We start from the raw sequence: 57,671 nt of genomic DNA, 5'->3' as shown, positions 1-57,671 counted from the left end.
ACATCCATGTGCTCAATAATGGCGGAAACATACAGGATGCTTCCTCCATGGGTGCCATAGCAGCTTTGTTAACAACCACCATACCTGCGGAAAGTGCAGGAAAGGGCGAAGACATTGCTATGCCCGTCAAGGACATGCCTCTGGGAGTTACCGTGATAAACATTGGCGGCTCACTGATGGTAGATCCTGAACTTGATGAAGAGACGGTATGTGATACCAAGATCACTGTGGTCTCAAATAAGGACGGTTCGATCTCTGGAATGCAGAAGAGCGGTGACGGTGCATTGACGGAGGAACAGCTTTTGAAGGCTGTGGAAATGGCATGTGAGAAGGCAGCCGAGCTACGTGAGGCTCATCTCTCGGACCTCCAGAACTGATAGTATTAATATAATTCATTTGATTCAAGGAGATTAGATTCATGGCAAAAAAATATACGAGAAAAGGACGTGTATCCAGATCAGCAGGAAGGTTTGGTGTACGCTACGGTAGAAAGGACCGTAAACTTGTAGCGGATCTTGAATATAAGATGCGCATGCCACATGTGTGTGCAAGATGTGCACGTCCGACTGTCGGCAGAGTAGGTACAGGTATCTGGAAATGCAGCAAGTGTGATTACACATTTGCAGGCGGTACCTATCTTCCACAGACCAGTGTAGGTAAGACTGTTGCACGTTTTGTAAGGAAAGCCACCGAAAAGGCAGAGAAAGCAGAAAAGGCAGAGAAAGTAGAGTAAGGTGAGCATGGATTACAAATGCACCAGATGCAAACGAAATGTTGAGATCGACTATGAGTACACAGGTATTCGCTGTCCGTACTGCGGACACAGGATACTTGTCAAAGAGCGTCCGACATCAATCAAACGCGTCAAGGCTCAGTAGAAGTAAATGTTAATTACTTCTTCTCGCAAACCTTCAGCCAGTACACGTACCCTGTGTAAGTTACTGGCATCTTTTTTCAACTGCGCTTATTTCAATCGCGGTAAAATGGGAATGGGCGAGGTTCTGGAACATGCAGACACCAGCCCTCTCATGGTGATTGGCGAGTATCACGGAAATCCCGGAAGTATCAGTGTATATGACCCGGATGGTTTCTGCGTTCTCTCAATTTACATGTCAGTATGGACATCCGATGAACCCTACTGTAGTCCCGGGTCCGCAGAGACTTCTCTGGAAGGGGAGGGTGAACTTGCTCCGGTATTATCTGAGTTGCTTCAGATGGATGAAGATTCTTCAGCTGTTCAGAAGATTATCATATCAGATAAACAGATAGATTTTTTAGAAGGCGAAAGAGTACTTTTCTCCCTGAAGATCAGATCGCACAGGATATTCCATGGTGATGACAGTTGAAGCTTGTCACCGAATCTGTTTTTGAGACCGATGCCGCATTATCTGTATACAGGTCGTTGCTTCCTGAGATCGAGTCTCAGGTCACCGACAGGTCAAGTATCGATCTCAGGCCCGAGGGCTCTTATCTTTACCTCACTGTCGAAGCCGATGATCTTGTTTCCATGAGGTCAACCCTGAACACATGGCTGAGACTTATACAGGTAGCCCTTGAAGTGTCAGCTCTTGCAGACAACAGCTAGACTTCTTTTTTGTTTTGTTTTGTTTTGTTTTGTTTTGTTTTGTTTTGTTTTGTTTTGTTTTGTTTTGCCATAAGCTGACTCCGGGTTTGCGTTTATCACCGCGTCTCTTATGGAAACATTAAAATCACTTCAGGTTTATTGGTATTCCAGGTGAAACCAAATGAGTACACAAATACCCCCACAGATACAGAACCAACTGGCACAGTTGCAGCAAGTCCAGCAGCAGGCACAATCGCTTGCGATGCAGAAAGCACAGATGGAGTCCCTGCAGAAGGAGTCCGAGCGTGCACTGGAAGAGCTGGAAAAGCTTCCTGATGATGCGGTTATATACAGGACCGTAGGCGAGCTGCAGATCAAGGCCAACAAGGAAGAGACTGTCTCCAAGATGCAGGAAAAAGTCGAGACACTTACCCTGAGGCTTCAGTCCATCTCAAGGCAGGAAGAGCGTATCTCCAAGCGTTTTACTCAACTTCAGGAACAAATCGAGCAGGCCATGGGGAATCAGGCAGAATAAAGCCTTTTCCTCACTGCTGACTTTCTCGGATTATCGATCATAGTGATAATCAGAGGTTTCTATGCAGGTTGAAGAACTGGAGTTTTACAATAGACTTCTGGATTATTCAAATATTCTTTACTTGTGTCATCGTAATGCCGATCCAGATGCTGTGAGCAGCGCATTTGCACTATCCGAGGCCGTTGGAGGAACAGTCGGTCTTGTGGATGGTTGTAACCGTGTTGCCTCGCTTCTTATTGATAAGCTTAATATAGATGTGGTGGAGAATCCCGACCCATCACAATACGATATCACACTGGTAGTGGACACATCTACCAGTTCACAATTGAACGACATAAAACTTGGTAAATATTGCGTTATCGACCATCATGCTACTACAGCACTTATCGATAATGCTGAATTCTATCTGCATCGGCATGCAACTTCTACCGCAGAGATAGTATTCGATATACTACGCATCATGGGTGCCCCTATCATGCGCAGGACAGCACTTGGTCTTCTTACAGGTATCATCACGGATACCGGTCATTTCAAGCATGCATCATCCGATACATTCAGGACCGTATCGGAGATCATAGAGACAAGCGGAGTGGAATATGCGGAGGTGCTTGAGATGATGGCCTCGACACCCCAGGACATATCCATGCGTATTGCTATGCTAAAATGTGCTACAAGAGCCAATATCGAACGTGTTGACGACTGGCTGGTCGTTGACTCCCATGTGAATTCCTTTGGTGGTGCTGCATCCTCTATGTTCCTGAACATCGGTGCCGATGTCGCTCTGATCGGAACTTCACGTGACAGGAACGTAAGGGTCAGTGGAAGGGCAAAACGCGATGCCGTAAGTTCCGGTGTGAACCTTGGTAAAATAATGGAAGATATAAGTTCCAATTACAAGGGTACCGGAGGAGGACATGCAGGTGCTGCAGGAATTGATGTTGTAGCGGATATGGATGTCATAATACAGGAATGCAGGAAAAGGATTCGTACCATTCTTCAGGGAAAACCGAATCCGTCTATCTGCGAGGCCATAAAGGAAGATTCGGAATAAGCCAAAACGGGTGATAAAATGTTAGAGTACTGGAATCCACTGATTGAACGCATGCCGGTTGACGAACTGGAAAAAATGCAGGAGAAGAAGTTAAAACACCTGGTGAATTATGTTTACCAGCATTCGGATTTTTACAAAAAGAGATTTGACGAAGCAGGTGTCAGGCCGGAAGACATTCAGACACTTGATGATCTGAAAAAACTTCCCTTCACCTATAAAAGCGATCTCAGGGACACCTATCCCACAGGAATGTTCTGTGTTCCCAATGAACAGCTCGTAAGATTCCATGTCTCGTCCGGAACAACAGGAAAGCCAACTGTTGTGGGTTATACCAAGAACGATATCGACGGATGGACCACTTCCCTTGCAAGAGCCATGACTTCCATCGGTGTCGGACGGGGCGATATCATACAGATAGGCTACGGATACGGACTGTTCACAGGTGGTCTTGGTGCCCATTACGGTGCCGAGGAGATCGGTGCGACCGTACTCCCTACAAGCTCTGGTAACACAGAAAGGCAGATCGAGCTGATACAGGACCTGAATTCAAGTGTCATTGCCTGTACTCCTTCATATTTCCTTTTCATGAACGAGGTTGCTGAAAAGGCAAATGTCAGTATAGATAAGGACACTAACCTGCGTGTGGGTATATTCGGTGCAGAACCCTGGTCCGAGGAAATGCGTGCAAGGATCGAGCAGGCAACAGGCATCAAGGCCTATGATATCTACGGAACTTCAGAACTCAGCGGTCCTCTTTTCACAGAATGCCAGTACCAGGACGGAATCCACATATGGGCTGACCAGTTCCTCATAGAGGTAATCGATCCTAAGACCGGGGAGCAGCTCAAGGAAGGTGAGAGAGGAGAACTCGTTATCACCACACTGTTCAAGGAAGCACTTCCGTTGATCAGGTATAGGATCGGCGATATAACTGTTATAAACAAAGAGCCATGCAAGTGTGGCAGGACACACCCGCGTATTATGCGTGTACTCGGACGTGCCGACGATATGCTTATCGTACGTGGCATCAATGTCTTCCCGGGTCAGATAGAGTCCGTACTCATGACTATTCCCGAGGTCGGCGAGCACTTCATGATAGTTGTGGACAGGGTGAACGAGCTTGACGTCATGAAGGTACAGATCGAGATGACAGACCAGGCCTTCAGTGATAAGGTAAACGATATCATTGACCTGGAAAAGAAGGTCGCTTCGGCTCTTAAAAGTGTTCTGAACATCGCTGTAAAGGTCGAGCTGGTAGAGAGCGGAACGATTCCGCGTTCCATGGGTAAGGCCAAGAGAGTAACAGACAACAGGAACTTATAATATCGCATTAAACATAATTTTATTAACAGGTGGTTTCATGGAAGACAAAATTATCAAGCAGATTTCCCTTTTCGCTGAGAACAAGCCCGGAAGGCTTGCTAAGATCGCCAGCAATTTCCGTAAGGCAGGTATCAATATCAGGGCATTCACCATAGCCGAGGCCGGTGATTTTGGTATTATCAGAATGGTTGTGGACAGGCCTGATGTGGCACACGAGGTTTTGCATGATGCAGGTTTCACTGTATCTGAAACCAATGTACTTGGTATTGAGATGGAGGATGTGCCCGGAGGTCTTGGAAAGATAGCGGATGTCCTTGGTGAGAAGAATATCAATATAGATTATGCCTATGCCTTTGTCACAAAGACGGAACAGGCATTGCTCATCCTCAGGGTTAATGATATCGAAACCGCTATCAAAGTATTGCTCGATTCCGGTATAAAGCTCATTGATATGGCGGATATTCAACAGATCTGATCTTTCCTGACCTTTTCTTTTTCAAATCTGCCAACCACCAATATTTTATATTTCGTATTGTAATTTTCTCCAATGAATGCCGGTCACCCTCAAAAAGGAAGCGGAGTAAGCAAAGCAAAGACCAAGCTTGGTGGCTCACATACAACTATTATTGGCAACCGTCATGGAAAAAAGCTTGTGGCTCTCATAAGCCAGCATCCTGAGGTCAAGAAGATCATCCCTTCGGTAATTAACGTCAAGGGTAAAGGTAATTCAGGTGGAGTAATAGCCGCCAAGATACTCAGGCCGGATGATCGCGGGAACCTTAGAATGCTTATATCACACGGTACTTCTTCACAGGAACTCAGGATAGTCACGACCGTAGGTACTGCCGACGAAGGCGAGCGTGTTATGGAAGAGCTCAATTCGATGCTCACACTTGAATAGCTGAAAAATGGTGCTTATTATGTTCATCGGAATCGATCACGGTACAACGGCAATGCGCTTTGCATTTCTTGATGAGAGGTCTGAGATCAGTAAACTGGAAATCCCAAGACAGGATGTAGCTCCTATGAGTGAATCCGATGTCATCACTCTCATTGAGGACAAGTTCAATATCAGTAAAAATGATATCGGGATGATAGCGGTCACTTACTCCATGGGTGATGACATTACATCGGTTGGGAGTATCGGTGACGTGAAAAACAGGGGTGTCAGGAGCATAGAGGGTGCGGGCAAAAAGACCGGAGGTGGTAGCCGTGTTTTTGATGCCATCAGGAACTCGGGCATTCCTGCTGTTGTGATTCCCGGTATCCATGACAGAAGCCAGACCGATCCTCGTCTGAATGTTTTCTCCCATTCAACAAGTCCGGAGAAGATAGGTATTGCATATCATGCTTTATGTATGGGTTTTGAAAATTTTGTCCTTTCAGACATAAGTTCCAATACCGTGACCCTGGGAATTGCTGACGGTAAGCTTATAGGTGCCATTGATGCCTGCATCTTTGCTCCGGGTATAAACCATGGTCCGCTCGATGTCCAGGCTCTAAGGGACATTGATGCGGATGAGCTCAGTGCCAACGAGGCATTCATCAATGCAGGCGTTCTGAAACATACCCCGTTCTCAGACAGGGATGAACTGTTCAGAGCTGCAGAAGATAACGATCCTGCTGCTTTGCTTGCACTGGATACAATCGCACTTTTTGCGGCAATGGAAATATCCGGTATGCAGATATTGCTCAAAGATTATGCCTTCGAAGGTGAAGTGGTTCTCGAAGGATCTGTTGTTGAGCTTCCTTATGTGGCTGAAAAGATCAAAAAACACCTTGGAACGGATTGCCATGTGCTTGACAGATGGAGTGCTGCCGTCGGCTGTGCGGAAATCGCACGTGACATAGCTAATGGTAGCAGAGAAATTCTGGGGATTCCCGTTAATCTCTGATATATCAGCTTTAAGCGTGATTTTGGTTTAAAAATATCAGGATTAATTCCTGAAACTATTATTTGGTTGTTTGAAACTTGAAACTTCAAATATCAATCGGATTCAGTCAAATCCTGCCACAATCCAAGTAAATTACCTTCTGTATCCCGGATCTCCGCAAACAGTCCGAAATCTTCAACCTGGGCAACGGGGCTGACTATCTGTCCACCTGCCTTCTCTACTCTTTCAACGTAACCCTGGATATCCTCCACGCTGAGGACAACAGAAGGGCTTTCTTCAGGTCTTCTTCTGAGAAATAGTGCTCCGTTTATGGCTCCTGGCTCAAGAGGCATCTGTTCCTCATCGGTCTTAACAGTCGTTGCCATTGTATAATCCTGGTCCATGCCGGTTTCCATGAATTCCCAGCCGAACATCTCCCTGTAAAATATCTTGGCCCGGCGCATATTTTCCGCAGGAATATGAAAGTGTGTTACTCTGTCCATATCAAAACCCCAAAAAAAGAATTGTCCTTCAGCTTGATATAGATTGGGACTATTGTATTTCTTTGTCAGTAAAGGATACACCTGCCCTGCAGGTAAAGCACTGATATACCCTGTGAGCTGAGTTTTTTCCTGATTATATCTTCAAGTTCTTCCCGGGTATGATGAATCCCACCGACATTTATCATTTCATCGACATCAAGAACTGTCATGTCAGGAACAAGTGAGCGTACGGTTTCCTTAATATCGGGCGTATCCTGGCCTCCGGTCATGGCTGCCACCCTGTTGTCAAGGATTATCACAAGAAGCTCAAACCCGGAGTTCACTGCATTTACCAGTCCCACTATCCCGGAATGTACAAGTCCGAAATCCCCGATTACTGCAATTCCCTTTTCTTTAAAACCACATGCTGTGGAAATGGCTCCCCCAAGTGAGAATCCGGTATTCACTGCACAAAACGGTTCAGGAGCCGTACGGATGGAACATCCCATGTCACCGGCAACCATCACATCCACCTCTTTCAGAACATGATAGAGGGGCATGTAGGGACATGTCTCACATATGGGCCGGGAACCCCTTGACTCTATGGTCTGGATTCCGGTATATCTTTTGATACTGTATTTATCGATGTTCTTAAGAGCAAATTCGATGTGTTCTTTACTAACGAGTCCGACAGGTACATGTCCGCTGGTTTTGCCTCTGATATTGCCCAGCACATTCAGATGGGATTCGATGAAGTCCTCACTTTCTTCAATTACCAGTATGTGCCTGTGTTTCCTGACAAATCTGCTTACCAGGTCGAAGGGGAATGGTGATACCACATTGAGTATCAGATGCGATAAGTCTGAGTATTCTGTGTTCGAAGATATGAGCTCATTAACTATTGCTGCCGGATATCCCGATGAGATTATACCGATTTCTCCATCATTCTCTGTTATTCTGTTCAGTGGGCTGGTTTCGGACTCTTTGATCAGGAGGGGATAGGATTCCTGATGGAAGCGCTGGTGCTTCCCGTGCATGGTGAGTTTCCAGATAGATCCGTCAAATTTGTTCCTGATAACAGGACCGTCTCTTTCAATCTCTCTTTCAAGGTCACCTTTACTCTTTTCAAGCCTGTCGGTGATTCTGATAATCACAGGTACCTTTGACTCTTCGGACAATTCAAAGGCTCTTCTTAGACATTTATACGCATCCTCAGGTGTTGCAGGGTCAAGAACCAAGAGTTCGGAAATTTTACCGTACCATCGGGAGTCCTGCTCGTTCTGTGATGCGGCTGCTGCGGGGTCGTCCCCTGCAAGAATAACAAGGCCTGCTCCGATAGTGTGCAGCACTGCCGTCATGAGGGGATCTGAGAGTACATTCATACCCACATGCTTGACCATTACCATGGACCTGCGGCCTGTGACGGATGCTCCCAGTGCTGTCTCAAGCGCGGATTTCTCGTTTGTGATCCAGTGGATATCGTAGTTATGTGCATCTTTTTCCTGCATGAATTTCCCGGCAACTGCAGTAATAGGGAATCCTGCAACCGTGGTGATGAACTCCACATCCGAGTCAATGGCTGCAAGATATAATGCATCAAGTCCGGTAGTATCGGGATTACTCTTCATCGTCTCATCTATTCGATCTCAGCTTCAAGGCGGATTGATTCATCGGGACGGGCAAACCATGCAAGTGATGCAAGCGCACCTATGACACCGTTTCCGTCCATCCATACATCAACTCCATGCTCACTGGCATACTGCATTGCATAGTCCTTTGTCAGTTCGCCGGAACGACACTGTTTGCTATACTCGTACACTTCTTTTGGATCAAAGTCCGATAGTACGACCATTCCTGTCTGGTCAGAGGCGCTGTATTTTTTAAGTGCTGCCTTCGTATTTTCCAGCAACTCTCTCTTTGCCAGATCGCCCGTGCAGCCAAATTCAAGCACAGTGGAAACACAATTCTGTGTCCTGGCTTCAACCGGATAGAGCTGTACCAGGGTATGTGACAGGTAAACAGATTCGGGGCAATCGAGTTCCTTTGCTATGTTGTGGGTAAGTGTCCACGTAGCTCCGGTTTCCTTTGTGTCCGTGTCGTCGATGCCAATGAGTACCCTTTCCCTTCTGGGAACAACAATCGTACCTTTTGCAGCACGCCCGCCGCCAGATTCTGTACACTCGTAGCGCAATACTCCTTCGGCAAGTGCCCTGCACTTAGTCGCACCTACCCCGCCACCTCCAAGCCCGGAATAGCTTATGTGGATCTCATCACCACTGACGATTACGGATTCGATGCCCGCTGCCGATCTGGAGGGTTTCAGATCAAGAGTGGATGATCCTGTCCTTACAAGGTAGCGTATCATATTCCCTATAGACCTTGTATTCAGGATAAGAGGTGAGTGCGAATAATGGAACTTAGACCATGCGGCACCACCATAACAGTTCGTATGTTCGATGATCTCCGCGTATTCGTTGTTTTTATCGCATACAACATAGATCCCTTTATAAGGAATCGTGTATGGATCCTCAAGTTCAATCTCTTTCATCTGACTGCTTAATTGCCGGGGTGCACTTTAAATGTTTTGTTAGGGCAGGCCTATCTCACATATCCCTCATCCTTAAGACTCACATACCTCCCATCCCCGATGACAACATGGTCCAGCACATCAATTCCCAGTAGTTTCCCACCTTCCACAAGCTTCTCTGTTACTGCAATGTCCTCCCTGCTTGGTGTGGGATCACCTGAAGGGTGGTTGTGTGAGAGAATTACGGAAGCACATGATTCCATAAGTGCTGCTTTGAATACCTCTCTTGGGTGAACGATATTTGCATTCAGGCTGCCGATGGAGATTAGTTCCTCACGCAGTACCTGGTTCTTTGTATCCAGAAGCAGGGCCACAAGTCTTTCCCTTTTATGCTCGCGCATTTTTGGATAAAGCAGTGAATATACATCTGCAGGGGATCTGATCTTGCGTTTTGGATCATCCGTAAATCCTTCCAGTTTGCGGGCAAGTTCGAATACTGCTGCTATCTGTGCAGCCTTTGCGGCACCAATGCCGTGTATCTGCATGAGCTGTTTGATATTTGCCTGGCTCAGTCTTTTGAGGCTGTATTCCGAAAATATGCGGCTGCACATATTGACTACATTTTCCTTCCTGGACCCCGTTCTTAGAATAATGGCCAGCAGTTCCGCATTTGATAATGCTTCAGGTCCGTATTTGAGCAGTCTCTCCCTGGGACGCTCATCTTCGGGCATCTCACGAATGCATATTTTATACTCATTCATGAAAATCTGAACAATGTTACTATTTATAAATTATTCTAAATTATGCTATTATAATTTAACGAATATCTTATATTTATTCAAATTGTCAGCTTCGTCGTATACTTATAGAATGAATAATCTTAACTCATTTTTATGAAAGTAATCTGTGTTGCAGGCTATAAGAAGACCGGCAAGACAACACTTGTCACCCGTCTTGTTGAAGCTCTTTCTGAAAAAGGGTCAGTGGGTACGGTCAAACTGATGTTCCATCATCGTTTCAATCCCGGGAACACCGATACGGGGAAACACTTCGATGCAGGTGCACAGGGCGTTGTTGCCATAACAGAGGATGAACTTGTCACTATCAAAAGAGATCCAACCCTTGATGATGCCCTTGACTCCCTTGCAGACATGGGTATGGACTTTGCCATAGTGGAAGGTGCAAAAAGTAGTTCTCTGCCAAAGATAGTCCTTGGCGAGGCTGCAGAAAAGGAGGATATGAGCAATGTTGTTGCCCGGCTTCCCGAAAAATCTGACCCGGACATCGGGGAACTTGTTGATCTTGTCCTGCAGCAGGATGATTGGGTAACCCTGGAATCGCTTATCCGTAAGGTCAAGAGCAATCCTGATATCAAATTCTCAGGAGGCATTGCCACTTTCACCGGCATCGTCCGCCAGGTTACAGGTGAAACTCAAACCACGGCTCTTGAATTTGAGAAATATGCCGATGTTGCCGAAAAGGCAATGGATAAGATCTGTACTGAAATGAAACAGAGAGAGGGCATCATCGATGTTGTAATGCATCACCGCACCGGTCTTATCAAAGTCGGCGAGGATATCGTCTATATTGTAGTTGCAGCAGGTCACAGAAAAGAACTATTCATCGCTCTTATTGATTCACTTGAACGATTGAAGGAAGAAGTACCCATATGGAAAAAAGAATTCACGATAGACGGTGATTTCTGGGTTCACGACAAAACAGAAGAATGAAACTCTGATCAGCTTTTGATTTTCAGAGCCTATCGGTTCTTTAATCCCACCTGGTTGTCGATCTCCTCGGCAATCTCTTCGAGCTCATCGAATATGCGCTCGGAATCCTTTCTCATTTCCTGGACCGCAGCCTTGAGACTTCCTCCTCGCAGGTGGAGTCTTCTTCTTTCCCTGTATAGCAGTCCTGCGTTGATAAGATTGCGTACATGGTGATTGACCCTTGATGGTGTTATTTCGAGGCTGTCTGCTATCTTATCAGATGAAACTCTTTCCTCATCCTCTGAAATCTGCTGTAGCAGGTCGATAACGATCCTGGTTGCAAGGTTTTCCGTATCTCTGCCTGATGATAATCCAAAGCTGTTGCACAGCCAGTGGATATCCTGTTCGAGTTTTTTCTCCCGTGGCTTTTCCAGTTTGATAAGTAGTATCTGCCGTGCCATGCTATTATTCTATCTACAATATAGCATATAAATGTTTCTGCATTTTATCGAAATCATATCTACAAAAAGTAGTAATTATGTATTTTATGCAAAAGTTTTATATACTGGGTTAACGATATAGATGTCTGTGATCCGGTGATTTGCCGGAAAATATCTAGAGGATGATTTGTATGATTATAAGGCCAATCGGAGAAAGAGTGTTAATAAAAGCTGTCAAGAAGGCAGAGGTCACGGAAAGTGGTATATTTATCCCTGACTCCGCCCAGGAAGAGAAGAAGGAAGGTATCGTAGTAGGAGTAGGTACCTTCGAAGATGGCAAAACGCTTCCACTTAAAGCCGGAGATCACATAATATATGGTGGTTACAGGAGCGATGAGGTCGATGTTGAAGGAGAAAAACACCTGTTCATCGATTTCAAGGACGTATTAGCTGTGGTGGAAGAGTAAGATAAGCAGGTAATTGCAATAAGAGGTAATCAAGATGGCTAAACAGATCATGTTTGATGTGGATGCACGTAAAGCATTGTTAAACGGTGTTGACAAAGTAGCCAATACCGTAAAGATAACGCTGGGTCCGAAGGGACGCAATGTTGTACTTGACAAGGCAAGTAGCCCGGTGGTCACCAATGACGGTGTGACCATTGCAAAGGAGATCGAGCTTGTGGACAAGTTCGAAAATATGGGTGCAAAGCTTGTCAAAGAAGTAGCTTCAAAGACACAGGATAATACCGGTGACGGTACAACAACCGCTACCCTGCTTGCACAAGCTATAATCACCGAAGGTTTAAGGAACATAACCTCAGGTGCCAACCCAATTGAAGTAAAGAGGGGAATTGAGAAGGCAACGGAAAAGGTTGTCGCGGACCTGAAGGAAAAGAGCAAGGATGTCAAGGACAAGCACAAGATCACCCAGGTAGCTACAATCTCAGCCAATAATGATGAAGAGATAGGCAACCTCATAGCCGATGCGATGGAGAGGGTAGGTTACAATGGTGTTATCACAGTTGAGAACGCCAAGACCATGGAAACATCCCTTGAGGTCGTGGAAGGTATGCAGTTTGAACGCGGTTTCGTTTCCCCGTATATGGCCACTGATCAGGAGAAGATGACCTGTGAATTCGAGGATCCGTATCTTCTGATAACTGACAGGAAGATCAGCACCATGAACCAGATCATCCCCGTGCTGGAAAAGGTAGCAAAGGAAGGCAGGCCTCTTGTAATGATCGCCAAGGATATTGAAGGCGATGCAGAGGCAGCACTGATCTTAAACATCATCCGTGGATCTCTTAAGGTATGTGCGGTCAAGGCACCGGGCTTCGGTGACGAGCAGAAGGAGATGCTTGAGGATATCGCAGTACTCACGGGTGGTGTCGTGATCAGCGAGGACAAGGGCATGAAACTCGAGGAATTCTCTGAGGACATGCTCGGACACGCCCGCAAGGTCAATATCGACAAGAACAAGACAACCGTTGTTGAAGGCAAGGGCGAGAAGGGTGCCATCGAGCAGAGAATGTCCCTTATCGAATCCCAGGTCAATGTAACCGATGCCGAGTTCAAGAAGAAGGAACTAAAGAAGCGTCTTGCAAAACTCGGTGGCGGAGTCGCAGTCATCAAGGTAGGTGCTGCAACAGAGACCGAGGTTAAGGAAAAGAAGATGAGGATCGATGACGCACTGAACGCAACAAAGGCAGCCGTGGAAGAAGGTGTTGTCGCAGGAGGCGGTGTAACACTGTTCCATGCTGCATCAATACTTGAGGATATGGAACTGGAAGGCGATCAGAACATCGGTCTGAATATTGTCAGGCGTGCACTTGAGGAGCCTGTGAGACAGATCGCTGTCAATGCAGGTCGGGAAGGTGCCGAGGTCGTTGCAAGGATCAAGGCCGAAGCGAACGAACAGCTTGGTTACAATGCAAAGACCGATACATTCGAGGACCTCTTCGAGGCCGGTGTGATCGATCCGACAAAAGTTGTCAGAAGCGGCCTTCAGAATGCAGCATCCATTGCAAGCATGGTGCTGACCACAGAGGCACTTGTGACCGACTACGATGATGAGAAGGACCAGCATGCACCAGCGATCATAATCTGATCGCATTTCCTTTTCATTTATTTACTAAAAAGGGAGGTGTTGTCAGAAGTCATATCCGGAATTCAAACAATACCGACCCTCAGTATCGCAGACGAATAAAACAGACATCCTGTAAAATCCATTAAAAAATGGGAGTGATCATATGAGATTTGGACTGACAAGATGGCAGCCAGCGAGGGCAGCAAGATGGGACCCTCTGGACGAAATGAGGCAAATGCAAGATCAGATAAACGATATGTTCAAAGAGATAAGTTTCGGGGACAAATGGTCCGAAAGTGGAGTTCTGGCACCACTAGTGGATGTGAAGGATGAAGGCGACAATATATCGGTGACAACCGATCTTCCGGGCGCCAACAAGGAAGATGTTGATATCGATGTCAGGGATAACATAATCACCATATCCGCAAAATGCGAAAGGGAATCCGGGGATTGCGATGAAGGTTATACCCGCAGGGAAAGGACCTACAGCATGTTCTCCAGAACACTCACACTTCCGGAAAGGGTAACATCCGACGGAGCAAAAGCCCGGCTTGAAGACGGTGTCCTGAAAATTACACTTCCGAAGCTTCAGATAGAAGAGAAGAAAAAGATAATGATCGAATAATACCCGTTTGCTCTTGGGAAAGGTATTCGATTGCAAATAAGGGACAGGTCAGTCGGTTTGAAGGCCTGCCTGTCCTTTGATTTATAGATTATTTATCTATCACTCGTGAGGTGGGGTTTACAGACATCAGTATTTGAGATGCTTAACAATTCAATTTCATCATTTCATACTTAACTACTTCATCAATTTGGGATTAACAAAAAGGCTTTAACATTTACAGACTAAAAATATAGAGGGGAAAATTTCGTTATATAATGGTAGGTTAGAATATGGATCTTAATCGTTTTACACAAAAAGCCCAGGAAGCAATACAGGGCTCAACAACTATTGCTGCAAGGTATATGAACCAGCAGATCGACTGTGAACATCTGCTCCTTGCATTGCTCGAGCAGACCGGAGGACTTGTGCCGACACTGCTCCGGAACATGGATGTACCTGTGGAAAAGGTGGCCCAGAAGGTAGAAACATATCTTGAAGGACTTCCACAGGTGTCAGGACCCGGTGGCGAGCAGGTCTACATGAGTCAGACAATGCGCAGGGTACTGGATACGGCTTCACGTGAAGCAGGTAAGATGCAGGACGAATACGTGAGCGTAGAGCATCTCCTGCTTGCAATCGTCGGTGAGAAAGGCTGTGAAGGAAGCAGGATACTTGCCGGCGAAGGCGTAACAAAGGACAGGCTAGAAGATGTTGTGAAGCAGGTAAGAGGTAACAGGAGAGTCACCTCGGAAAACCCGGAGGCAACAATGGAACCACTCAAGAAATACGGTATAGATTTCACAGAACTGGCATCTCAGGGTAAGCTTGATCCAGTTATTGGCAGGGACCAGGAGATCAGGCACTCCATAGAGATCCTGTCACGACGCAGAAAGAACAATCCTGTGCTCATAGGTGAGGCAGGTGTGGGTAAGACTGCTATTGTGGAAGGGCTTGCTCAGCGTGTGGCAAAGCGTGACGTTCCCGAGGCCATGAAGGATAAGAGGATCATTGCTCTGGACATGGGTGCACTGGTAGCAGGTGCCAAGTTCCGTGGTGAGTTTGAGGAAAGGCTTAAGGCCGTACTCAAGGAAGTTGCCGATTCGGAAGGTCAGATCATTCTCTTCATAGACGAGATACACACCATAGTCGGTGCAGGTGCAACCGAGGGTGCAATGGATGCAGGAAACCTGCTCAAACCAATGCTAGCCCGTGGTGAGCTGCACTGTATCGGTGCCACAACTGTTGACGAGTACCGCAAGTACATCGAGAAGGATGCAGCCCTTGAACGCCGTTTCCTGCCGGTCTTCGTTGAAGAGCCCGGTGTGGAGGATACAATATCCATACTGCGTGGATTGAAGGAGAAATATGAGGTCCATCATGGTGTACGCCTTAAGGACTCGGCACTTGTTGCGGCTGCTGTTATGAGTGACCGCTATATAAGTGACAGGTTCCTTCCTGACAAGGCGATCGACCTTGTGGACGAGGCTGCCGCAAAGAAGAGGACTGCAATTGACAGCAAGCCCGCCGAGCTCGACGAGGCCGACCGTAAGATCATGCAGCTTGAGATTGAGCGTGAAGCCCTGAAAAAGGAGAAGGACGAAGCTTCCAAGGAAAGGCTCGAGAACCTGGAAAAGGAACTTGCGGACATCCGTGCGGAATCCGATGCACTCAGGGCCAGGTGGAGCACCGAGAAGGAAACAATCTCAAAACTTGGTTCGCTCAAACAGCAGATCGAGGAGACCAAGGTGCAACTCGAGCTTGCTGAGAACGACAACAACCTGGAGCTTGCATCAAGGCTCAAGTACGGAACTCTAATTCCTCTCCAGCGTGAATATGCGGAGGAGGAAGAGAGGCTCAAGGATGTGCAGGCAGATATGCTTCTCAACGAAGAGGTAGGCGAGGAGGATGTCGCAGAGGTCGTGAGTGAATGGACCCACATCCCGGTTACAAGGCTTATGGAGGGCCAGCGTGAGAAGCTGGTACACTTTGCAGAGAAGCTGCACGAGCATATCATCGGCCAGAACGAGGCAGTAGAATCAGTTGCGGATGCGGTCATACGTAACTATGCAGGTATAAAGGACCCACGCAAACCCATTGGCAGTTTCATCTTCCTGGGTCCCACAGGTGTGGGTAAGACCGAGCTTGTAAAAGCACTTGCATCAGAACTGTTCGATGACCCGGACAACATGGTGCGTATTGACATGTCCGAGTATATGGAGAAGCACACCGTTGCCCGTATGATAGGAGCACCTCCGGGTTATATCGGTCATGAGGAAGGAGGCCAGCTCACAGAAGCTGTGCGCCGAAGGCCGTACTCAGTGGTACTCTTCGATGAGATCGAAAAGGCCCATCCCGATGTGTTCAACATCATGCTGCAGATACTGGATGACGGAAGGCTGACAGACTCCAAGGGACGTACTGTTGACTTTAGGAACACCCTGATAATCATGACCTCCAACATCTTTGCAGGTGATCTGACAGAGCTGCTCACAAAGGAGGAAGAATACAGTCCTGAGCAGGGATACGCAGAGCCTGAGAGTAAAGAAATGAGCTACCAGGAGCTCCAGATCAGGGCAATGGAGGAGCTTGGTAAGTACTTCAGACCTGAGTTCCTCAACCGTATCGATGAGGTTGTTCTCTTCCACGCCCTCAAGCCCGAGGAGCTTGCACAGATCGTCGAGCTTAAGGTAAGGGATCTTGAAGCAAGGCTAAAGGAGAAGCGCATCCGCCTTGAGATCACAGATGCTGCAAAGCAGTACTTGGGCAGGGCAGGATACAGTGAGACCTTCGGTGCCAGACCTCTGAACAGGGTCATCCAGCACGAGGTCGAGACAAGAATTGCCAAACTCATAGTTGCAGGTGAGGTCCCCGAGGGTTCAACTGTGACCGTGGACTCAAACGGCAAGGATATCCTTGTTGACGTCTCGGAAGAAGAACAGTGATCTCAAAAAAAAGTGATCAAAACCGGTAAGAATAGTCTCTGAACATTGGATGGCCGGTAGATAGGCCATCTATTTTTTCATGTTTCTCTTTTTTTCTTAGAATTATGTAGAGTTTCAGAATCCAAGTACCATTCTGATAAGGGCTATCAGATAAGAATAATATTTTCTATTAGTTGATTCTATTTCAATCCTGATCTGAGATATTCTTTAAAAGCCATTAAATCATAAACTTTGAAAACTAACATAGGAACGGATAAACCCTTATTCAGCTTGATGCCAAAAGAACAATGCGATTGTTCAAAGGCTTCAATTGTTTTTGCGGGAAGGGGTCTGTTTAGTATATTTTTCGAATACTCGACATAGTCTTCGAATATATTCGCTCCCATATCGCATGGAAACAGAAGTAACACATCCGGCATGTTACTGAAGTTAAACGGAAACATGCGGCACATGGTTGGCCTGCGATCATATATGCTGCATTTGTCTGATTCCAGAAATGGACAGGGGGGAGAGATTTTGTAATGATCTTCGCCGTCTTCATTCCAGGATTCGATCCTATCGGCCTTATATTTTGATGCCTGCCTTAATATTTCCAGATCTTTTTCATCCAGATTGATATCTGCTATTTTACAGCAGGTCGCAGGACACGTGGACGGGCATGAATAGTGCGAAAGTATCTCCTGAACAGTTTCAAAAACAGGTAAGTCACTCAACCCTCTTTCCCCATACATAATAAAAGGTCAATGGATTTCTGTATATTAATGTTTCTAAATGTCACATTAGGCAAAATATTCTATGTATGTTTTATTCTGGCTGGGAGTAAATAGGATTTTTAAGTTTTCTCTACATTACATGAAGTTGAACATTGACTCTGATGAACCTTTAAGCTTGAATTCTCATTTTAGGGAAAGGTTTGAGATGTGAGAAGCGATTTGAGGGAGCTTCTTGATGTTACACGGAATAGATATCTGTGTTAGCAATAAAAATTTCATATCAATAAAGATTGGATTTGTTTTTTGGTTATAAGAATGTATTATGCACATTTACCTAACCTATACTTTTATATTCTGTATCCATATACTTTTAAGTGGAGGGAAAAATGACTGTATTAAGTATACTGGGTTGTAAAATACTTCAGGATGAACTTGTTTGGCTTTTAAGCAATGATTCTGATATTGACAACATTTTAATCGTAGAAAATGAAAATATTTATGAGTTTACAGAAAAACTTGATGAACAGCATATTCATTATGAGATTTTGCCACTTGATAAAATATCAAATAAACTTGAAGATACTGATGAAAATAAAGTGACTATTGTTGTTAACTTCCTGGAAGTTGCACTCCATATGCTGCTAGATAAACTGAAATCTGAAGTCTATCAAAATATGAGAGAAATGATAACATTTTCCAGCGGCATCCTTCTTTTCTATGGTCTTTGTGGCAATGTTTTGGGTGACGTAGAAAAAGACTTCTCTATGGAAAGTGATGGCTGTGTAATACGGATACTCAAGGATAATACTGGCAGAGTCGTCGATGACTGCATTGCGGCAACTGTAGGTGGTTATGCAAACTACTTTAAATTAATAACAGAAAGCACTAAAGAGCCTGCTTTCTTTTTGACACCCATGTTTGCTACTTCATGGAAGGAATTCCCTCTGACAGGTTATGATTTTGATTCAAATCCAGAGGAAGCCTTAAGACTGTGGAAAATGGTTAATGACATTGCTGGATATTCAAGAGTGGCAAAGGTCAACACCGGTCTTACTTACGTAGAAGACTTTGATGAAAAAGTAGAAGAATATGCAAAGCTGTTCGGATACAGTATATTTGAGATCAGCGGTAATCAGGAGATATTTGAGAACTGTTATCAATCAATAAAAAATGAATTAGGCATCATATGATTTTTAAATTATTGTTTTTTCTATTGCGTACAGCACAAACATATATATTTTATAATACATCGTCTCCCAAAAAATCCTGGCGGAGCAAAGTCGGGATAATCATGCCCCCTCCTCACATGAGACTGCTGTAATCACTCCAGTACAGTCCTCTTCCCCCTCGCCCACAGCTCATCATACTTCTTTCGAAGTTTTTCAGCGTATTCCTTGTCAAACATCTTCATTTCCCCGAGCAGTCCGTCCGGGTTCAGCGGGTCGGGGATAGGTATGTATACCACGTTGTCATCGATTACCACGAAATCATAGTCACATTCTAGGATTCTTACTTCCAGATTCTCTTTAATTGTTTTCCTCACATTTGAATCCTCAATATGGGTGTATTTCTCCTTCAGGTGGGTTATGAAAAAATCCGCAGGCAATAGCATCTTTATTTTAATCCCGGATTTTGCAGCCCGGATGAACTCGTCTGTCACAAGGGGAAGAAGTATGTTTGGATTCAGATCCTTGTGGCGTCTGGTCTTGTTCTGCAGAGCTTCTTTTGTCTTCATGGACTTGACATGCAGGATCTCATTTTCGGTTTCATCCAGCGTGTTCTTTATACTCTTGACTATGTCTTCCTCGCCGATAAGTGTTGACCAGAACTTGATCTCGGTGTGGTCCGGATAATTGCTGTCTGAAAAGCTGTCCTTGAGCTCCGATATCTTCAGTTTGAAACTTTCAAGTTCGCTTTTCGTATTCTCTTCTTTCCTGGTGTAGAGGTTGTCAAGTGCAACTTCCGGTTTTATTGCTCTGTATTTCCTGGGTCTTGATCTCTGGAACACTACAAGTCCCATATTGTTCAGGTTTGAAAGTACCTCGTATATCTTCCCCACGGGTATGCCTGATATGCGTGAGAGCTCCTGTGCACCTGTAACTCCTTCTTTTATGAGTGTGGAGTAAGCGGATGACTCGTATTTAGTAAGTCCAAGATCTCTGAGCAATCTCTCGTTATCCATCTGTCTGCCCTCTTGATTATTGTATTATTATCATTATTGTGTCTTCAAATTTAAAACAACTAAGCAGAGGTTTTTAATAAAAGTTTTGTAGCTTTTTGTATGGATTAAAATATTTATTAATGCATGTGGTTCAACTCTTTACCAGTTTTTTCCAGAGTGAAATCTTTAAGTTTACTTTTTCTCTTTGTATTGGCAAGGGTGTTTCCTCTCTCGTTACACACCGTATGAGAGTTTAGTTCTAGTATATCCAGTCACTCTCGAGTTTATAATTTCAAACACTTCGATATATAGAAAGGTTTATGTATTAATAATCCAATCTCATACCGTGTACCCACGGCAAAACTTGTCGTGAATTCAGTACCACCAATCCAACCACCCCAAAAAGAGACACCTCCAGTAGGTGTCTCTCCTTTTTCCTTAATTTTGATTTCTTTAATTCAGATTTGAATAGAGAACTTCTTCAGAAATAGGAAATGTTATATAGCAGATTTCTTATTATATGCTTTAAATGACGATAAATAGTCAGGTTTGTCTTAATTGCGCAAAAATTCAGGAAACTGTTAAACCTATTTATAGTTTCGGAAAAAGCAGACTTTGTCAGCTTCAGCTTTTTGGGATTGAAGAAGACCTGTTCTGCAGCATAAAAAGCAAGTTGTCGCCATACTTTACTTTTCACTTTTTGCAGGTTGTTTTAAGGGTAAAACCCTTATATAGCAATATTGCAGTTAAAACAACCAAAAAGGAGTTTTATTATTCGAATAAATACTAAGGAGTGTCGATCATAAAGGCCAATTTTGAAAAACTCGGGGTATTCATTGAGGATAATTCCATACCCATTCTGATCATTGCATTATTATTGATGGTCATCTCCTTCCAGGGTGCCTCTATGATCGAGATGGCATCGGGTACCGATACCTTTGTCGATAAAGATTCAAAGCTCTATCAGGACTTCGACCATCTGTACATGAATCTCTTCAGTACGGAATCCATTGTTGTGATGGTGGAAGGAAGCGATGTCACCCAGCCTGAGGTGCTAAAGGCAATGGATCGCCTCCAGCAGTCCACACAGAATATACCCAATGTACTGGAGGTCACCTCTGCCTCATCTGTTATTAAGGACGTGACGTATCAGAACACGGGCCGGAGTGAGATTCCTGAGGATGAAGCGGTGATCGATGAGATCATTGAATCGGATGTTCCGGAAGCACTGGTACCTGATCAGACCCATGCAGTTGTTTCTGTTGTCTTCTCAGGTTCCGCTTCAGAGGCCATGCAGGAGGATATTCTGCGTGAGACCGAAAGATCGGTCGAGATGGCGCTTTTCCCGGCTGACTATAATATTATTGTAACAGGGGACCCGGCGTTCAACATAGCCATGAACGAGGAAATGATGAGCAGTATGAGTCTTTTGCTCATGCTCTCCGTTGTTCTGATGGTTATCGTACTCTATCTTGTATTCAGGCATGTACGCTGGAGACTTCTGCCTCTGCCCATCGTATTGCTTGGTATTATCTTCACATTCGGTGCCATGGGGTATCTCAGTATCCCGATGACCATGGTTTCCATGGCTGCCTTCCCGGTACTCATTGGTCTGGGAATAGATTATGCGATCCAGTTCCACAATCGTATAGAAGAAGAACTTGCAAAGGGTGAATCCCCCGAAGAAGCTGTGATCGATACGGTCAAGCATACAGGGCCGGCAGTACTAATAGCATTGATAATCACAGCCCTTGGATTCTTCTCGCTGTTCACATCATCGGTCCCTATGATACAGGATTTCGGAAAACTTCTGATGATAGGTATACTGATGTGTTTCCTCTCATCTCTCTTTGTAGGTGTTACGGTAATCTACGGTCTTGACAGGCTGGGAGATAACCCGATCATCAGAAAACTCAAACCAAATTCAGCTTCAAAGAAAAAAGAAATTAAAACGCAGGATGAAGGTCCTGATTTCCTGGATCGTGTAATCGGAAAGACTGCCGCGATCTCAATGCGCCATCCACTAATCATACTGGCAGTTGCAGGCCTGCTCTGTGTTGGTGGTATCTATGTTGATACAAAAGTTCCCATAAGTACGGACACCGAAACCTTTGTTCCACAGGATATGCCGGGACTGATAGACCTGCAGCATATGAGTGATATCCTTGGTGGCAGCGATGAACTGAATATCATTATAAAAACCTCTGATAACGCAGACCCCGAACTGCTCAAATGGATGGACGAGTTCGGTCAACATGAAGTGGACGGCAGGAGCCATGTATATGGTTCCAGCAGTATCGTGGATGTTGTCAAAAGCATGAACGGAGGAACTATTCCTGATGACAGGGCAGAGGTAGTTGCACTTTATGAGCAGATGCCGGAGACTACCAGAGAAAGGTATATGCACGGCAACACGATGACCATGCTCAACCTCAATATCGGTAATGCCATGGGAGAGCTCGGGCTGGAAGGGATCGAAGCTCTCGGGGAAGTGATTGAAGAGGATATAGCATGGATGTCTCTCCCTCCCGGAACAAGTGCCACCATCACAGGCAGATCAATGGTCTTTGTTGAGGTTATAGCCGCACTTACATCAGGAAGGACACTCATGACACTGCTTGGTCTGGTACTGGTATTCTTCGGTCTGCTGGTAATCTACCGTGACTATCTCAAGGCACTGACACCTGTCATAACAATGGCAATGGTAGTTGGCTGGTCGGGTGGTATCATGTACTACTCCGGAATGGAGTACAACCCTATGACAGCGACACTGGGTGCACTGATCCTTGGTGTGGGTTCTGAGTATGCGGTACTCATGATGGAGCGGTATTTCGAAGAAAAAGAAAGGGGTGCAAGTCCCGAAGAAGCTATGGAAGAAGCCAGTGTAAAGATCGGAAAGGCAATATTTACTTCAGGCCTGACCACGGTTTTCGGTTTCTCGGCACTGATAGCCTCACCTTTTGTAATCACAAGCAGTTTCGGTATGATAACCGTTATCGATGTTGTGCTTGCATTGCTGGCAACCTTTGTCATATTCCCTGCTGTGATAGTGTTCCTGGATACTCACCGTGAGAACGGGAAAAAGAAAAATCAATTGAAGGATGTAACACTAACTCCTGCCACAGGTCCGGCTAAGAACACTCCGGAGGTAGACCTTACATGAATAATTTCAGTAAAGCAATGAACAAAAAAAGAATCATTTCAGGTTCTCTGTTTATCTGTATCCTTCTTGCAACTCTGCTTGTCCTGTGTATGCAGCCGGCAGGTGCGAAGGATTACATCCCTCTGCCTTATGAATATACGGAGAACTATTACAACACTTATGGCGAACCGGCACTTTACTCATCGGTTGTCGGTGATACGGAACTCAGCAGAGGTGAGACCGCTCAGATTAATATAGTCCTTGCAAATCGCGGTATCTTCAAAGGTGTGAAAGCAGACAAGGATGTAGGCAGCTCCGAAGTGCTTCACCAGCTTTCTCTTACGGAACTGGAATATGAGACTAAGAGAACCACGGCACAGGGAGTAAAAACTACCCTCATTTCAAACACGGAGTTCATCGAAGTCGACCCTGCAACGAGCAGCCAGACGCTGGAAGAGGTAGTACCGGGCCAGTTGCCCGATCCCCTAACATTTACATTAACTGTCTCGAACAATGCTCCTGCCGGAACTTACATGTTGGAGTTGCCGGTGGAATACGAATACCAGAGTGATGTCAGGATGACCACCGATGAGGTTGCACAACTGGGTCTGTCAACTGACCATGCAAATTATTATAAAAATGCCAATACCACAATGCAGATTCCTGTGATCGTGGAACCGGAAGCAAGATTCGAGGTAAGTGAGGTATCCGGAGATCTGGAAGTAGGTCAGAGCAATGTCATCAATGTGACTTACACCAATATAGGAGAGCTCCCTGCAAAGGATGCTGTGGCAAGGGTAATTGTAATGAAACCTCTCAGCTCGGAGAATACGGTAAAAAGTCTGGGAACCCTTCAGCCCGGGGAGAGCAGGACTATCTCCTTTGAGATCGGCTCATCTGACAGTGCAGTGGAAAAGATCTATGGTCTGGATAGTGAGATCAGATACATTGACGATGATGAAGAAACGGCGTTTTCGGAGAACATGAAGGTAGATATAAATGTCCGGATGCCTGACAGACAATTCAATATTACAGCCATTGCCCTGGCAGGTCTTGTTATTATGGGGCTGGTATTGATTATCAAGAATATAAGGAAAAATGGAAGCAATAATAAAATCAAGAACAATGAAGAGGATAAATATGATTAAGATCAAAAACTTGTTAAGGTCAGTTCCGTTTGTCCTGCTGGTCCTCCTGGCGTTGTTCCCTTCACAGGCATATGCCCAGGAAATGACTACAATGGACCTGGATCTCCCGGAATTCTTCAATTTTGATGAGAACTACTACACTGTTTATGGTGGTCCTGATGTTAGTGCCACAATGGTGGGTGACAATGAGTTCTCCCGTGGCGATGAGGTAACCCTCAGCATCAATCTCATGAACAAAGGCGTGATCACCGGCTTTGAGTCCGACGACGAGCCTGATTTCGGATCTGATCTGGATCAGAAGTTGCAGAAAGCAGAGATGGGTTATGAGGCACAGCGTACCACTGCCATCGGAATAGTTGCAGCACTGGAATCCGACAGCCCGTATGTCAGAGTAAAGTCCGGCCCTCAGGAGGCAGGCTCCCTTTCAAGCGGTCAGCAACTGGACAGTCCTGTAAAATTCAATATAGAGATATCAAAGAACGCTCCTGCCGGAGAATATCCACTCAATCTCACCATGGTCTATGGTTATCAGGAGAACGTACAGGTGAATGGTGACAATGAGACGGATCTTGGTATCACCAATATGGAAGTTGGCATGTGGTATGCTGTCGGCCAGCAGGTTCAGCCGCTTTCCGTTGTTGTTGAAAAGGAAGCAGACTTTGAGGTCGCAAACGTCACAGCTAATCTTGAAGCAGGCGGAGAAGGCTTGCTGCGTGTTGCCTATAAGAACGTAGGTGAAGAAGAAGTAAGGGATGCCACGGTCAGGATTAGTGCCGATGATCCTTTCAGTACAACCGATGACCAGTCCTTTATAGGCTCAATCGCACCAGGTGAGACCTCTGAGGCCATATTCAAGCTGAAGGTGGACGAATCGGCCGTTCCGAAGGTATACGCCATTAACAGTGAGATCAAGTACGAGGACAGCGACGGACACAGCCAGATATCCGACACCATCAAGATCCGGGTAGAGATCCTGCCAGCAGGTTTGTCTGGCTCCGGTATGGCAAGCCTTGCTGTAGTTGGTGGGGTCATAATAGTTCTCGGACTGGTATATGTCGGCGGCAGGAAATTACTGAGTGGCAGAAAAGACTGAACGGGCAGGTGAAGTGAATTCCGATGCTTCTTACAGATTCCCTTCAGGAAATCGGCTTCACCTCCTATGAAGCCAGGGTGTTTGCAGCGCTTGTGAAAAACGATACTGCTACAGTGGCAACCCTTAATGCTGATTCTGGTGTTCCCAGCTCAGCGATTTACGGAGCTTTGAAAAAACTTGAGAAAAAAGGTCTGATAGAGGTCCAGAATACCCGACCTGTGCGCTATAAATGTCTTCCTCCCGAAGATGCTGTCAACAAACTCAAACGCAGTTTTGAGGATAAATGTGACAGCATCCTGCTTGAACTGGATAGCATATACCGGAGCTCGGCGGAGGATAATTTGGAGGAAGCCATATGGACCATAAACGGGGTCAGGAATGTGGCTGATAAGATCATCCAGCTTGTCGGGAATGCACAGGAAGAGATTCTGGTACTGAGTTCATCCACACCGTTTTATACACTCGCCAGGAGGTATCCTTCTTTTATAAAGGATTACGAGACGATCATGGCTCTATTCAACGAAAAGATTGCTGAGGGTGTGAATGTACGTTTTGTCAGTTCTACAGAAGAAGAAGCCCGCAAGATATCCGAAAATATACCACTTGCATCTGTACGGATCAATCTGGATCAGGACGTTCCATGTGAACTTAAGAGTTTTGTGATCGTTATTGATAATTCCGAGATACTGGTGGATGTTATAAATGAGGATCAGGGGGAGACCGATTTGAAGGCTATCTGGACAAATGGCAAGGAATTTTCGGCAACCATTTCCCATCTTCTCAATGCCAAATGGAAAATTTCTGAAAAATATAATCTGGTGTGATTTTTCTTTCAGGAAGATTTCATAACATGCATTTTCTCTTTATAATTTGCTTTCAGGTATAGCTGATCGGGTTTGAAAGCAAATTTGTTAAGAACTTATTTTCTGTTACAGATGAGACTATATTGCTAACTAAGAATTCTATAAGTTGATTTTTAGCATATGTTAACAGGCGTTAACAAAATATGTCGCTATATTGTGTTTTTCTGAATAATGGATAGTAAGATTGATATAGCAGTTGTGCATATTATATGCACATCCGATCATACGTTTTTTGCAGGAGATACCATGATAAACAACGAAGATATTCAGAAATTAGGTAAGGAACTCAAAGATATACTTAAAATTGATACTTCTCCGGTTGCTGTCCGTCTTGTAAAAGCCGACGAAGAGATTCCTGAAGGAATTCCTCATATTGATGATAAAACCCGCCACTGCCAGATGGTGGATAACGTAAGAAGGCTGGGTACCCAGTTCTACGCCTTACCTGAAGACCATCAGTGTAAAGGAGGAGCTGCCGTAATGGGTCTGATGGAAATGAATCCGAAGCTTAAGTCCGGTGAAGTATACTATAATCTGAACCACTTTAAAACCCTTGATTCTGCAAAGACAACTATGGAAAGGGTCCCTATGGTTCCGGCAAGTTCTATCAAGGCTGTTGTTTATTCTCCTCTTGAGAAGGCTACTTTCAAACCGGATGTTATCCTTATCATTGCAAAACCAAAACAGGTTATGGAACTTTCACAGGCACTGCTCCACAAATCCGGCGGTCGTATAAATTCAGGTTTTGCAGGTAAGCAGAGTGTCTGCGCAGATGGTGTTGCCTACCCATACCTTAGCGGTGAGGCCGGAGTAACCATCGGTTGCAGTGGAAGCCGGAAATACACAGAGATACAGGACGAGGAAATGATAATGAGCGTTCCTGTCGATATGCTTGCTGATCTTGTGGAATCTGCCGAATCTATGTTTGGCACTTACGCCTGTTAATCCTATTATTTTTAATTCGGCGCTTTAAGTGCTGAGTATCTATCTTTCTTTTTTCCAGGACATAACATATTCCATAAAGCCTGAATCATTATTTTTCTGTTTTTTCTTTACCCTGAAACCATTCTTCATGTAAAAATCAATAGCAGCCTTGTTTTCTGTATACACTGCCAATTCCAGGTTTAAATATAGGGATTTACAATGGTCCAGCAGTTCTTGACCGATTCCTTTTCTCTGATATTGTTCCAAAACGAATAATGCACCAATAAAACAGTCATCAATAACACTTATGAAAGCCTTGATCACTTCATCTTCCTTATAGACAAAGGTCGCAGAGATGGGCAGGTATTCCTCTTTGACAACACTATAATTTCTGGTCCAGTACTCTTCAGGTATAAAACAGTGTGAACTAATATTTGTCTTCAGCCAGATATGCATTATAGAGTCGATTTCGCAGCTCTCCAGCACCTTGATCATTATTTTCCTCTTAATTATCAAAACCTGCTCACTGGCAATAAATGATTTGATAGGTGATCACGTAAGGATTGTGTGTATTTGATATGCGATATCTAATAATGGAGTCGCAAATGAATTATAACAAAAAAAGTGCTGTGTCAGTAATACAGCCTTAGAGAACTTCATATGCTCTTTTGAATATGTGATATGAAATGTGTTTGCAACTTCTAGAATGCTTCATACGGGTGATCTTGACATTATGCCCGACACTCAATCTCACGTTTGTTTGTATCAGAGTTTAGATTGTAGATTTCGTTATATGTTTGCTCTTTAAACTTCCGCTAAGCCATAAAATTCTGATTTGGTATCACTACAAAAACAGTTACTTCTAATATTTATTAATATTTAGTTGACAACCTTTCTATACATTGTTTTTACTTAAAAATTAATTAATCATATCTGAATCTATGTTCTTTGAAGTGTACATTTTGTATGCTTATTGATAACAATTATGCTCTATAATAAGTGGCTACACCCTGCTTTATATTTTAATATTAATTTTTGGGTGGTCTCCAACTTTGTGAATACATTTTTATAGTATAAATTGGTATTAACTTTTAGCTGCATTTAAGGAGGTAGAATAAATGGATGCAATTATCATTGGTGGTTTTTTAGGTAGCGGAAAGACAACAACAGTGATCAATGTAGGAAAAGAACTGGCTGAAAGAGGCCACACAGTAGCAATAATTGTGAACGAGGTTGGAGAAGTAGGTATTGATGGTGACCTGATCTCAAAATACGGACTTGACACCAAGGAAATAACAAACGGATGTATCTGCTGCACTTTGAAACTCAACATGAAAACAACACTAACTGAACTTTACCACTCATATAATCCAGATTATATTCTGGTAGAGCCTTCAGGAATTGCTTTCCCGAATCTGATCAAAAAAGAACTCGAATTAATGAACTTCGGGGATAATATCAAAGTGGCACCTCTTGTGACACTAATAGATGGTAGCCGTTTCAAGGACATCATGAAATCAGTTAAGGTCTATGCATTAAGACAGATAGAAGATGCAGAGATACTTGTGATAAATAAGGCGGATCTTGTTGAGCCTATTAAAATGTCTGTTCTTGTAGATTCTGTACAACAGCTCAATTCCAGTGCCAGGGTTATTACTATGTCATCACGTGCAGGAGACTCTGGCTTCAGTGAACTCATGGATATGATCGTTCCATCTTTAGCTGAAGAAAGTCATGCTTCAGTAACTTCTGTGAAAGATCATACTGTAGGTTTACAATGCCACGACCATAGTCGCCATGATGAAGATCACAAGCATCATCATGGAGACCATCATCATGAGGCACACGATGGCCATGGTCCTCACAGTCATGATAATCACAATCACGAACATCACACACACTATGACAGTGAAAGTTCAGGACTTGCTTCTTATGCAAATGACTACAAAATACTGGAGGAGGACATTGATAGCGAAACTGCTAAAGTAATCTCCATGGAGATTGCCGAGAGTGTCAAATCCGAAATTATCAAACTAAGTCCTGAATTCGTGGGACACATAAAGATGTTCCTGGAAACTCCTGATGAAACTGTAAAAATAAGCATAACTTCCTATTCCGAAAACCCTGAAATGAATATCATAAAAACGACTGCACATTCTGGTCCAAGGTTTAAGATCCTCACTGCAATCTCCGGACTGAACGAGGACCAGCTTGTCGATCTGGTTGACTCAAATGTGGAACAGGTCTTTAGTAAGCGAAATTTTATATCCCAGCGTTTGCATGACCCGCATGATCATCACCACCATCACCACAATCATGACGATGATGAAGACGATCATGATCATAAGCATGAACATGGGAATAAACATAAACATCTTCATGAAGAGATGGATGACATCTATGATCATGATTTTATAAGCTGTGACACGGAAAGTAATGACTGCCAGCTTTAAAATTTATTATTTTCAATTCTCTGAAGTATTCAAAATTGTGTAATGTCGAAACTGGAGAGTTTGCATGCAAATTATCATAATAAGTGGCTTTCTTGGTAGTGGAAAAACAACTTCTGTTATCAGAATAGGGAAACACCTGCAGGAAAAAGGATTTAGCGTTTCAGTGCTTGTCAATGATATTGGTGATGTGGGTGTCGACGGCCAGGTTATCAGTGAGAATGGCCTTGAATCAAAGGAAATTCCAAGAGGTTGTATCTGCTGTACTCTTAAATATGCTCTGGAGGCAAACATAGCACTGGTGCAGGCACAATACGATCCTGATGTCCTTCTTATTGAACCAACGGGTGTTGCATTTCCTCTAAGGGTCAAGGAGCAGATCGAGAAAATGGATTTCGGTTCGGAAGTTAGCATGGGGCCTATTGTAGGGTTGATAGATGGAAGTAAATTCGATGACCTGATGCAGCACTCAGGGGAGGCGATTACAAGGCAGATAGAAAATGCAGATATTGTCCTGCTTAACAAAAAAGACCTGCTAAACACAGATCAGCTATCTGAATTTGCAACAACTATAAAGAAAATAAATCCTCACGCTACACTTCACTCTTTGTCCTTGAAATGTGATGATGGTGATTCATTCATCAGCTTTGCAGATTCACTTGTCAGAAGCTTGAAAAATAGTTCCCCAATTTCAGGAATGAATAATGAAATTACAAAAACAAACAAAATATCACTCTCCGAGTCGTGTACTCCTACGGATGAGTTTAATCACTTCAATGTAAGCAGCTATGCTGATTCCTATTCCATAAACGGTTTTTCTGATCAGAATCAGGTAACTCGCATGGCTCTGGAACTAATAGAATCGATTAAAAGAAGTATTTTGGAGTTAAATCCCCGGTTCCTGGGACACCTGAAGATGTTTCTCCACACAGAATCTGTATCTTTTAAGGTCAGTATAACCTCCTACCAGGACCGGCCGGAGATTGAATATGTCAAAACCAGAAATTCTATAGATAGTAAAATGACTGTATTTGCAGCTGTGACTGATATTGCACGTGATAACCTTGCAGATATTATAGAGAATGCGGTCAGTGCAAGGTCAGATCAGCTGGGGATTGCTATCTGAATTCAAATAAAAAACCCAAATGAAAAAAAAAGAAAACTGTATCAATGATACAGCTTAAAGGACTTCCTGTGCTCTCTTGAAGATGAGATCTGCGATGAGTTTGTCGCTTCCAAGAGGTTTTGCGTATACAATCTTGACCTTCTGTCCGTCAATCTCGAGCTCGCCTTCGTTTGTCTCTGGATCAAGTTTAAGGATCTCAGGAATGTCTTTTGTTATGTGGATGCCTGATGCAAGGAATACAGGTGCAGCAGCGATCTTTGTAACACCGGTGCCCTCAAATGACTGGAGTGCTTCTTCTACGGTAGGTTCGCTATTCTCCATGAATCCTGCTTTTACGATGTACTCAGGATTATTCTCTGCTATCATGTTAGCGATCTCAGTTACAACCTGGTTGTTGTAAGGTAATCTGCTGCCGTGACCAATAGCTAAAATTCCGATTTTTTCACTCATAATATAACCTTCTTTTAAAATGCTGGTATGATTCTTAGTTGTAATTGTGTTACTCAACGCGTCTCTACTAGGGGTCAATATGATATAATGTTTTTGATTTCAGGAGTTTATCAATATTGAAAATGGCTTTTAGTTATTTCCGTGGTTAAATAACGATTTATACATTTGCTTTTTTATGTAGTATTATTTGTAAATTTAATGCTGTAGCTAAAATTCAATTTGATTAAATAGTATTATTTTTCTAAATCCTGCATTAGGCTTTAGACATTCGGGGTGGTTAGTTTATGAAGTCATTTAACTTAGTTCTTGTTCGATCGATATCTTTTTTATTCTTGATTATGTTTGCCGGGAGTAATCGGGCCAGTTCAGATACTTTTCTTTTCAATGATTCTGAGGGGTAATTGCGATGAGCTTCGGCCGATATTCAATGATCCTTGTCGGAATGCTTTTGATTTTTCTTGTTCCTGGAACGGGTCTGGCAGATTCAGGTGAGATTGAAGTGGATCTGGTATCAGCTTTCGACACCGATGGCCAGGCAAACGACGTTGAGGTGGAAGATGGATATGCCTATGTTGTTGAAGATCACGGACTTTTGATAATTGATATCAGCACTCCTTCCTCTCCATCTCTTGCAGGAAATTACAGTATTGAAAATGAAACCTTTTGTGTTGCTGTAGAGGACGACTATGCCTATGTGGGCACTGATAGTGGTATCGAGGTTATTGATGTTAGTAATCCGGAGTCACCGGGCCTGGCAGGAAGTTATGAGACCGGGGATAACTCTGTCGATATCGTCCTCTCAGATGGTCATGCTTATGTCAGTGGTTTCTGGTATGGCCTTGTGATCCTGGATGTGAGTGATCCCACATCCCCGGTATCCGCAGGCAATTATTATGTTTATGGTGCGTACCTTAATGATATTGCCGTCTCAGGTGATCATGCATATCTGACCAGTGGGATGCATGGCTCTTCCGGTCTTGATATTATTGATATAAGCAGTTTTTCGTCACCATCCTTTGAAGGGGCATACAGTATTGGTGATGCACTTGGTGTTGCTGTATCAGATGATTATGTCTGTGTGGGAGGAAGCAGCATTTCAGATCCGGATACAGGCGTCTGGATATTTGATAGGGATAATCCCTCATCACCAGAGCTTCTGGGGAATCTGGATACCGCACCAGCATATGATATTGTTATAAAGAATAACTATGCCTTTCTGGCTAACGGATCAGGGCTTGTGATCGCAGACATCAGCAATCCCTCATCACCAGCCATTGTCGGGAGTCATCCTACAGGTGTTAACTCATACGATGTGGATGTTGAAGGTGACTATGCCTATGTAGCCAGTTATGATAATGGTTTTGTTGTCCTCCACATGGAAGAAGAAAACTCTTCCAGCGAATCTCTTCAGGTTGGGATCTCAAATCCTGATGGTACTTTCTCGGTAAATCCGGGTGATTCACTATTGCTTGAAGCTAAAGTGACCGACAATCTGGGAAACCTGATGAAAGGCTCTGAAGTGTCTGTCCGGGCAACTTTCTCGAATGGTGACGAATCGATTAACCTGTTCGATGATGGTAATCATGCGGATGGGAGTTCAAATGATGGTGTATATGCTAACACATGGATGCCTGAAGTCACTGCAGATGACAGTGCTGAAGCTCCGTGCACTATAAAAATATCCGCCCGGCATTCAAGCCTGAAGGCTGCAGATGCTAAAGTAAGTGGTGTGGTTATATCTGAGACTCCTGAACCTTCTCCAGATAAACCTCCGAATCTCATTATCTCGGATGTGATGGTGGATGGCACCACCATAAATTATGAAATCAAGAATACCGGCTCAGGTGCATCGGGCTCCACAGATTCATATCTTTATATAAATGATATGAACAGGCAACTTGCATCCGACGAGGTGGCATCTCTGGAACCAGGTGAATCCAGAATTGAATCGTTCAGTTATACATATGAATCGGCAGGAAGAACCGATACTATCAAAGTTGTGGCTGATGCCACATCAAGTGTGAGTGAGGAGAGTGAAGACGACAATTACAGGGTTGAGGGTTTCAAGGATGATGGAAGAAGCCTGATGAAAATAGGGATATTGTCTTTGCAGGATGGCTTTACTATAAACTCCGGCGAACCCCGACTGGTCAGGGCAAAAGTAACTGACAATCTTGGAAACCCCATGTCAGGTAAAAGTACGAGTCTTGTGACCGCAACTTTCTCCAGCGGCGGCGATCCAGTGAGGTTATTCGATGATGGTGAACACAACGATGAAAATCCGGACGATGGTATTTATGCAAATGAGTGGACACCGGAAAAACGATCCGATGACTCTGATACTGAATGTACGATAACGGCTTTTGCACACAACTCTATGCTTGGAGATGCACATGACAGTATCAACGGACTAATTCTCTCAGGCTCTGCTGCCAGTACCGGGACATCAACCGGAGAAAGCGAAATTGAAAATGCTGAAGTTGCCGAATCTTCTGATCAGGAGAGCGGATTCAGTAAATGGTGGGGACCAGGATTGATATTACTGATGCTGATTGGCGGGTTTATGGCTTACTCTCTGCCCGGTGTCCTGGTCTCGCTCAAGAAGGAAAGCATCACGGAACTTGCTATCATGAAGCAGGCAAATGCTAGCAATTCTTTTGATTACAGATCATACATATTCAACAGCTTTGAGAAGGGAAGGGAAGTATCCGTGATCTTACCCTCCGCAAATGTCATCAGAATGGAACCCGATGCCTCAAGCTCCCAGGATAGTTTTTCCTGGGAAGGTGTGCACTCCCGGGAATCCATGACATATGTAGATGATGAGCAGTATGAGCATCTCTTCTTTGAAGCTACAGTGGAGTACACGAATCCTCTGGGTATATCTGTGAGCACAAAGGCTGACAGTCCTGTAGCCAGCATCAGGAACAATGGTCCTGTACCCGTAAAGAATATTTTTGTCATTTATACTGACGGAGTACGGCAAACACGCTGTCTGGCATATCTTGCTGAGGTCGACGCATTCTCAAACGGTACTGCAGGCCTTGAGGGCACCGACTACAATGTACAGAGGCTTGCGAATATAATGACCGAGGCTGGTATTCCTGCTGAATCAGCATCATCCTTCTTCGAAAGTAGTGAAAATTCCAGCAGTCTCCTTGATAAGGATGCATGGAGGAAGATCAACCAGATGTATCTCCTTTACCAGCTTCCTGAAAGTATGCACAAGGAACTTGTATTCATTGAAGTAAAGCCTCAGGCTGCTGTAAGGGAGAGATTCTGCTGGGTTGTGGCAGAGGTGGGGTGATAATTTTATGTAGTTAACGTTGTCGAGAGGAATATTCGTTGAATATCCGATAAACAGTAGACGAAGATAAGTTCTTTGTCTTCATTTTTTACCTGCAATTGAGCAGAATCAGGAATTGGATTTTCTTACATACCCGAATAAGTTTGAAATATTCAGGAGGATTGATTCTAAGTAATACACAGTATCTAAAGTTCAATTTTAATAAATACTATCGTATTCACTATTTCTTTAGGTTGGATTCATCAGGGGGTGGATATTCGTGAAATTGTTTAACTCAGTTCTTGTTCGATTGAGCGCTTTCAATTATGGTATCATATGCGGATTGAAGGATAATCCGGATATTTTTGACTTTGTGATTCTAAGGGGGACTAAAAATGAAGAATGATTTTAAAAATATGATTTTTGCAGGGCTAACTTTGTTTTTCATTATCTTTGGAGTTACAGTAGCAGCTGCAGATGAGATCAACATAACTCTGGTATCCACTTTTGAAACAGATGGCCAGGCATCTGATATTGATCTGAAGAGCAACTATGCTTATATAGCCGATAGTGAAAACGGCCTTGTTATAGTTGATGTAAGCGACCCATCCTCGCCGGTTCTTGCAGGAAGATCTGATGTCAACGGTTCTGCAGACAACGTTGCAGTCGAAGGTGATTATGCCTACGTGACAGACGAAAATAAAGGTCTCAGGATCATTGACGTCAGCCATCCCTCACTACCAGTTCTCGTTGGCAATTATGATACTGGTGGTACTGCAAGGGGCCTTGCAGTATCGCAAAACCATGCTTATGTGGCAGACGGCTCAAACGGACTTGTTGTGATCGATGTGAGCGATCCGACATCCCCGATTATTGCCGGCAATTTCAGTCAGCCCGGTTTCCGTGCATTTGATGTTGCCGTCGAAGATGATTATGCATATGTAGCTTCTGATTCCGGTCTGTTTACTTTTGATGTGAATAACCCCGAATCGCCAGCTCTTACAGGCACAAACAATCCGGGCTTTTATGTGATGGATTTTCAGTATGAGGCTATCACTGTTTCAGACAATCGCACCTATTCAATTGATTCGTACAACCGTCTCTTTATTGACGATATAGGTGATCCCTCGTCCCCGGTCACATATAAGAATTCGACGGAATGCAGCCCCGCAGCAAGTACTCCCGGGACTAATGTGGGTGTGGTTGTTCTGGATAACTATGCCTACGCAGGCAGCGAGCATTTTGGTATAGTCAATGTCAGTGACCCATCATCACCTTTCATTGCAGGCTATTATGATACGGAAGGTGCGGCATGTAGTGTTGCAGTTTCAGGTGATTATGCTTACGTAACTGATAGTAGGGGTCTTGTGATCCTCCTGATGGAAAAGGAAGGGACCACACCCGCAAAATCCATTCAGATAGAGATTCTGAGCCCGGAAGCTGGTCTTTTGATGGATCCGAATGAGTCCATATTGATACAGGCAAAGATTAGCGACATTGATGGAAGCCAGTTACAGGATCCAGCGGAAACTTCAGTAAAGGTAACTTTCAACAACAGTGAAACTCCGGTCTACCTTTTCGACGACGGAAATCATAGTGACGGGAATACAGGTGATGGCATCTATGCAAACGAATGGATGCCTGGAAACATATCCAATATCAGTGAGCTGGAGTACACGATTACTGTCTTGACACAGAACCCGGCATCAGAAGAAATGAGTGATGGAATCAGTGGTCTGATCGTCTTCAATGATGATATTAACAGTACAAGTACAGATGCATTTAATTCACAAACAATTGACCCGGAAAAGAATTCAGGTAGTGAAAATTCAGCTGGTATTTCATCCTCAGGTGGGGGGACTGCCAGCTCCGGCGGAGAAAGCGGAGATCTCACGTACAAAGATGCTGAACCGGAAACGGAATCAAAAGACAGTGTCATATCATCTGAAGCCGGGACCATGGACTCTGAATCAGGATTAAGCTCATTTGAATCTTCTGAGGAGCAGGAATCTTCGGAAAAAAATCCGGCCTACAGCAAAGAATGGGCTCTCGGATTTGTGCTAGTATCAGTAGGGATAATAGCTGTCTATTCAATAACCGGAAAAAGGAGGTAATGCTTCTTTTTCCTTCATTCCTGTTATTTACTGTATTATCCGTTTCTCTCCGGAATACACATACAGGTTCTTTCCCCTCACAAAAGCCACAAGTGTGATCCCTGTCTCTCTTGCAAGTTCCACAGCCTCACGCACAGTTGCACCCTTGCTGGCAATAAGAGGAAATCCGGCGTTCACTGCCTTTGAAACCATGGTGGAGGCAAGCCTGCCTGTGGTTATCAGGGCGCATTTTGACAGATCGGTGCCGTTCATAAGAGCTTTTCCGACAACCTTGTCAACCGAGCATGCTCTTCCCACGTCCTCGCAGAAGAAGAGTACTTCTCCCAGTTCGTCGCATACCATGGAAGTGTGTGCTCCGCCTGTAAGGTGCCAGATTCTTCCAAGCTCTTTTAGCTGGTTCACTGCATGGATGATGGAATCCGAAGTAAACTGTGCATCAGAATTAATCTGTCTGAAATCGTCCCTGCGGTATGATGTGCTTCCGCATCTCACGATATGTTTCAGTTCTTCCAGTTCCTGAGTATTGATATCAATTTCACAGAAAATGGAGTTCTCTTTGATTGCGATCTCATGGATTTTGGTATCGGGTTCTATGAATCCATCGCAGACCAAAAATCCCAGAGCAAGCTCTCTGAGTTCGTTAGGACTTGCAAAAAAAGTGGTTATATGAACGTTATTTACGAAAAGGTCTAACCTTTCTTCGATGATAACGTCCACATCGATATGTTTTTTGTTGTTCTCTGTGATTTCCAGGCACTTCAGCGGGACATAAAAGGGAGAGGAATTGTTTTCCTCATCTTCCCGGAAGACCTCGGTCTTCCTGTCTCCTTTTAAGTGCCGTTTTTCACTCATGCTTCTTTGATGGCCTTTACCTTCTCAAAGAGTATCTTGAGGGTTTCCTCGTTGCTCTTTGTCTCTGAGAATGGTGAGTCTGTGAACGGTTCGAAGTGTACGGGCACGTTGTCGAGCCTGTAGAAGGTACCGTCACATTCCATGGCATCGATTACACCTGGCAGTACTACATCTGATGCGGTTACTGTCGGACATGGTGCGATATCGATACAGACCATCGGGATATCAGCGAGATACTTTGCACAGTCTGCAGGGATATGGTTCACAAGGTCAGCAGACATGACAAATGCTGCGTCAACGTCCTTCTCCCTGAGCAGGTCCACGGTTGTGGTCTCTCCGGGGTTGTACCTTGGGTATCCCTTCATGAAGTCTACACCGAACGGGTATCCGTAAAGGTAGGATGCAAGCTGGTTGAATCCTGCTACGTTACAGTGACCTCTGAGAGCACCGATGTTACACTTGGTGTAGTTATTCATCTCCTTGACGAAGTTCAGTGCGATCTCGATGTTCCTGTGCTTACCGTATGATGATGAGACACCAAGTCCTACGTAGATAGCCACGAAGTTTGATTCCTTCATCATCTCAACGGTCTGCTTCATCACAGAGATAGGAATTCCTGTGATCTCTTCAACAGATGGGTGTGGTTCCTTTCCGTTGAGGATAGTGAACAGTGCGCTGAGAAGCTCGTAGTCGGTGTTCGGGTTGAGCTGCATGTGCAGATCGGATGCCACTGCTGTAGGAGTTGTTCTCGGGTCCACTGTGACCAGTGTCCTGTCGAACCTTCCTCTCTTTGTCCAGTAACCTCTCGGGAATACACCATACTTGGACATGTGCCTTGGCATTGATTCCAGAGCGTTGACACCCCAGTAAACGATCATGTCGGCCCTGTTCTTTGCCTGACCTGCGGTAGCTCCTACCATGCCGGATTCCTGGATTCCCATAACGGTTGGTCCGTGGCAGATAGTTGCATTGGAGTCTGCTGCACCGCCAAGATACTCGGCAATGTGCATACCTACTTCCTGAGCTTCACAGGATGTCTCACTTCCGAGGAAGAAGAGCGGACGCTTTGAGTTTGCCAGGAGTTCTGCCGCCTTATCAAGTGCCTCTTCCCAGCTGACATCCTTTACCTTTCCGTTCTCCCTGATCGTGGGTTTTAAGAGCCTGTGGTGGCTTACGACTTCCTGGAACTTGGCGTTACCCATCTTACATGCATTCTGCACGTCGATTGTCTGGTTCTTGACATCCAGATCTACCTGAACGTCGTCACATGAACCTCCGCAAACCGGACAGATGATGTTCTTGTACACCATTTTATTCACCTCCCATGTACAGCTTCAGGACAACTTCCTCGGCGCTGAGTACCTCTTCATCTGTAGGTTCAACAGTGACGGGGCTTCCCTTGTAACGTGGTGAACCCGTGGAGAATGTGTCAGGTTCGACGACTACATTGGCCCAGATGGATCTTGGTATGAAAACCTGGCCCGGTCTCATTGCCTCTGTAACCTTCGGGTAAACTGCAATTGTATGTTTTCCGTCCCTGGATGTAACTGACACCTTTTCCGGGCATCCGAGGGCTGCATAGTCCTCTGCACACATCCAGCAGACACCACATTCCTTTGTGTATTCGTCGGAGTACTTGTTACCGCCCTTGGCAAGTCTTCCTTCGTTGATAGTACTTCCTGTATTGAGTAATGCTTGCATGAATATCACCTCAGAGACACTCGTTGTTTGCACAGGACACGTACAATGTGCCTTTTCCTTTCTGCGGGATGGCGTAGTCACCTGTGAACTTCTTGTATTCGCCGGTGCACGCGATGTCCTCGAACTTGATATCAGCTTCGACATCTTCCAGCTCGAATCCCGGGGTGAACCTTTCAATGTTACCTCCGATAACGATGGTGCCGCCGGTCATCTCTGCTCCGACTGTTCTGTGAGCGTTTCCTTTTACAACGATAAGGCCGCCGTTTATGCGGATTCCACAGAAGTGCTTTACATTTCCTTCTATGATGATCTCTCCTCCGCTCATTCCGCCGCCTACCTGGTTTATGGCATCGCCGCCAACGACTATGCGTCCGCCGGTCATACCGTTCCAGCTACCTCTGTATGCGGAACCGAGGTGATCATGTGTGTTTCCTTTAATGTGAAGCAGACCGCCTTTCATTTCCATACCGGCCCATGAACCTGCGTCTCCTTCCACAACGATCTCGCCGCCGGCCATCTCAGCACCAACATGCATGCCGGTTGAGCCCTTGATGAGGATCTTTCCGGCTGTCATGCCTTCACCGATGCGCTTGATTCTTGGTACGTCACCGTCAACTACAATGGTGGTATCCTCAGCACTTGACCCGCCATCGCCCTTGACATCAAAATAATTGGCAAGAGGATATTCCTCCGGTCCCTGCCAGACGAGTATTTTACCGATCTCCTCTGCGGTCTTACCTGCAAAGTTGTCAGGTGTGATGGTTTCAGCCTCAACTGTCAGGTCAAAGTTTCCTGTTGGTTTAAGAGTTACTTCTGCCATGAAATCACACCTCTGCGTCTATCTTGATCGGGGTTGGGTTTGCAAGGTACTTGTCAGGTGTCGGATAGTTGTTGAATCCGATGGTGTAGTACTTGAACCAGTCCTTCACGTCGTTGAGCATGTTCTTCTCATCCTCAGCGCTGATTGCGATATCACTGTAGTAGGTCTTCTTCTCGGGGATCGCAACGATCTCACCCTTCTGGGATACGACCTCACCGCCCTTGACGGTGTATGCTGCGTTCTCAAAGGCCCTTATGATGCTCTCATAGTCACTTACTTCGAGTGCCTTTGGATCAAGGTCATATATTGCGACATCTCCGTCAGCACCAACTGCGAGTGTTCCCTTGCTGTGTGCAAGACCGATTGTCCTTGCAGCATTTGCACGGGTGACAATGGCAATCTCGTTGAGGTCCATCTCCCTTGTCTCGGCAGCCAGTCCAGACCTGTCCTGTGCCCACTTGTGGCATTCTGCAAAGGTGTCCTGTCTTGCCTTGTTGGACATCAGCCATGCAATTACCTGTGGGTATTTGATGAATGGTCCGCCGTTGGGGCTGTCGGTTGTCATGATACTCTTCCATGCGTCCTTGACGTAGAGCAGTGTCTCAAGACCCATTGCCCACTGTACACTGTGTACAGGGTTGCTCTTCAGGTATGTGAACGGAAGTACTCCTGAACCACACTCACACTCTACATCCGTGTTGGACCACTTGTGTCCGGTAAGTACGTAGAGGTCGTGGATCGCAGGACCGTCACCGGTCATAACCGTTGCGTCACCGAATGGTACACATCCGCTGTCCATTACAACGTGGTCGTGGCTGTTCACGTAGTCGGTGATTCCCTTGACTCCGGATTCGAAGTCTCTCCAGGATGTTCCGCCGAATGCGTTGAACTGACAGTGTGTAAGGTATACGGACTCATGCCTCTGTGGCTTCATCTTTGTCTCTGCCCACTCGACATTGGTGTTTGGCCTTGCCTTGACAGGCTTTGGAATCTTGAGTGAGTCCCTTGTGATCTCCCAGCATCCGGGGTGTCCGAGGTTGTTTGCGTGCAGGTGCACTGGCATCGGGAATCCGAGCATCTCGTTAAGCTCTGTGAGTCCTTTTATGATCTCCTCTGGTGTGACCTCGAAGTGGATGTTTGCCTGATCAAGAGCTCCTACGTTCTCTCCCCATCCCCAGTTCTCTACACCGGCAGGGTTGACACATTTTATACCGTAGGTCTTGTGGGTCTTCATCATCCAGGCAATGTATGCTGCAGCCTTCTCGATGTCTCCTTCCTTGAGGTATCTCATAAGGAACCAATTGTTACCCAGTACAAGGTATCCGCCCATGTCCAGCATTGGGGTTGAGCGCATTTCCTCGTGGGTGTGGCGTGCTTCCATTGGCGGGACAGCTGCCTCGAAGACAGTTGTGTATCCCATCTTGGAGTATTCATATCCTCCGAGGTATACTGAAGGAACACTGTATCCGCATCCTGAGTGTGCGATAGGTGTCTTCTTCTGGTAGAATTTGTAGTGGTCCTCAGGCCTCATCATCCTACCGCCGTTGACCTTTGCTCCGGCGACGTGTGAGTGTGAGTCCACACCACCCGGCATTACGGTCTTGCCGGATGCATCGATTTCCTTGGCATCTTTCAGCTCGGATGCGGTAAGTTCGGTAACAACTTTACCGTTCCTGATGAAGATGTCCATTTTTTCCCCATTGACTTCGTTCAGGGGATCGTAAACATAACCATTCTTAATTGCAATTGTTCCAGCCATTTTATAACTCCCTCCTCACGAGTTTGATAGCATCTACAGGGCATATCATGGCACAAGCTCCGTCAGAACCACAGATTTCCTGGTCAACTACCTTGACCGTACCGTTTCTGACCTCAAGGAGCTTCTTGCCGTCAACTTCGTTGAGGTAACCGGCTCCGACCTCTCCGTCGGTTGCATTCACAGGACATACTATTACACAGTTTCCGCAACCAAGGCATGCCTCTTCGTCGGTCTCCAGTACGGATGTAAGCGTCGGCCTTGGTACATCTTTGTTAAGAAGTTTCTTCTCAAGGAGTCCTTTCTTTTCGACTTCAGGTACGATAGCTGTCTTGTTAACTGTTATTGCATCTACCGGGCAGCACACATCACAGGCACCACAGTATATACATGCATCAGCACGCTGTGCGACCTTGTCCACTCTCTGGCCTGCTTCCCAGTCAGGATTGAAAAGTGCATTACATGGGCAGGTGTCCACACATGTTCTGCATGCTGTACAGGTGTCCTCGTCCCTGTGCCAGGTACCCTGGAATGGCTTTTCCACGGCAATCGCATCAACAGGACAGACTTCCATACACCACCCACAGTGGATACAGCAATCGTTGTTTATAACTGTCTCACCATCAACACTTGCGCTTCCATCATCTGAAAGCCACTGCTTGACCTCGATGCATCCCTGCGGACATATCTGTTCACAGAGACCACAGTGTACACAGTTGTCGTTGACAGTTGTTTCCTTAAGAGCAACACTGATGTAGCTGTTGTCATTTACAGACTTTCCAGCCTGTCTCAGTTCAAGTGCGCCAGTGGGGCATGTCTTTGCACAAATTCCGCATAAAATGCAGAGTTCTTCCTGGTTTTCGAGGAAGTCCTTGTCTATAAGTCCCCTGGCTACGGCTCCGACTGAACCGATAACTAAAGAACTCTTAGGACATGCCATGGTACACGTTCCACAACCGATACATTTCTCTGGAAGATATATCAGTTGCTTGTCGTCTTTTACTCCAAACACTACTTCGTTCATCTGATCTCTCCGTAATCCTGCCTGTAACTCCAAATGCTTCTTTTTAGGTCGTTGCTGATGACGGATACGTTATGCAAGCACTTAGGCAAAACTCCACTTAAAAACTATCCGTAGAACGTTCCATTATTGAGCACTTTTTTTCTTTGTGGCATGAATACGCCTTTTTAAGCTGAACCCGATTTGTTTAATTCAAGAACCATCAGGTTCACCGCAAATTCAATTCCAAATTAACGTGTCACTGATTTTGCTTCTCCTGAGTTCCATGTCTCAGAGAATTGTAAATATAGTGACGCGTATTTGTTATAAAAGTATCGTTTGTACCTGCTACTGTTCTGTTACTTTCTCGATTGACCTTATCCGAATGATTGTTCTTTCATTTTGAAGCGGGAAAAATTCGGTGATTTTATATACTACCTTAAACCCCATTTCTTATGGGGAAGTAGCAGATGTATAGTAAAATGGAAAGCTTTCGTACTTTTGATACTCTTTCTATTATCCGGGAGTTGTCTGAGAGCTGTTTTCGGGTTCATGCCAGGTTCCTTAATAAGTGCTGCAGGAGCAATGTAAATGCCGCTAATGAGCATAATCGGCTGTGAGGCTTTCGCAAAGGAAATCTCTCAGTTGCTTGGAAAAGACAGTGATATAGAGCGTCTTATTGTCATAAACGAAAAGAGGTCGGATATTGTAAAGGAGCTGGATGAGCTCGGAACACGGTACGAATTACTGGCACCTGATATGTTGCCCCCGGGTCTTAAAACAAAAGATGAGTTCAGTGTAATAGTGGATCTGCAAAGCCTTTTATTACACGGGGAAAGCTCAAGGATAAAAAAAGAAACATATGAAAAGGTAAAGTTCTACGGAAATGTTTCAAGTGGAGTGCTTCTGCTGTATGATATTCAAAACGATATCTTTGCAGACGTTTATTCTGATTTTGAAAGGTCACATTTTGATATTATGACCCTGAAAAACGGTATAAGCAAAACATCGAAAAGATCTGGAAACCTGAATGTGTGCATAGCCGGTCGTTCAGGAAAAGAAACTCCTGATCCGGACCTTATTGAGATATACGTAAATTCCTACGGCAGGTTGAAAGAAAAGCTTGTCAGATAAGAAAAGGACTTTTTTTAAGTTTAAAAAATAAAAAGGATAGTAAAGGCTTAACCTTCAGTCAGTTTCATCTCTTTTCCACAACAGTTGAGTGTGATTTCACAATCATCTCCACATCCGCTGCACTCGCTTACGACTTCAAAGGTGATTCCGCACTCTTCACAACTAATGCGCTGTCCTTTCTTTAAAACACTGCATGCATTTGTAGCAGGTACCATAAATCTTACTCCCCCGGTTTCTAGTTTCTTGAACAGCTTATTCCTGTTCTATGAATTCTTTCTCATATTGTCTTATAAAGGTATCTCATTTCCTTCCATCCTGAACTCTGTGCTTATTAATGTTTAAATAGCATATCGCCATGTATGTTGCTACATATAATATGGCCAATATAGACCGGACAAGCTCAACAAAGTTTGCCGGATAAACAAATTTTCAAAAATGGTGTGGCAGTAATGAGTCTGGAAGGGAGTGCCTATGCACTTGGTGCGGGCACTGTTATCAATGCAATAGCTACATGGAAGGGTGCAGCATTCGGGATCGATCTGAAAACATATGCTGACGTGACCCTTTCCAAAGATAAGAGATCAGTCAGAGGTACCATTGAAGCTATGCCGGATGCGGATACTACTCTGATCGAGAGATCTGTGCAGTACGTACTGGATCATTTCGACCTTGAGATGGGTGGCACAGTGACTACGAGAAGTGAAGTCCCGCTTGCAAGCGGCCTGAAAAGCAGTAGTGCGGCTGCAAATGCAACTATTCTTGCCACACTGGATGCCATCGGTGAGGAGATGGAACCTGTTGAGGCTGTCAGGCTCGGTGTCAGGGCGGCAAAGGATGCAGGTGTTACCATAACCGGTGCCTTTGATGATGCCTGTGCCTCCTTTTTCGGAGGATTCGTTGTCACCGATAACAAAGAGCTGGAACTTGTCAAAAGAACAGAGGGAAGATCTCAGGTGCTAATCTTTGCACCCGATGAGAAGTCTTTCAGCTCCTCTACCAATGTGGAACGCTCGAAACTTATCGCTCCCTGGGTGGACATCGCATACGGGCTTTCCCTTGAAGAAGAATATGAGAGGGCAATGACTCTGAACGGTTTTCTCTACTGCAATGCACTGGGGTTCGATACAGAATTCCTCATGCGGGCACTTGAACTGGGTGTAAAGGGTGTCAGCTTATCCGGTACGGGCCCATCCTATGTGGCTCTGGTTGATAAGCGGTCTGCAGATGCTCTTAAGAGTGCATGGCAGGGCTGTGGTGTAAGCGGAACCCTGATATGTACGAAGATTAATAATAGGGGCGCAAGTAAACTTTAGATGGCGAGATACATGACCACTATACAGGAAGTACGTGCGGAAATAGAAGAGATAGACCGTGAGATGATAGAGTTGATCCATAGAAGGGTCGGTCTTGCAGAAAAAGTTCTTGAATCAAAACAGAAGGAAGGTATGCAGATCAACGACACAGGACAGAATCATGTTGTCCTTGACCGTGCAGTTGATTCTGCCACAGAGAGAAACCTTGATACTTCATCGGTAAAAGAGATATTTGAGATCCTCATACGTATGAATATAGAACGCCAGCATGAGCTAAGTGGTGAAGGGAACCTTCCATAGGAGTTTTTTTAATGGTTGATATTGCAGTAATAATGGGTTCGGAATCTGACAGGGCTATTGCCAACAGGGTAACAGGCGTGCTGGATAACAGTGACTATTCCTACGATGTGCAGGTGATATCCGCACACAGAAATCCGGACAAACTTGAAGAATATATATCACAGAGCGATTCAAAGGTCTATATCGCAATTGCAGGTCTATCGGCTGCTCTGCCGGGAGTTATCGCTTCCAAGACAAAGATGCCTGTGATCGGTGTTCCTGTAAGCGCAAAAATGATGGGTCTGGATGCCCTGCTCTCAACAGCACAGATGCCTCCTGGTGTACCGGTTGCCAGTGTTGGTGTGGATAATGGTGCAAATGCAGCCTACCTTGCGATCAGGATACTTGACCTGATTCCTTAATCTAATTTTGTGAGTTCGAACAGACAGTGTTCGTCGCCATTTCCCATGGTTTCAAGGACATCGACTTCCATGTCCTCATCTTTCATATTTATGATCCTTGCAAAGATCCCCCTGGAAAGCGTGCAGAGTATGGGATTTGATCTTGCTTCTTCTTTTCCCCACGGGCAGGTGTTGCCTTTTATTTTGAAACCGTTGTCACAATCCGTATTCTCTACCTCAAAGTCTGCACCCAGCTGATTGATGATCTGGCAGCACAGATCTCCTACACATTCATATCCTACGATATCACTTTCTGTGTTCGCATTCTCAAAAATGGACTCCACGACCATGTCTATCATCTGGTGGATGACAATGTTCTTCTGTTCGGGAGGTAGTGTTTTCAGAAGAGTCGGTATTATCTGGGTGAGCATTGAACGTATGCGGTTCTGGAGCTCAAGCTTATCCTTTTCAGCAAGCAGATCAAAGTGAAGGTTCTTCAGCCTGAGCAGGGAATTGATTCTTGTGAGAAGTTCCAGCTTGTTCACGGGTTTTGTTAAAAATTCATCGGCTCCGGCTTCTATACCTGATATCCAGTCGTTTCTGCCGGAAAGAGCTGTTACCATTATGACCGGAATGAATTGTGTCTCTTCATCACTTTTCAGGTGCTCACACACCTGGTATCCGTTCATCTCAGGCATCATCACATCCAGCAGGATGATATCCGGCATCTCATTTTTGACCTTTTCAAGTGCTTCGTGGCCATCGGTGGCAGAAACCACCTCATATTTTTCATCCAGGTATGCCCGAAGCAACTCTATATTCATTACCTCATCATCAACAATGAGAACTTTTTCTTTCTGCTCGCTGGAAATAATAACAACTCCTTTGAATTCCAATAGTTATTTTATATTAATCATTTTTATATTAAATATAATTTTAAACCCTCTTATAATTATCGGAATACAGGGTAGTCTAATCCATAGCAGTATATGAAAAAATGTGAAAATGTAGAGGTAAGTTATTCCTGTATCTCTCAGATCTCAACAAGTTTGCCCTTTGAGCCCTTTATCTTGATACCTGCAGCAGTGATATCAAAAACATTGACATCGAGAGAGATCTTTGTGCTGCGCATCTTTGGTATGCTCAGGAAACGTTCATTGTTACCTGTATAGGGATTCTCCTTTACGAACAGCTTTACTGCACCATATGTCGAATAGTCTGCAATCTTATGAGTCATCTCATATGCAGCTTCATCCATGATGTGAAGTGTGGTGGTATTCTGCTTTGCAAGTAAACGGTTCAGGGTATCGAACTTGTCCCTGAATTCCTTTGTAGTCAGCCCGAAAGCCAGTACTCCGATATTGTCTATAACAGCAACCTCGGTACCTTCGGGGATAAGCCTGAAGATATCAAGCAGATCTATCTCTTCGATATTGAAACCTGTCTGATCGGGTCTGATGGTTCTGTCAAGACCTGACTCTTCTATAATATCTATTTCAGTATCACTGAAATCCTCGGTAAGTTTTGCATCACGTGCCATGCCTCCGGTACGAAATTCTATAACCGGTTTGATATGCAGGTTCCCTTTCTCTATAAAAGAATCAAGGCCCAGTCCAAGCATGGCTGCCTGTTCCAGAAGGTCTTCGGGGGTTTCTTCGGTTGCGACCATTACGCAAATTTTACCATCCATACAGGACTTGTGAAGAAAGTGGAGTCCAAAAATTGTCTTTCCCGCACCGGGAACACCGGTTACAAGTATCCCTTTTCCTTTGGGATATCCTCCTCCGATCTTTTTATCCAGATTCTCAATACCTGTTGGCATTCTTTCCATATTATCACTTTGTGCCTTGATTTTTTTGTTTCTAGAAAATATAATATGTTGTATATTATATAAATATATCCTATTTTTTTAATAATTGGTATTGTATTCACCTTTTGATATTTTTAGAGGAACGGTTACTGATATAAGGCCGGAGGTTGAATATTCTGATATATGTGTGGTTGGAAAGCATTTTAACGTATCTTTCGGGTTCAGGTAGTTTTCCCGATCCATGTATTACATTATGATCAGAACCAGGGGATTTAGATGAAAGTTGATCTTACTATTAAGATAGGTGGAGCAGCAGGTCAGGGATTGGACACCATTGGCAGTGTTCTTTCAAGTACTTTAATGAAATGCGGTTTCTTTGTATTCACCACTCAGTTCTATCTTTCAAGGATAAGGGGTGGTCACAATACTTTTCAGATACGCATCAGTGATGAAGCTATAAAAGCAATGGACGAGAAAGTTGACATATTGATAGCCCTTGACAGAGCTTCAATTGAGAATCATCTTGATGAAATGTCAGATGGTGTTGTGATAGTTGACAGGGATACTGTTAAACTTGATGATGATTTTGATTCTCTTTTCCACGTGCCTCTGCTTAAAATTGCAAAGGACACCGGTGGCAATAAATTATATGCCAATTCGGTGGCCGTAGGGGCAGCCATGGGGCTTCTTTGCCTTGATTTTGATGTCCTCTCGAATGTCCTCTCTTCTATATTTGAAAGAAAGGGCCAGGAGATCATTGACAACAATATCAAGGCAGCAAAGGCGGGTTACGATTATGCAAGGGATAACTACCCTCAGGGATGTAAATTCGATATACAGCAGCCTGAAAAACACAGTAACAAGATGCTTATTGCAGGTAACGAATCTGTGGGTCTCGGAGCCCTGGCAGCAGGTCTGCATTTTCTGTCAGCCTATCCAATGACCCCGTCTACAGGTGTTATGAACTATATTGCAGGTAAAGCTGGTAAGTTCGATCTTGTAGTTGAGCAGGCAGAGGATGAGATAGCAGCACTCAATATGGCTATCGGTGCTTCCTTTACAGGTGCACGTTCCATGGTGACAACATCCGGCGGAGGATTCTGTCTTATGGTGGAAGCCCTGGGTCTTGCAGGTATTACAGAAACTCCTGTGGTCATATTCCAGGCCCAACGTCCGGGTCCCGCAACGGGGCTTCCCACGATGACAGAACAGGGTGATCTGTTGTTTGCAATCCATGCAGCCCAGGGTGAGTTCCCTCGATGTGTGTTTGCACCGGGCACTCCTGAAGACTGCTTCTATATGACTGCCAATGCTTTCAATATTGCAGAAAAGTATCAGATCCCTGTTATTGTGATGAGCGACCAGTATCTTGCAGATTCCATGTTTACCTGCGAGCGCTTCGATGCATCAAAGGTCTCAGTTGAAAGACATCTGCTCTCAGATGAGGAAATAAAGGATATGCAGGAGGAATATGCTCGATACAGGTTTACATCCAGTGGCATCTCGCCCAGAGCACTTCCCGGACAGGCTGGTGTGCTTGTAGGCGCTGACAGCGATGAGCACGATGAGTTCGGGCATATTGATGAGACCCAGGAGAACAGAATAAAAATGGTCCACAAAAGGATGAACAAGCTGGAACTGCTCAGAAATGAGATGCCAGCTCCTGAAACCTATGGTTCTGATGATGCCGAACTGACCTTAATAGGCTGGGGATCTACCTACGGTCCGCTTGTTGAAGCTGTGGATATTCTCAGGGAAGAGGGTCACTCCGCAAATCTGGTGCATTTTACACATATTCATCCTCTGCCTGCCGAAAAGATAAAGGAGATGCTGGGCAAACCCGGAATGAAGGTATGTGTTGAAAATAACAGGACAGGCCAGTTTGCTCGTCTGCTTATGGTAGAGACAGGAATCGAGATGGTGGATAATGTGCTGAGATACGACGGACTTCCTTTTACTCCGCAGTTCATAGTAGATTCCATTAAGCAGAAGGAGGTGCTATAAATGGTAAGTGTAGAAGATTACGGTAATTTTGATACTGCATGGTGTCCCGGATGTGGGGATTTCGGTATACTCAAGGCTCTTAAGCGAGCTCTTGCGGATATGGATAAATCTCCCGATGAAATGCTGCTCGTTTCAGGAATAGGGCAATCAGGGAAGCTCCCGCACTATCTTAAATGCAATTTCTTTAACGGTCTACATGGTCGCACTCTTCCTCCTGCCACGGCTGCGAAGATCTCGAATCACGAACTGACAGTCATGGCAGTTGCAGGGGATGGGGACTGCTATGGAGAAGGCGGCAATCATCTGATTCATGCCATAAGGCGTAATCCCGACATAACCGTACTGGTACATGACAACCAGATATACGGACTGACAAAGGGCCAGGCGTCACCCACAACACAACCCGGCATGAAAACCAAGATCAACAAGGAAGGTGTGTTCAACAGGCAACTTAATCCGCTTGCTCTGGCCATATCACAGGACTGCTCCTTTGTTGCCAGGTCATTTGCAGGAGATATTGAACACCTGTCGGAAATGATAAAGAAGGCAGTAGAACACAGGGGTCTTTCACTTTTGGATATACTCCAGCCATGTGTCACTTTCAACCATCTTAACACATTCAAGTGGTATTCGGAAAGGGTTTACAAACTGGATGAGAATGAATATCCGTTGAATGACCGGGTAAAGGCCTTTGAGAAATCCCTGGAATGGGGCGAACGTATTCCCATTGGAGTGTTCTATGTAAATGACAGGCCTGTATTTGAAGAAAGTCTTGATGTACTTAGTTCCGGTCCGCTTATCAGGAACAAAGTGAAAACAGATAGTGTGAATGAACTGATAGATGGGTTCATGTGACCAGCTTGATATCCATCATTTTTATTATTTCCGTATTTTGTAAAGCAAAATGCAGCATTTTTACAATTGATTAAAGCTTCAAAAAGGAAAAGAGAAAAAGAGTAGTTAATCAATAGTTTAACTACTTTCTTCTCTTGAATACAAATGCCAATCCAAGCACTGCTGCAATCGGGAGTGCCATTGTCGGGAATTCAGGGATAGCCGGCTCTTTCCAGATTTTTGTTACCGGGTTTGATTCAAATTTAAACTCTGGAATGCAATTAACTGTCATTTCCCTTGTCTCACTTGCTAATTGCAGTGTAACAAAAGCCTGAATTGTATCTTCGCCTGTTAAAGAGCTGCTATAATCCCAAGTTGCAATACCATTGGCATCAGTTACATTTGATCCGGTAAGGCCGGCATTTGGACCATCTGTTACCTTGAAGATTACTGTTTGTCCTGGAATACCGTCGTTACCATCAAAATTTGCTAAGACATCGCCGTTTATTTGATTCCATGTGAGTTTTGCTGTCAGAACGTGCGTCTCTCCGACTATATTCGTTGCACTTTCCGGTGAGAGATATAAAGTTGCAATCTCGGGGATATCATTCCCATTTTCTATTGCTACTGCTGGAACAGCAAGCATGGCTACCACTAACAAAGTTAGAATTAAAGTTTTCGATTTCATATTGCACCACCTCGGTTAGATTCAACCATATCTAACCTTAAATGACCACTTCAAATATTTATGATAGTGTATTTTTTCCACTGTCTATATTTTATTTATACTTTATGTTTTATTCATCGGCTAATAAATATCTTAACAAAAAAATGAATACATCGCCAATTCCAGCTAAGAGGTTAGTTTTTGTTCTTTGAGTGAACGATTAATTTGCAGATAATTCCATTTCTATGTCATCTGAATGTATATTCTGGCTTACCAGTGGGATTGTAAATATAAATGTACTACCTATGCCGGGTTCGCTTTCAACAGCTATATTTCCACCGTGAAGCTCGACGAATCGTTTGACAAGTGCAAGTCCAAGGCCCGTACCCTGGTATTCTCTGGACATGGATGAATCTATCTGGTGGAAAGGTGTGAACAATTTCTCCTGATCCTCTGCAGATATACCGATTCCCGTATCAGTGACCAATACTTCTGCCATAGCACCTTTCTCATGTACTTTAACCTCTACCAGTCCGTTATCAGGGGTGAACTTGACAGCGTTGCTCAGAAGGTTATAGAGTATCTGTTTGAATTTGATCTCGTCCGCATGCAGAGACAGGCTTTCAGGCTCCACAGAAAACTTTAGTTCTATGTCTTTTTTTCTTGCGAGAGGAACAATAACATTCTGTATGTTCCTTATTGTATCAATTACTTTGAAATCGTGGAAGTGAAGTTCCATCTTTCCGGACTCCACTTTGGAGATATCAAGTATGCTGTTTATCAGCTCCAGGAGATGTCTCCCGCTTGTGTTGATATGTTCTGCAAACTTTTTCTGTTTTTCATTCAGATATCCGAAGTGACTGTCCTGCAGAATTTCGGAATATCCCATAATGGCATTCAGTGGTGTCCGGAGTTCATGGCTCATATTTGCAAGGAATTCACTCTTTGCACGATTTGCTTCTTCGGCCTGAATTCGTGATTCAACGATCGAGTGTTCAAATCTTTTGAGATCTGTTATATCATTAACTCCAAAAATGACTTTAGGTTCCTCTCCTGTATCAATGTATGAAGTTGAAACTAAAACATTTCGGGAGACCTCTGAACCATTTGGGAGAACAATAGTGATCTTTCCTTCTCTTTTACTGATACCCTTACCTCTTCTAAGCGTTTCTTCAGCTGCGTTTTTGAAGACACATTTGCTACATTCCTCACTCGTACCACATACGTTTCCCCTGTGAACATTGATACAGGAGAACACCTTGCCAGTCTTTTGACCAATCATATGCTCTTTGTTTTTCCCGGTAACTTCCATACATGAATTGTTTACGTTTTCGATGTATCTGCTACTGTCCTCAAGTATTAATGGTATTGGCGCAAGATTAAAGATCGAGTCTAGTAACTCCCTTTGTTTCTCCAGCTCTTGCTGATTCCTCTTACGTTCATCGATATTACGGCTGATTCCAAGGAAAAACTTGAATTCTCCTTCCTCGTCGAGAACAGAGGTAATATGCATTTCAGTCCAGACTGTTGAGCCATTCCTGCAGGGTTGTTGTACTTCGAATATCCTTGGAACGTCCGGAATAACACCTTTCCTGAAATGTTTGAAGAATGTTTCAAAAACGCTCATCAGCTCTTTGTATGAGCCTGGCATGAGTATTTTGTCAACCGGTGTATCAACCAACTCTTCCGGAGTGTAGCCTCTAAGTCTTTCAACTGATGGGCTGATGTATAGAAGTTTTGCGTTCCTGTCAAGTAACCAGATGACATCCCTTGCACTCTCAGCTATAAGGCGGAATCTTTCCTCACTCTCCCTCAAGGCGATTTCAGCATCTTTTCTTTGTGTAATGTCTCTGGAAATGCCTATCATCTTTTCAGGCTTACCACTTTCATCAAACAAGGGTTTGAGATTTAAAGAATACCAATGGACACTTCCATCAATGGGTACACTTCTAAATTCGATGTGTATTTGTTTCCCTTCCCAGCATTTTTTCATTTTTTCCCGGAACATATCTCTGTCATCCGGATGAATAAAACGGTGGAATGTATCAAAACCTCCGCTTTTCAGGTCAGATGGGATTATGGTGTTGGCTCCTCCAATGGTTTCCCGTAAAACTCTGTTCTCCTTAAAATCCCATTCCCATAGCTCGAGTTTGGCAGTTTCAAGTGCAAGCTGTAATCTTTGATGGTTTGCTTCATTAAATTTGATATCGTTTTCCTTTTTCAGCATATGGAATGATCTTTCAATGGTGAAGCTGAGTTCATCTTCGTCAAATGGTTCCTTTATAAACCACGCATGCTCAAAAGATTGTATTTTTTCTGGAAAGCCGGTAAAACGGGATATTATGAAAATAACAGGTATTTGATTATCGCGAGAGTATGCAAGACAGCGATCAACCATTTCTTCATTAACCTTTTCTGTGTAACAAAAAAGCAAATCTGCACTTGTATTACTTAGTTCCCTGTCGCAATTATCCTTGGAACAATCCAGCTTGCAGACTGAAAAACTTATTTTTTCAAGCATTAATGCCGTTTTCTCATGAGCCTGTTCATAACAGGCAAGTATCGCTGCTTTTGTCATTAAACTTTGCCGTGGGATGCTGTTCAGATGTCTGAATCTAACGAACAATACAAAAGTTCAAATGTTACTTATAGAGAGAATTCTTATTCTATTTAAATTTATCTACATACTAATATTTGAACACAGATGTCCTTAGCCTGATTAGTAAATCATTCCGCTGCAGCATACCTCTAATAGAGACTTGTACTCAAGTCCTGATTCAGACTTAAACAATTCTTCCTTCAATGACCACGAGTTCTTCAAAAGAACATTTTGTACGTGCAATAATTCCGGACTGTATGCCATGCTCACGCATGATTTCTTTAACTTCGTCTATACCTGTCAGTGAAGATATCAGAAGTAGAATTATTCCATTTTCCGAAAGATAATTGCTAACTTCTTTCATGAAACCGACGATCGCATCACGTCCGTTTCTTCCTCCGTCAAAGGCATAGTTCAGCCATCCCGGAACCTTTTCATCATCAGATGTGGGCAGATACGGGGGGTTGAATATCACTATATCAAAACTCTTGTTTTTTTTTATGCCGGCAAACATGTCTGTTCTGATCACCGATACGCCGTTGGAGCTTGCACATTCGACTGCATATGGATTTATTTCGGTTGCCACAAGCCGGATGTCTTTGTTAGCCTGCAATACTGCAGCTACAAAACCTGTACCGGTCCCAATTTCCAGTATGTGCATTCCGTCAGTACATATCTCTAGTGCAGCATCTGCAAGTAGAAAAGAATCCTCTGCAGGCTCATATACATTATCAGCCCGATTTATTGCTGCATTTTTGTAGTTGATGGTGACCATTTGCCTGTATCTCTTCTTTATGCCTGTACATCAGGTTGGCAAGGTATGCGAATTCTGCTGGTTCAAGGTTTTCGGGTCGTTTATCCAGCATTTCCCGTGGAAGCTCACTTATGAACTCTTTCATGTCCGGGATACCAAGAGGCTGCTTGTTCTTGAGGATGGAATTTCTCATCTTCTTGCGTCTCTGACCAAAAACTGCGGTTACAAAATCGAGGAAGTACTTTTCGTCAGCCACCTCAAATTGTGCGGGTCGGGGTACGACTTTCACGACGGCAGAAAGCACTTCAGGTGGTGGTGAAAATGCTCCTCTCGGAACTTTCATAATTATCGATGCATCGGCAAAATAGTGTGTGTTAACCGACAGCCGGCTGTAATCCTTCGAGTTTTCCCTGGCTACCATGCGTTCTGCAAATTCGAGCTGGTACATCAGTATTCCCAGGTCAAAGTCATATTTGAAGAGTTTAAAAGTGATCTCAGATGAGATCGAGTAAGGAAGGTTCGCCACGACCTTGTCAAAATCCGGGAAATCAACATCAAGTACATCGGCATGTATTATCTCTAGCTTATCAGTTTCCCCGAAACGGCTGATCAGGACATTGACAAGGGCAGGGTCACGTTCGATGGCAATCACTTTGCTTGCTTTTGCCATGAGCCTTTCTGTGAGGTTCCCTATCCCTGCTCCTATCTCAAGTATGGTTTCATCAGGACGGATGTCCGCAGCATCGACGATTCGGTCGAGCATGCGTTCATCCACAAGAAAATGCTGATCATGGTTTCCGCCCCGGATACCATATTTCCTGAGAATGTCCCTGACCAAAGAACTAACACCCTTTAATGCTTTGGACGTCTGGGCGGAAGAGTGAAGAGTCTGTACTTTATGTTGTCATCCTTGAGTTCATCGATTATACGATTGGCTATAACCTTCTGTGGGGAATGTACTCCTCCCACTCTTTCATGTAGTTCCTCAAGGCTGCTGAACGGACCTTTCTTCCTTTCATCTATTATGGCCCACATCAGTTTTTTCCCGATACCGGGCAACAGCTCAAGCATATGGAGCCTGTTGGTAATTGGATGTGCGTCATTGAAAAACTTGACAAACCTCTGTTCATCATGAGTAACATTTGTCTCGAGAATGAACGGAAGTTCTATCTGGGCACCATGGCTGAGATCATCGTATGTGGTTCTGTGTTTCACATGGTCGATCTCGTCCCTGTCACCTTCACCAATATATACGCGGGATTGGATGTCAGGGATTTTGCCTTCTTTGGGTACAAGTTCCATAAGAACAAAGTTCTTCTCACCAACCGCCTGTACAATAGGTTTCTTCTGGTAGGATGGCCGCCTATCATCCGAATTTCCATACGGCAGGTAATCCAGTACCCATGCGAATTCTTCTTTTTCAGGTGGCTTTCCCCTAGCTGGCATATATTCCCTCCGGTGTTCCCACTGCTAATGGTTAATTATTCTTGCTGTTAAAAAAGGATGGATATGATATAAATCTAATCCATTGCCTCTTCGACCATTTCAAGCATCTGGTCCAGTTCCTCGTCTGCTAAAGTGAATCTCTCTTTTGCATAGAGGGACCTGAGCTCATCTCTTGTCAGAGGCATGATGTCTGCTATGCGAATAGCAATTTCAGGTTTCATTTTTTCAAGTTCAAGGAGCTTGTTCACAAGTTCTCTTGATTTTTCCGGCGATGACTTTGAGAACATGTCTGCGTGATTTATGGCCTTACGTAGCTCATATCCCAGCTCTTCCTCGTTATTCAAACGCTCTTCCATAATATCGTGCAGAGCACCCCTCACTTCGGGAAGGGTTAACATCTCTTCGCTCAGAATTTGCTTAACTATCATTGATATACACTCTTTGCAAAATTATATCATGTTCTCTCGACTGACATTATTAAAAATGCCAGATATTATCTCCATTGCTGTCAATAGAGATATATCTAACGTTATAAAAGTTTCCAGACAAATGTCTGAAATGATCTTTTAGTTCAGTTTCTGTAATTTCAGGTGCTGTGGAAGAGAGATGATCTCTTTCATAGCATTGCCGTCCCTGACCTGAAGCAGGTAGGCACGTCCTCTCTGACCGATGATCTTTCCGGTCCTTCCCTGATACCTGGCGTGTGGCATTCCCTTCTGGATGCTTGGGTCGATGTCAATATGTACCATCTGTCCCTCATCGAACTCCTGGATTGCCTTGCTTACAGGTGAAAGTCCTCTTTCCCTGACGCTCTTCTTCAGTTTATAACGTGTACAGCATTTCTCTCCGTGTGATGTTGGCATGATTTTTCCTCCGTTGATCAACAAGATTCTATTGAATTCTATTTTCAGTTAATGATTAGTTCGTTAGTTTAAGACTTATCTAAAGCAGTCATGGACAGATGTCTTCAGATGTCTACGTTTATGACATCGAGTTCGGTGACCTTTGCCTGGACACCAAGTTCACCTGTAAGGCTTGGCTGCGTTCTTCCCTCATCGCTGGAAGTGAGTTCCTTTACATATAATCCGCCGTCACAGTGTACCTGTATAATAGCATACTCATCTGTAAATTCCAGCAGTTGCATGTCATGGACACGCCTTTTCCTGACCAGATCAGCCCTTCTGTGGGATACACGCTGTGGTGTTCTCTGTGATATCTCAGCTCCGACCAGATTGTTGATGGAAGATATAAGCTTTTCCCTGGAAACAGGCTCATTGAATGTAACTTTTAGCTTATAAACTTTATCCGCCTGAGAGCTTTTCAGTGTCTCGATCACATCTTTCTCAACGATCTTCAGTCCTTCTACTTCCACTTTGCCACCGGCAAATGCATTGATTTTCTTTTCAAGCTCATCCACATCGATAGAGCGTATTGCCGGTTCAACGGCTTCAACCACAAAGGGTCTGCCGCTGCCAAGCATCAGTGCATCGATATCCTCTCTTCCGGCTCCGTGGAAAGTGGTGTCTTCGGACTTGCACGTTCTAACGACTTCTACGCGGATAATTTCATCCACAGACTCAGGATACTGCTTGCCTGTGAAATCACATTTTTCACAACCTCTGCCGCCACAGCCCTTGCAGGGCCATCTGGTCTGCGGGATCCCTCTGATAAGTTTCCTGTACCTGCCCTGGA

Annotated in this window: 58 protein-coding genes (2 of these 58 cut by a window edge); 32 read left to right on the top strand and 26 right to left on the bottom strand. The window is 44.4% G+C overall.

Translation table 11 applies throughout. From position 1 onward, the window contains the following. From rrp42 to HWN40_RS09005, 11 genes are all read left to right on the top strand, one after another. Positions 1-377 carry the final stretch of an exosome complex protein Rrp42 gene (gene rrp42, locus HWN40_RS09055; protein ID WP_246276024.1) on the top strand. The gene continues 397 nt to the left of window position 1, outside the view, so the window shows 377 of its 774 coding nt (coding positions 398-774); its start codon lies off the left edge, out of view; its stop codon occupies positions 375-377. A 41-nt stretch (positions 378-418) separates the two neighbouring features. Next, positions 419-733, top strand: a complete 315-nt coding sequence (locus HWN40_RS09050; protein WP_176965430.1) for a 50S ribosomal protein L37ae — start codon at positions 419-421, stop codon at positions 731-733. A 7-nt stretch (positions 734-740) separates the two neighbouring features. After that, positions 741-878, top strand: coding sequence for a DNA-directed RNA polymerase subunit P (locus tag HWN40_RS09045; RefSeq protein WP_176965429.1), 138 nt, complete (start codon positions 741-743; stop codon positions 876-878). A gap of 6 nt (positions 879-884) precedes the next feature. Further along, entirely contained in the window at positions 885-1,346 is a 462-nt protein-coding gene (locus tag HWN40_RS09040; protein WP_176965428.1) for a ribosomal biogenesis protein, read from the top strand. After that, complete coding sequence (locus HWN40_RS09035) at positions 1,343-1,585, top strand: KEOPS complex subunit Pcc1 (protein ID WP_176965427.1); 243 nt, start codon at positions 1,343-1,345, stop codon at positions 1,583-1,585. The genes HWN40_RS09040 and HWN40_RS09035 overlap by 4 nt, the downstream gene beginning before the upstream one ends. A gap of 160 nt (positions 1,586-1,745) precedes the next feature. Then, the gene (locus HWN40_RS09030) at positions 1,746-2,099 is read left to right on the top strand and encodes a prefoldin subunit beta (RefSeq protein ID WP_176965426.1); all 354 of its coding nucleotides are present in this window, start codon (positions 1,746-1,748) and stop codon (positions 2,097-2,099) included. A gap of 61 nt (positions 2,100-2,160) precedes the next feature. Beyond that, a complete protein-coding gene (locus HWN40_RS09025) occupies positions 2,161-3,150 on the top strand; it encodes a DHH family phosphoesterase (protein WP_176965425.1) in 990 nt (329 codons plus the stop codon). Between the two features lie 18 nt (positions 3,151-3,168). Further along, positions 3,169-4,473, top strand: a complete 1,305-nt coding sequence (locus HWN40_RS09020; RefSeq protein WP_176965424.1) for a phenylacetate--CoA ligase family protein — start codon at positions 3,169-3,171, stop codon at positions 4,471-4,473. Positions 4,474-4,510: 37 nt separating this feature from the next. Then, positions 4,511-4,948 carry an ACT domain-containing protein gene (locus tag HWN40_RS09015; protein WP_176965423.1) on the top strand — a complete coding sequence of 146 codons (438 nt, stop codon included), beginning with the start codon at positions 4,511-4,513 and terminating at the stop codon, positions 4,946-4,948. Between the two features lie 72 nt (positions 4,949-5,020). Further along, positions 5,021-5,374 (top strand): DUF2103 domain-containing protein, encoded by a 354-nt coding sequence (locus HWN40_RS09010; protein WP_176965422.1) that lies wholly within the window; start codon positions 5,021-5,023, stop codon positions 5,372-5,374. Positions 5,375-5,393: 19 nt separating this feature from the next. Further along, positions 5,394-6,368, top strand: a complete 975-nt coding sequence (locus HWN40_RS09005) for a methanogenesis marker 12 protein (RefSeq protein ID WP_176965421.1) — start codon at positions 5,394-5,396, stop codon at positions 6,366-6,368. Positions 6,369-6,460: 92 nt separating this feature from the next. On the opposite strand, the gene HWN40_RS09000 is transcribed toward HWN40_RS09005, so the two are convergent. From HWN40_RS09000 to radC, 4 genes are all read right to left on the bottom strand, one after another. Next, positions 6,461-6,850 (bottom strand): VOC family protein, encoded by a 390-nt coding sequence (locus tag HWN40_RS09000; protein ID WP_176965420.1) that lies wholly within the window; start codon positions 6,848-6,850, stop codon positions 6,461-6,463. A gap of 65 nt (positions 6,851-6,915) precedes the next feature. After that, the gene (locus tag HWN40_RS08995; RefSeq protein WP_176965419.1) at positions 6,916-8,457 is read right to left on the bottom strand and encodes a thiamine pyrophosphate-dependent enzyme; all 1,542 of its coding nucleotides are present in this window, start codon (positions 8,455-8,457) and stop codon (positions 6,916-6,918) included. 8 nt (positions 8,458-8,465) lie between these two features. Continuing rightward, the gene (gene mmp11, locus HWN40_RS08990) at positions 8,466-9,377 is read right to left on the bottom strand and encodes a methanogenesis marker protein 11 (protein WP_176965418.1); all 912 of its coding nucleotides are present in this window, start codon (positions 9,375-9,377) and stop codon (positions 8,466-8,468) included. Positions 9,378-9,427: 50 nt separating this feature from the next. Continuing rightward, entirely contained in the window at positions 9,428-10,117 is a 690-nt protein-coding gene (gene radC, locus HWN40_RS08985; protein WP_176965417.1) for a RadC family protein, read from the bottom strand. Between the two features lie 132 nt (positions 10,118-10,249). On the opposite strand from radC, the gene HWN40_RS08980 reads away from it, so the two are divergent. Then, on the top strand, positions 10,250-11,086 hold the full coding sequence (locus HWN40_RS08980; RefSeq protein ID WP_176965416.1) for a molybdopterin synthase: 837 nt from the start codon (positions 10,250-10,252) through the stop codon (positions 11,084-11,086). Positions 11,087-11,115: 29 nt separating this feature from the next. Here HWN40_RS08980 and HWN40_RS08975 read toward each other — a convergent pair whose 3' ends face one another. Then, on the bottom strand, positions 11,116-11,526 hold the full coding sequence (locus HWN40_RS08975; RefSeq protein WP_176965415.1) for a winged helix-turn-helix transcriptional regulator: 411 nt from the start codon (positions 11,524-11,526) through the stop codon (positions 11,116-11,118). Between the two features lie 170 nt (positions 11,527-11,696). Here HWN40_RS08975 and groES point away from each other — a divergent pair, with 170 nt between their 5' ends. The 4 genes from groES to clpB all read left to right on the top strand — a co-directional run bounded on the left by groES (position 11,697) and on the right by clpB (position 17,139). Then, a complete protein-coding gene (gene groES, locus HWN40_RS08970; protein ID WP_176965414.1) occupies positions 11,697-11,972 on the top strand; it encodes a co-chaperone GroES in 276 nt (91 codons plus the stop codon). A gap of 34 nt (positions 11,973-12,006) precedes the next feature. Beyond that, positions 12,007-13,614, top strand: coding sequence for a chaperonin GroEL (groL, locus tag HWN40_RS08965; RefSeq protein WP_176965413.1), 1,608 nt, complete (start codon positions 12,007-12,009; stop codon positions 13,612-13,614). 142 nt (positions 13,615-13,756) lie between these two features. Continuing rightward, positions 13,757-14,218 carry an Hsp20/alpha crystallin family protein gene (locus HWN40_RS08960; RefSeq protein ID WP_176965412.1) on the top strand — a complete coding sequence of 154 codons (462 nt, stop codon included), beginning with the start codon at positions 13,757-13,759 and terminating at the stop codon, positions 14,216-14,218. A gap of 269 nt (positions 14,219-14,487) precedes the next feature. Next, complete coding sequence (clpB, locus tag HWN40_RS08955) at positions 14,488-17,139, top strand: ATP-dependent chaperone ClpB (protein ID WP_176965411.1); 2,652 nt, start codon at positions 14,488-14,490, stop codon at positions 17,137-17,139. 179 nt (positions 17,140-17,318) lie between these two features. Here the strand turns inward: clpB and HWN40_RS08950 are convergent, their stop codons facing one another. Then, the gene (locus tag HWN40_RS08950; RefSeq protein ID WP_176965410.1) at positions 17,319-17,870 is read right to left on the bottom strand and encodes a YkgJ family cysteine cluster protein; all 552 of its coding nucleotides are present in this window, start codon (positions 17,868-17,870) and stop codon (positions 17,319-17,321) included. A gap of 356 nt (positions 17,871-18,226) precedes the next feature. On the opposite strand from HWN40_RS08950, the gene HWN40_RS08945 reads away from it, so the two are divergent. Beyond that, entirely contained in the window at positions 18,227-19,042 is an 816-nt protein-coding gene (locus tag HWN40_RS08945; protein WP_246275885.1) for a DUF1638 domain-containing protein, read from the top strand. A gap of 131 nt (positions 19,043-19,173) precedes the next feature. Here the strand turns inward: HWN40_RS08945 and HWN40_RS08940 are convergent, their stop codons facing one another. Then, on the bottom strand, positions 19,174-20,034 hold the full coding sequence (locus tag HWN40_RS08940; protein WP_176965409.1) for a TrmB family transcriptional regulator: 861 nt from the start codon (positions 20,032-20,034) through the stop codon (positions 19,174-19,176). 895 nt (positions 20,035-20,929) lie between these two features. On the opposite strand from HWN40_RS08940, the gene HWN40_RS08935 reads away from it, so the two are divergent. The 5 genes from HWN40_RS08935 to HWN40_RS08915 all read left to right on the top strand — a co-directional run bounded on the left by HWN40_RS08935 (position 20,930) and on the right by HWN40_RS08915 (position 27,204). Beyond that, positions 20,930-23,176, top strand: coding sequence for a hydrophobe/amphiphile efflux-3 (HAE3) family transporter (locus tag HWN40_RS08935; RefSeq protein ID WP_246276023.1), 2,247 nt, complete (start codon positions 20,930-20,932; stop codon positions 23,174-23,176). Further along, on the top strand, positions 23,173-24,303 hold the full coding sequence (locus HWN40_RS08930; RefSeq protein ID WP_246275884.1) for a COG1361 S-layer family protein: 1,131 nt from the start codon (positions 23,173-23,175) through the stop codon (positions 24,301-24,303). The genes HWN40_RS08935 and HWN40_RS08930 overlap by 4 nt, the downstream gene beginning before the upstream one ends. Further along, positions 24,296-25,396 carry a COG1361 S-layer family protein gene (locus HWN40_RS08925; protein ID WP_176965408.1) on the top strand — a complete coding sequence of 367 codons (1,101 nt, stop codon included), beginning with the start codon at positions 24,296-24,298 and terminating at the stop codon, positions 25,394-25,396. Before HWN40_RS08930 ends, HWN40_RS08925 begins: the two co-directional genes overlap by 8 nt. A 23-nt stretch (positions 25,397-25,419) precedes the next feature. After that, positions 25,420-26,220 (top strand): TrmB family transcriptional regulator, encoded by an 801-nt coding sequence (locus HWN40_RS08920; RefSeq protein WP_176965407.1) that lies wholly within the window; start codon positions 25,420-25,422, stop codon positions 26,218-26,220. A gap of 285 nt (positions 26,221-26,505) precedes the next feature. Next, on the top strand, positions 26,506-27,204 hold the full coding sequence (locus HWN40_RS08915) for a DUF169 domain-containing protein (protein WP_343044080.1): 699 nt from the start codon (positions 26,506-26,508) through the stop codon (positions 27,202-27,204). A gap of 39 nt (positions 27,205-27,243) precedes the next feature. Here the strand turns inward: HWN40_RS08915 and HWN40_RS08910 are convergent, their stop codons facing one another. Then, positions 27,244-27,678 carry an N-acetyltransferase gene (locus tag HWN40_RS08910; RefSeq protein WP_176965406.1) on the bottom strand — a complete coding sequence of 145 codons (435 nt, stop codon included), beginning with the start codon at positions 27,676-27,678 and terminating at the stop codon, positions 27,244-27,246. A 623-nt stretch (positions 27,679-28,301) separates the two neighbouring features. Here HWN40_RS08910 and HWN40_RS08905 point away from each other — a divergent pair. After that, positions 28,302-29,636: a GTP-binding protein gene (locus HWN40_RS08905; protein ID WP_176965405.1), complete on the top strand. Its 1,335-nt coding sequence runs from the start codon at positions 28,302-28,304 to the stop codon at positions 29,634-29,636. A 64-nt stretch (positions 29,637-29,700) separates the two neighbouring features. After that, positions 29,701-30,759 (top strand): GTP-binding protein, encoded by a 1,059-nt coding sequence (locus HWN40_RS08900; protein WP_176965404.1) that lies wholly within the window; start codon positions 29,701-29,703, stop codon positions 30,757-30,759. Between the two features lie 54 nt (positions 30,760-30,813). Here the strand turns inward: HWN40_RS08900 and cfbA are convergent, their stop codons facing one another. Continuing rightward, the gene (gene cfbA / locus HWN40_RS08895) at positions 30,814-31,209 is read right to left on the bottom strand and encodes a sirohydrochlorin nickelochelatase (RefSeq protein ID WP_176965403.1); all 396 of its coding nucleotides are present in this window, start codon (positions 31,207-31,209) and stop codon (positions 30,814-30,816) included. A gap of 406 nt (positions 31,210-31,615) precedes the next feature. On the opposite strand from cfbA, the gene HWN40_RS08890 reads away from it, so the two are divergent. Next, complete coding sequence (locus HWN40_RS08890) at positions 31,616-34,516, top strand: CARDB domain-containing protein (protein WP_176965402.1); 2,901 nt, start codon at positions 31,616-31,618, stop codon at positions 34,514-34,516. Positions 34,517-34,932: 416 nt separating this feature from the next. Beyond that, a complete protein-coding gene (locus tag HWN40_RS08885) occupies positions 34,933-36,609 on the top strand; it encodes an LVIVD repeat-containing protein (RefSeq protein ID WP_218165467.1) in 1,677 nt (558 codons plus the stop codon). A gap of 27 nt (positions 36,610-36,636) precedes the next feature. On the opposite strand, the gene fdhD is transcribed toward HWN40_RS08885, so the two are convergent. Genes fdhD through HWN40_RS08855 form a run of 6 tightly spaced genes read right to left on the bottom strand, consistent with a single transcriptional unit; the run spans position 36,637 to position 42,762 of the window. After that, positions 36,637-37,461 carry a formate dehydrogenase accessory sulfurtransferase FdhD gene (gene fdhD, locus HWN40_RS08880; RefSeq protein ID WP_176965400.1) on the bottom strand — a complete coding sequence of 275 codons (825 nt, stop codon included), beginning with the start codon at positions 37,459-37,461 and terminating at the stop codon, positions 36,637-36,639. Continuing rightward, complete coding sequence (locus tag HWN40_RS08875; protein WP_176965399.1) at positions 37,458-38,771, bottom strand: formylmethanofuran dehydrogenase subunit B; 1,314 nt, start codon at positions 38,769-38,771, stop codon at positions 37,458-37,460. The genes fdhD and HWN40_RS08875 overlap by 4 nt, the downstream gene beginning before the upstream one ends. A 1-nt stretch (position 38,772) precedes the next feature. Further along, positions 38,773-39,162: a molybdopterin dinucleotide binding domain-containing protein gene (locus HWN40_RS08870; protein WP_176965398.1), complete on the bottom strand. Its 390-nt coding sequence runs from the start codon at positions 39,160-39,162 to the stop codon at positions 38,773-38,775. A gap of 10 nt (positions 39,163-39,172) precedes the next feature. After that, entirely contained in the window at positions 39,173-39,982 is an 810-nt protein-coding gene (locus HWN40_RS08865; RefSeq protein WP_176965397.1) for a formylmethanofuran dehydrogenase subunit C, read from the bottom strand. Positions 39,983-39,986: 4 nt separating this feature from the next. Then, positions 39,987-41,741, bottom strand: coding sequence for a formylmethanofuran dehydrogenase subunit A (locus HWN40_RS08860; protein WP_176965396.1), 1,755 nt, complete (start codon positions 41,739-41,741; stop codon positions 39,987-39,989). 1 nt (position 41,742) lies between these two features. Continuing rightward, a complete protein-coding gene (locus tag HWN40_RS08855; protein WP_176965395.1) occupies positions 41,743-42,762 on the bottom strand; it encodes a 4Fe-4S binding protein in 1,020 nt (339 codons plus the stop codon). Between the two features lie 567 nt (positions 42,763-43,329). On the opposite strand from HWN40_RS08855, the gene HWN40_RS08850 reads away from it, so the two are divergent. Then, the gene (locus tag HWN40_RS08850) at positions 43,330-43,872 is read left to right on the top strand and encodes a hypothetical protein (protein ID WP_176965394.1); all 543 of its coding nucleotides are present in this window, start codon (positions 43,330-43,332) and stop codon (positions 43,870-43,872) included. A 47-nt stretch (positions 43,873-43,919) separates the two neighbouring features. On the opposite strand, the gene HWN40_RS08845 is transcribed toward HWN40_RS08850, so the two are convergent. Continuing rightward, positions 43,920-44,087, bottom strand: a complete 168-nt coding sequence (locus HWN40_RS08845) for a hypothetical protein (RefSeq protein ID WP_176965393.1) — start codon at positions 44,085-44,087, stop codon at positions 43,920-43,922. Between the two features lie 234 nt (positions 44,088-44,321). Here HWN40_RS08845 and HWN40_RS08840 point away from each other — a divergent pair, with 234 nt between their 5' ends. Genes HWN40_RS08840 through HWN40_RS08830 form a run of 3 tightly spaced genes read left to right on the top strand, consistent with a single transcriptional unit; the run spans position 44,322 to position 45,886 of the window. Further along, positions 44,322-45,185, top strand: a complete 864-nt coding sequence (locus tag HWN40_RS08840) for a shikimate kinase (RefSeq protein ID WP_176965392.1) — start codon at positions 44,322-44,324, stop codon at positions 45,183-45,185. Between the two features lie 12 nt (positions 45,186-45,197). Continuing rightward, positions 45,198-45,485 carry a chorismate mutase gene (locus HWN40_RS08835; RefSeq protein ID WP_176966353.1) on the top strand — a complete coding sequence of 96 codons (288 nt, stop codon included), beginning with the start codon at positions 45,198-45,200 and terminating at the stop codon, positions 45,483-45,485. Between the two features lie 11 nt (positions 45,486-45,496). Then, on the top strand, positions 45,497-45,886 hold the full coding sequence (locus HWN40_RS08830) for a 5-(carboxyamino)imidazole ribonucleotide mutase (RefSeq protein WP_176965391.1): 390 nt from the start codon (positions 45,497-45,499) through the stop codon (positions 45,884-45,886). Here the strand turns inward: HWN40_RS08830 and HWN40_RS08825 are convergent. Together HWN40_RS08825 and HWN40_RS08820 are read right to left on the bottom strand one after the other, a co-directional pair. Continuing rightward, positions 45,883-46,761, bottom strand: coding sequence for a response regulator (locus HWN40_RS08825; protein ID WP_246275883.1), 879 nt, complete (start codon positions 46,759-46,761; stop codon positions 45,883-45,885). The genes HWN40_RS08830 and HWN40_RS08825 overlap by 4 nt on opposite strands. A gap of 137 nt (positions 46,762-46,898) precedes the next feature. Continuing rightward, positions 46,899-47,696, bottom strand: coding sequence for an ATPase domain-containing protein (locus tag HWN40_RS08820; protein WP_176965390.1), 798 nt, complete (start codon positions 47,694-47,696; stop codon positions 46,899-46,901). A gap of 255 nt (positions 47,697-47,951) precedes the next feature. Here HWN40_RS08820 and HWN40_RS08815 point away from each other — a divergent pair, with 255 nt between their 5' ends. Continuing rightward, positions 47,952-49,679: a 2-oxoacid:acceptor oxidoreductase subunit alpha gene (locus tag HWN40_RS08815; protein WP_176965389.1), complete on the top strand. Its 1,728-nt coding sequence runs from the start codon at positions 47,952-47,954 to the stop codon at positions 49,677-49,679. Continuing rightward, positions 49,680-50,534, top strand: coding sequence for a 2-oxoacid:ferredoxin oxidoreductase subunit beta (locus HWN40_RS08810; protein ID WP_176965388.1), 855 nt, complete (start codon positions 49,680-49,682; stop codon positions 50,532-50,534). Between the two features lie 121 nt (positions 50,535-50,655). Here the strand turns inward: HWN40_RS08810 and HWN40_RS13560 are convergent, their stop codons facing one another. The 8 genes from HWN40_RS13560 to HWN40_RS08770 all read right to left on the bottom strand — a co-directional run. After that, entirely contained in the window at positions 50,656-51,201 is a 546-nt protein-coding gene (locus HWN40_RS13560; RefSeq protein ID WP_246275882.1) for a PEF-CTERM sorting domain-containing protein, read from the bottom strand. A gap of 199 nt (positions 51,202-51,400) precedes the next feature. Then, positions 51,401-53,758 (bottom strand): PAS domain-containing sensor histidine kinase, encoded by a 2,358-nt coding sequence (locus HWN40_RS08800; RefSeq protein ID WP_176965387.1) that lies wholly within the window; start codon positions 53,756-53,758, stop codon positions 51,401-51,403. Positions 53,759-53,963: 205 nt separating this feature from the next. Then, positions 53,964-54,554, bottom strand: a complete 591-nt coding sequence (locus HWN40_RS08795; RefSeq protein ID WP_176965386.1) for a HemK2/MTQ2 family protein methyltransferase — start codon at positions 54,552-54,554, stop codon at positions 53,964-53,966. Next, positions 54,511-55,371 carry a 16S rRNA (adenine(1518)-N(6)/adenine(1519)-N(6))-dimethyltransferase RsmA gene (gene rsmA, locus HWN40_RS08790; RefSeq protein WP_176965385.1) on the bottom strand — a complete coding sequence of 287 codons (861 nt, stop codon included), beginning with the start codon at positions 55,369-55,371 and terminating at the stop codon, positions 54,511-54,513. Before rsmA ends, HWN40_RS08795 begins: the two co-directional genes overlap by 44 nt. A 14-nt stretch (positions 55,372-55,385) precedes the next feature. Continuing rightward, positions 55,386-55,979 (bottom strand): DUF655 domain-containing protein, encoded by a 594-nt coding sequence (locus HWN40_RS08785; RefSeq protein WP_176965384.1) that lies wholly within the window; start codon positions 55,977-55,979, stop codon positions 55,386-55,388. 74 nt (positions 55,980-56,053) lie between these two features. Continuing rightward, the gene (locus HWN40_RS08780) at positions 56,054-56,407 is read right to left on the bottom strand and encodes an RNA polymerase Rpb4 family protein (RefSeq protein WP_176965383.1); all 354 of its coding nucleotides are present in this window, start codon (positions 56,405-56,407) and stop codon (positions 56,054-56,056) included. A gap of 138 nt (positions 56,408-56,545) precedes the next feature. Next, positions 56,546-56,842: a 50S ribosomal protein L21e gene (locus HWN40_RS08775; protein ID WP_176965382.1), complete on the bottom strand. Its 297-nt coding sequence runs from the start codon at positions 56,840-56,842 to the stop codon at positions 56,546-56,548. A 104-nt stretch (positions 56,843-56,946) separates the two neighbouring features. Next, positions 56,947-57,671, bottom strand: partial view of a tRNA pseudouridine(54/55) synthase Pus10 gene (locus HWN40_RS08770; RefSeq protein WP_176965381.1) — the 3' portion only. The gene runs 568 nt beyond the window's last position; 725 of the gene's 1,293 nt are visible here — the last part of the coding sequence; its start codon lies off the right edge, out of view — the gene reads right to left on this strand; its stop codon occupies positions 56,947-56,949.

It is taken from the genome of Methanolobus zinderi, assembly GCF_013388255.1.
Classification (GTDB): domain Archaea; phylum Halobacteriota; class Methanosarcinia; order Methanosarcinales; family Methanosarcinaceae; genus Methanolobus; species Methanolobus zinderi.
Note: the sequence above shows the minus strand (reverse complement) of the source record. Positions and strands in the feature narration are given on the sequence as shown.

Coding starts and splice junctions, on each gene's coding strand:
- HWN40_RS09050 (WP_176965430.1), top strand. CDS start 419: ATGGCAAAAAAATATACGAGAAAAGGACGTGTATCCAGATCAGCAGGA.
- HWN40_RS09045 (WP_176965429.1), top strand. CDS start 741: ATGGATTACAAATGCACCAGATGCAAACGAAATGTTGAGATCGACTAT.
- HWN40_RS09040 (WP_176965428.1), top strand. CDS start 885: ATGTTAATTACTTCTTCTCGCAAACCTTCAGCCAGTACACGTACCCTG.
- HWN40_RS09030 (WP_176965426.1), top strand. CDS start 1,746: ATGAGTACACAAATACCCCCACAGATACAGAACCAACTGGCACAGTTG.
- HWN40_RS09025 (WP_176965425.1), top strand. CDS start 2,161: ATGCAGGTTGAAGAACTGGAGTTTTACAATAGACTTCTGGATTATTCA.
- HWN40_RS09020 (WP_176965424.1), top strand. CDS start 3,169: ATGTTAGAGTACTGGAATCCACTGATTGAACGCATGCCGGTTGACGAA.
- HWN40_RS09015 (WP_176965423.1), top strand. CDS start 4,511: ATGGAAGACAAAATTATCAAGCAGATTTCCCTTTTCGCTGAGAACAAG.
- HWN40_RS09010 (WP_176965422.1), top strand. CDS start 5,021: ATGAATGCCGGTCACCCTCAAAAAGGAAGCGGAGTAAGCAAAGCAAAG.
- HWN40_RS09005 (WP_176965421.1), top strand. CDS start 5,394: ATGTTCATCGGAATCGATCACGGTACAACGGCAATGCGCTTTGCATTT.
- HWN40_RS09000 (WP_176965420.1), bottom strand. CDS start 6,850: ATGGACAGAGTAACACACTTTCATATTCCTGCGGAAAATATGCGCCGG.
- HWN40_RS08995 (WP_176965419.1), bottom strand. CDS start 8,457: ATGAAGAGTAATCCCGATACTACCGGACTTGATGCATTATATCTTGCA.
- mmp11 (WP_176965418.1), bottom strand. CDS start 9,377: ATGAAAGAGATTGAACTTGAGGATCCATACACGATTCCTTATAAAGGG.
- radC (WP_176965417.1), bottom strand. CDS start 10,117: ATGAATGAGTATAAAATATGCATTCGTGAGATGCCCGAAGATGAGCGT.
- HWN40_RS08980 (WP_176965416.1), top strand. CDS start 10,250: ATGAAAGTAATCTGTGTTGCAGGCTATAAGAAGACCGGCAAGACAACA.
- HWN40_RS08975 (WP_176965415.1), bottom strand. CDS start 11,526: ATGGCACGGCAGATACTACTTATCAAACTGGAAAAGCCACGGGAGAAA.
- groES (WP_176965414.1), top strand. CDS start 11,697: ATGATTATAAGGCCAATCGGAGAAAGAGTGTTAATAAAAGCTGTCAAG.
- groL (WP_176965413.1), top strand. CDS start 12,007: ATGGCTAAACAGATCATGTTTGATGTGGATGCACGTAAAGCATTGTTA.
- HWN40_RS08960 (WP_176965412.1), top strand. CDS start 13,757: ATGAGATTTGGACTGACAAGATGGCAGCCAGCGAGGGCAGCAAGATGG.
- clpB (WP_176965411.1), top strand. CDS start 14,488: ATGGATCTTAATCGTTTTACACAAAAAGCCCAGGAAGCAATACAGGGC.
- HWN40_RS08950 (WP_176965410.1), bottom strand. CDS start 17,870: ATGTATGGGGAAAGAGGGTTGAGTGACTTACCTGTTTTTGAAACTGTT.
- HWN40_RS08940 (WP_176965409.1), bottom strand. CDS start 20,034: ATGGATAACGAGAGATTGCTCAGAGATCTTGGACTTACTAAATACGAG.
- HWN40_RS08935 (WP_246276023.1), top strand. CDS start 20,930: ATGGCATCGGGTACCGATACCTTTGTCGATAAAGATTCAAAGCTCTAT.
- HWN40_RS08930 (WP_246275884.1), top strand. CDS start 23,173: ATGAATAATTTCAGTAAAGCAATGAACAAAAAAAGAATCATTTCAGGT.
- HWN40_RS08925 (WP_176965408.1), top strand. CDS start 24,296: ATGATTAAGATCAAAAACTTGTTAAGGTCAGTTCCGTTTGTCCTGCTG.
- HWN40_RS08920 (WP_176965407.1), top strand. CDS start 25,420: ATGCTTCTTACAGATTCCCTTCAGGAAATCGGCTTCACCTCCTATGAA.
- HWN40_RS08915 (WP_343044080.1), top strand. CDS start 26,506: ATGATAAACAACGAAGATATTCAGAAATTAGGTAAGGAACTCAAAGAT.
- HWN40_RS08910 (WP_176965406.1), bottom strand. CDS start 27,678: ATGATCAAGGTGCTGGAGAGCTGCGAAATCGACTCTATAATGCATATC.
- HWN40_RS08905 (WP_176965405.1), top strand. CDS start 28,302: ATGGATGCAATTATCATTGGTGGTTTTTTAGGTAGCGGAAAGACAACA.
- HWN40_RS08900 (WP_176965404.1), top strand. CDS start 29,701: ATGCAAATTATCATAATAAGTGGCTTTCTTGGTAGTGGAAAAACAACT.
- cfbA (WP_176965403.1), bottom strand. CDS start 31,209: ATGAGTGAAAAAATCGGAATTTTAGCTATTGGTCACGGCAGCAGATTA.
- HWN40_RS08890 (WP_176965402.1), top strand. CDS start 31,616: ATGAGCTTCGGCCGATATTCAATGATCCTTGTCGGAATGCTTTTGATT.
- fdhD (WP_176965400.1), bottom strand. CDS start 37,461: ATGAGTGAAAAACGGCACTTAAAAGGAGACAGGAAGACCGAGGTCTTC.
- HWN40_RS08875 (WP_176965399.1), bottom strand. CDS start 38,771: ATGGTGTACAAGAACATCATCTGTCCGGTTTGCGGAGGTTCATGTGAC.
- HWN40_RS08870 (WP_176965398.1), bottom strand. CDS start 39,162: ATGCAAGCATTACTCAATACAGGAAGTACTATCAACGAAGGAAGACTT.
- HWN40_RS08865 (WP_176965397.1), bottom strand. CDS start 39,982: ATGGCAGAAGTAACTCTTAAACCAACAGGAAACTTTGACCTGACAGTT.
- HWN40_RS08860 (WP_176965396.1), bottom strand. CDS start 41,741: ATGGCTGGAACAATTGCAATTAAGAATGGTTATGTTTACGATCCCCTG.
- HWN40_RS08855 (WP_176965395.1), bottom strand. CDS start 42,762: ATGAACGAAGTAGTGTTTGGAGTAAAAGACGACAAGCAACTGATATAT.
- HWN40_RS08850 (WP_176965394.1), top strand. CDS start 43,330: ATGCCGCTAATGAGCATAATCGGCTGTGAGGCTTTCGCAAAGGAAATC.
- HWN40_RS08845 (WP_176965393.1), bottom strand. CDS start 44,087: ATGGTACCTGCTACAAATGCATGCAGTGTTTTAAAGAAAGGACAGCGC.
- HWN40_RS08840 (WP_176965392.1), top strand. CDS start 44,322: ATGAGTCTGGAAGGGAGTGCCTATGCACTTGGTGCGGGCACTGTTATC.
- HWN40_RS08835 (WP_176966353.1), top strand. CDS start 45,198: ATGACCACTATACAGGAAGTACGTGCGGAAATAGAAGAGATAGACCGT.
- HWN40_RS08830 (WP_176965391.1), top strand. CDS start 45,497: ATGGTTGATATTGCAGTAATAATGGGTTCGGAATCTGACAGGGCTATT.
- HWN40_RS08820 (WP_176965390.1), bottom strand. CDS start 47,696: ATGGAAAGAATGCCAACAGGTATTGAGAATCTGGATAAAAAGATCGGA.
- HWN40_RS08815 (WP_176965389.1), top strand. CDS start 47,952: ATGAAAGTTGATCTTACTATTAAGATAGGTGGAGCAGCAGGTCAGGGA.
- HWN40_RS08810 (WP_176965388.1), top strand. CDS start 49,680: ATGGTAAGTGTAGAAGATTACGGTAATTTTGATACTGCATGGTGTCCC.
- HWN40_RS13560 (WP_246275882.1), bottom strand. CDS start 51,201: ATGAAATCGAAAACTTTAATTCTAACTTTGTTAGTGGTAGCCATGCTT.
- HWN40_RS08800 (WP_176965387.1), bottom strand. CDS start 53,758: ATGACAAAAGCAGCGATACTTGCCTGTTATGAACAGGCTCATGAGAAA.
- HWN40_RS08795 (WP_176965386.1), bottom strand. CDS start 54,554: ATGGTCACCATCAACTACAAAAATGCAGCAATAAATCGGGCTGATAAT.
- HWN40_RS08785 (WP_176965384.1), bottom strand. CDS start 55,979: ATGCCAGCTAGGGGAAAGCCACCTGAAAAAGAAGAATTCGCATGGGTA.
- HWN40_RS08780 (WP_176965383.1), bottom strand. CDS start 56,407: ATGATAGTTAAGCAAATTCTGAGCGAAGAGATGTTAACCCTTCCCGAA.
- HWN40_RS08775 (WP_176965382.1), bottom strand. CDS start 56,842: ATGCCAACATCACACGGAGAGAAATGCTGTACACGTTATAAACTGAAG.